Source organism: Mycobacterium aquaticum (genome assembly GCF_002086485.1).
Classification (GTDB): Bacteria; Actinomycetota; Actinomycetes; order Mycobacteriales; family Mycobacteriaceae; genus Mycobacterium; species Mycobacterium aquaticum.
This window is the reverse complement of sequence record NZ_MVHF01000038.1, coordinates 1-56,563: the sequence shown is the minus strand read 5'-3', so window position 1 is coordinate 56,563 and position 56,563 is coordinate 1. Positions and strand designations below refer to the sequence as shown.

56 protein-coding genes (1 of these 56 cut by a window edge) are annotated in these 56,563 nt (G+C 67.5%); 29 read left to right on the top strand and 27 right to left on the bottom strand.

Features of this window, described 5'->3' with window-relative positions; translation table 11 throughout:
* Positions 1-491 carry the 3' portion of an enoyl-CoA hydratase/isomerase family protein gene (locus tag BST13_RS28190; protein WP_083168073.1) on the top strand. Its footprint begins 265 nt before the window's first position, so only the last 491 of its 756 coding nucleotides appear in the window; the start codon falls outside the window, past its left edge; its stop codon occupies positions 489-491.
* Between the two features lie 8 nt (positions 492-499).
* Here the strand turns inward: BST13_RS28190 and BST13_RS40460 are convergent, their stop codons facing one another.
* A complete protein-coding gene (locus BST13_RS40460; protein WP_083168070.1) occupies positions 500-772 on the bottom strand; it encodes a (2Fe-2S)-binding protein in 273 nt (90 codons plus the stop codon).
* 12 nt (positions 773-784) lie between these two features.
* Positions 785-1,417, bottom strand: coding sequence for a fatty-acid--CoA ligase (locus BST13_RS28180; RefSeq protein WP_083168068.1), 633 nt, complete (start codon positions 1,415-1,417; stop codon positions 785-787).
* 239 nt (positions 1,418-1,656) lie between these two features.
* On the opposite strand from BST13_RS28180, the gene bfr reads away from it, so the two are divergent.
* The 5 genes from bfr to BST13_RS28155 all read left to right on the top strand — a co-directional run bounded on the left by bfr (position 1,657) and on the right by BST13_RS28155 (position 6,760).
* Positions 1,657-2,136, top strand: a complete 480-nt coding sequence (bfr, locus tag BST13_RS28175; protein ID WP_029370591.1) for a bacterioferritin — start codon at positions 1,657-1,659, stop codon at positions 2,134-2,136.
* A gap of 157 nt (positions 2,137-2,293) precedes the next feature.
* On the top strand, positions 2,294-4,345 hold the full coding sequence (locus BST13_RS28170) for an MDR family MFS transporter (RefSeq protein ID WP_083168065.1): 2,052 nt from the start codon (positions 2,294-2,296) through the stop codon (positions 4,343-4,345).
* A gap of 42 nt (positions 4,346-4,387) precedes the next feature.
* Positions 4,388-4,870, top strand: a complete 483-nt coding sequence (locus tag BST13_RS28165) for a carboxymuconolactone decarboxylase family protein (RefSeq protein ID WP_083168063.1) — start codon at positions 4,388-4,390, stop codon at positions 4,868-4,870.
* 30 nt (positions 4,871-4,900) lie between these two features.
* Complete coding sequence (locus tag BST13_RS28160; protein WP_083168053.1) at positions 4,901-6,262, top strand: type I glutamate--ammonia ligase; 1,362 nt, start codon at positions 4,901-4,903, stop codon at positions 6,260-6,262.
* 132 nt (positions 6,263-6,394) lie between these two features.
* Entirely contained in the window at positions 6,395-6,760 is a 366-nt protein-coding gene (locus tag BST13_RS28155; protein ID WP_083168050.1) for a VOC family protein, read from the top strand.
* Between the two features lie 295 nt (positions 6,761-7,055).
* Here BST13_RS28155 and BST13_RS28150 read toward each other — a convergent pair whose 3' ends face one another.
* The 4 genes from BST13_RS28150 to BST13_RS28135 all read right to left on the bottom strand — a co-directional run bounded on the left by BST13_RS28150 (position 7,056) and on the right by BST13_RS28135 (position 11,273).
* The gene (locus BST13_RS28150; RefSeq protein WP_083168048.1) at positions 7,056-7,610 is read right to left on the bottom strand and encodes a DUF3291 domain-containing protein; all 555 of its coding nucleotides are present in this window, start codon (positions 7,608-7,610) and stop codon (positions 7,056-7,058) included.
* Positions 7,611-8,026: 416 nt separating this feature from the next.
* Positions 8,027-8,470 (bottom strand): nuclear transport factor 2 family protein, encoded by a 444-nt coding sequence (locus tag BST13_RS28145; RefSeq protein WP_083168045.1) that lies wholly within the window; start codon positions 8,468-8,470, stop codon positions 8,027-8,029.
* The gene (locus BST13_RS28140; RefSeq protein WP_083168042.1) at positions 8,460-10,247 is read right to left on the bottom strand and encodes an N-acyl-D-amino-acid deacylase family protein; all 1,788 of its coding nucleotides are present in this window, start codon (positions 10,245-10,247) and stop codon (positions 8,460-8,462) included. The genes BST13_RS28145 and BST13_RS28140 overlap by 11 nt, the downstream gene beginning before the upstream one ends.
* 99 nt (positions 10,248-10,346) lie before the next feature.
* On the bottom strand, positions 10,347-11,273 hold the full coding sequence (locus BST13_RS28135; RefSeq protein ID WP_083168039.1) for an SDR family oxidoreductase: 927 nt from the start codon (positions 11,271-11,273) through the stop codon (positions 10,347-10,349).
* Positions 11,274-11,356: 83 nt separating this feature from the next.
* On the opposite strand from BST13_RS28135, the gene BST13_RS28130 reads away from it, so the two are divergent.
* The 6 genes from BST13_RS28130 to BST13_RS28105 all read left to right on the top strand — a co-directional run bounded on the left by BST13_RS28130 (position 11,357) and on the right by BST13_RS28105 (position 17,458).
* Entirely contained in the window at positions 11,357-12,274 is a 918-nt protein-coding gene (locus tag BST13_RS28130; RefSeq protein WP_083168037.1) for a dienelactone hydrolase family protein, read from the top strand.
* An 85-nt stretch (positions 12,275-12,359) separates the two neighbouring features.
* On the top strand, positions 12,360-13,463 hold the full coding sequence (locus BST13_RS28125; RefSeq protein ID WP_083168034.1) for a glycosyltransferase: 1,104 nt from the start codon (positions 12,360-12,362) through the stop codon (positions 13,461-13,463).
* A gap of 49 nt (positions 13,464-13,512) precedes the next feature.
* The gene (locus BST13_RS28120) at positions 13,513-14,193 is read left to right on the top strand and encodes a YoaK family protein (protein WP_083168031.1); all 681 of its coding nucleotides are present in this window, start codon (positions 13,513-13,515) and stop codon (positions 14,191-14,193) included.
* A 66-nt stretch (positions 14,194-14,259) separates the two neighbouring features.
* On the top strand, positions 14,260-15,699 hold the full coding sequence (locus tag BST13_RS28115; protein WP_083168029.1) for an APC family permease: 1,440 nt from the start codon (positions 14,260-14,262) through the stop codon (positions 15,697-15,699).
* Entirely contained in the window at positions 15,696-17,036 is a 1,341-nt protein-coding gene (locus tag BST13_RS28110) for a glutamine synthetase family protein (protein WP_083168026.1), read from the top strand. The genes BST13_RS28115 and BST13_RS28110 overlap by 4 nt, the downstream gene beginning before the upstream one ends.
* A 35-nt stretch (positions 17,037-17,071) precedes the next feature.
* On the top strand, positions 17,072-17,458 hold the full coding sequence (locus BST13_RS28105; RefSeq protein WP_083168024.1) for a cupredoxin domain-containing protein: 387 nt from the start codon (positions 17,072-17,074) through the stop codon (positions 17,456-17,458).
* Positions 17,459-17,473: 15 nt separating this feature from the next.
* Here BST13_RS28105 and BST13_RS28100 read toward each other — a convergent pair whose 3' ends face one another.
* Together BST13_RS28100 and BST13_RS28095 are read right to left on the bottom strand one after the other, a co-directional pair.
* Positions 17,474-18,757 carry a cytochrome P450 gene (locus BST13_RS28100; protein ID WP_083168021.1) on the bottom strand — a complete coding sequence of 428 codons (1,284 nt, stop codon included), beginning with the start codon at positions 18,755-18,757 and terminating at the stop codon, positions 17,474-17,476.
* Positions 18,758-18,810: 53 nt separating this feature from the next.
* Positions 18,811-20,265, bottom strand: coding sequence for an ArnT family glycosyltransferase (locus tag BST13_RS28095; RefSeq protein ID WP_083168018.1), 1,455 nt, complete (start codon positions 20,263-20,265; stop codon positions 18,811-18,813).
* Between the two features lie 183 nt (positions 20,266-20,448).
* Here BST13_RS28095 and BST13_RS28090 point away from each other — a divergent pair, with 183 nt between their 5' ends.
* From BST13_RS28090 to BST13_RS28080, 3 genes are all read left to right on the top strand, one after another.
* Entirely contained in the window at positions 20,449-20,919 is a 471-nt protein-coding gene (locus tag BST13_RS28090) for a hypothetical protein (RefSeq protein ID WP_083168016.1), read from the top strand.
* Positions 20,920-21,122: 203 nt separating this feature from the next.
* Positions 21,123-21,581, top strand: a complete 459-nt coding sequence (locus tag BST13_RS28085; RefSeq protein WP_245839840.1) for a protein disulfide oxidoreductase — start codon at positions 21,123-21,125, stop codon at positions 21,579-21,581.
* 5 nt (positions 21,582-21,586) lie between these two features.
* Positions 21,587-22,486: a cytochrome c biogenesis CcdA family protein gene (locus tag BST13_RS28080; protein WP_083168013.1), complete on the top strand. Its 900-nt coding sequence runs from the start codon at positions 21,587-21,589 to the stop codon at positions 22,484-22,486.
* Here BST13_RS28080 and BST13_RS28075 read toward each other — a convergent pair.
* The 4 genes from BST13_RS28075 to BST13_RS28060 all read right to left on the bottom strand — a co-directional run bounded on the left by BST13_RS28075 (position 22,428) and on the right by BST13_RS28060 (position 24,555).
* Positions 22,428-22,754 (bottom strand): hypothetical protein, encoded by a 327-nt coding sequence (locus tag BST13_RS28075; RefSeq protein ID WP_083168011.1) that lies wholly within the window; start codon positions 22,752-22,754, stop codon positions 22,428-22,430. The genes BST13_RS28080 and BST13_RS28075 overlap by 59 nt on opposite strands.
* A 17-nt stretch (positions 22,755-22,771) precedes the next feature.
* The gene (locus BST13_RS28070; RefSeq protein WP_083168008.1) at positions 22,772-22,978 is read right to left on the bottom strand and encodes a hypothetical protein; all 207 of its coding nucleotides are present in this window, start codon (positions 22,976-22,978) and stop codon (positions 22,772-22,774) included.
* Positions 22,979-23,054: 76 nt separating this feature from the next.
* Positions 23,055-24,044 (bottom strand): agmatinase, encoded by a 990-nt coding sequence (gene speB, locus BST13_RS28065; protein WP_170064348.1) that lies wholly within the window; start codon positions 24,042-24,044, stop codon positions 23,055-23,057.
* Between the two features lie 88 nt (positions 24,045-24,132).
* Entirely contained in the window at positions 24,133-24,555 is a 423-nt protein-coding gene (locus BST13_RS28060; RefSeq protein ID WP_083168002.1) for an acyl-CoA thioesterase, read from the bottom strand.
* A 65-nt stretch (positions 24,556-24,620) separates the two neighbouring features.
* Here BST13_RS28060 and BST13_RS28055 point away from each other — a divergent pair, with 65 nt between their 5' ends.
* The 3 genes from BST13_RS28055 (at position 24,621) to BST13_RS28045 (ending at position 28,160) form a co-directional block, all read left to right on the top strand.
* The gene (locus BST13_RS28055) at positions 24,621-25,568 is read left to right on the top strand and encodes a threonine ammonia-lyase (RefSeq protein WP_083168000.1); all 948 of its coding nucleotides are present in this window, start codon (positions 24,621-24,623) and stop codon (positions 25,566-25,568) included.
* Between the two features lie 261 nt (positions 25,569-25,829).
* Entirely contained in the window at positions 25,830-27,134 is a 1,305-nt protein-coding gene (locus BST13_RS28050; protein WP_083167997.1) for a DUF7159 family protein, read from the top strand.
* Positions 27,135-27,374: 240 nt separating this feature from the next.
* The gene (locus BST13_RS28045) at positions 27,375-28,160 is read left to right on the top strand and encodes a L,D-transpeptidase (RefSeq protein WP_083167995.1); all 786 of its coding nucleotides are present in this window, start codon (positions 27,375-27,377) and stop codon (positions 28,158-28,160) included.
* Positions 28,161-28,168: 8 nt separating this feature from the next.
* On the opposite strand, the gene BST13_RS28040 is transcribed toward BST13_RS28045, so the two are convergent.
* Positions 28,169-28,900 carry a helix-turn-helix transcriptional regulator gene (locus BST13_RS28040; RefSeq protein ID WP_095533740.1) on the bottom strand — a complete coding sequence of 244 codons (732 nt, stop codon included), beginning with the start codon at positions 28,898-28,900 and terminating at the stop codon, positions 28,169-28,171.
* Between the two features lie 156 nt (positions 28,901-29,056).
* Here BST13_RS28040 and BST13_RS28035 point away from each other — a divergent pair, with 156 nt between their 5' ends.
* A complete protein-coding gene (locus BST13_RS28035) occupies positions 29,057-29,413 on the top strand; it encodes a hypothetical protein (RefSeq protein WP_083167992.1) in 357 nt (118 codons plus the stop codon).
* Here BST13_RS28035 and BST13_RS28030 read toward each other — a convergent pair.
* The gene (locus BST13_RS28030) at positions 29,334-30,614 is read right to left on the bottom strand and encodes a cytochrome P450 (RefSeq protein ID WP_083167990.1); all 1,281 of its coding nucleotides are present in this window, start codon (positions 30,612-30,614) and stop codon (positions 29,334-29,336) included. The genes BST13_RS28035 and BST13_RS28030 overlap by 80 nt on opposite strands.
* Before the next feature lie 206 nt (positions 30,615-30,820).
* Between BST13_RS28030 and BST13_RS28025 the strand changes: the two genes are divergently transcribed.
* A complete protein-coding gene (locus tag BST13_RS28025) occupies positions 30,821-31,462 on the top strand; it encodes a hypothetical protein (protein ID WP_083167987.1) in 642 nt (213 codons plus the stop codon).
* A 15-nt stretch (positions 31,463-31,477) separates the two neighbouring features.
* On the opposite strand, the gene BST13_RS28020 is transcribed toward BST13_RS28025, so the two are convergent.
* The 4 genes from BST13_RS28020 to BST13_RS28005 form a co-directional block, all read right to left on the bottom strand.
* Positions 31,478-33,730, bottom strand: a complete 2,253-nt coding sequence (locus BST13_RS28020; RefSeq protein WP_083167985.1) for a molybdopterin-dependent oxidoreductase — start codon at positions 33,728-33,730, stop codon at positions 31,478-31,480.
* A gap of 25 nt (positions 33,731-33,755) precedes the next feature.
* On the bottom strand, positions 33,756-34,322 hold the full coding sequence (locus BST13_RS28015; RefSeq protein ID WP_083168120.1) for a TetR/AcrR family transcriptional regulator: 567 nt from the start codon (positions 34,320-34,322) through the stop codon (positions 33,756-33,758).
* A 261-nt stretch (positions 34,323-34,583) separates the two neighbouring features.
* A complete protein-coding gene (locus BST13_RS28010; RefSeq protein WP_083168117.1) occupies positions 34,584-34,961 on the bottom strand; it encodes a hypothetical protein in 378 nt (125 codons plus the stop codon).
* A gap of 41 nt (positions 34,962-35,002) precedes the next feature.
* Positions 35,003-36,133: a nitronate monooxygenase gene (locus BST13_RS28005; RefSeq protein ID WP_083167982.1), complete on the bottom strand. Its 1,131-nt coding sequence runs from the start codon at positions 36,131-36,133 to the stop codon at positions 35,003-35,005.
* Between the two features lie 203 nt (positions 36,134-36,336).
* Here BST13_RS28005 and BST13_RS28000 point away from each other — a divergent pair, with 203 nt between their 5' ends.
* On the top strand, positions 36,337-37,062 hold the full coding sequence (locus tag BST13_RS28000) for an HAD family hydrolase (RefSeq protein ID WP_083167979.1): 726 nt from the start codon (positions 36,337-36,339) through the stop codon (positions 37,060-37,062).
* On the opposite strand, the gene BST13_RS27995 is transcribed toward BST13_RS28000, so the two are convergent.
* A complete protein-coding gene (locus BST13_RS27995) occupies positions 37,059-38,132 on the bottom strand; it encodes an NAD(P)H-dependent amine dehydrogenase family protein (protein ID WP_083167977.1) in 1,074 nt (357 codons plus the stop codon). The two genes, BST13_RS28000 and BST13_RS27995, sit on opposite strands and share 4 nt — an antisense overlap.
* Before the next feature lie 78 nt (positions 38,133-38,210).
* On the opposite strand from BST13_RS27995, the gene BST13_RS27990 reads away from it, so the two are divergent.
* From BST13_RS27990 to BST13_RS27965, 6 genes are all read left to right on the top strand, one after another.
* Complete coding sequence (locus tag BST13_RS27990; protein WP_083167975.1) at positions 38,211-38,948, top strand: glucose 1-dehydrogenase; 738 nt, start codon at positions 38,211-38,213, stop codon at positions 38,946-38,948.
* Between the two features lie 153 nt (positions 38,949-39,101).
* On the top strand, positions 39,102-41,825 hold the full coding sequence (locus BST13_RS27985; RefSeq protein ID WP_083168115.1) for a glycoside hydrolase family 2 protein: 2,724 nt from the start codon (positions 39,102-39,104) through the stop codon (positions 41,823-41,825).
* 9 nt (positions 41,826-41,834) lie between these two features.
* Complete coding sequence (locus BST13_RS27980) at positions 41,835-42,059, top strand: hypothetical protein (RefSeq protein WP_083167972.1); 225 nt, start codon at positions 41,835-41,837, stop codon at positions 42,057-42,059.
* A gap of 57 nt (positions 42,060-42,116) precedes the next feature.
* Positions 42,117-43,349 carry an enhanced intracellular survival protein Eis gene (locus BST13_RS27975; RefSeq protein WP_281254769.1) on the top strand — a complete coding sequence of 411 codons (1,233 nt, stop codon included), beginning with the start codon at positions 42,117-42,119 and terminating at the stop codon, positions 43,347-43,349.
* Positions 43,350-43,379: 30 nt separating this feature from the next.
* A complete protein-coding gene (locus BST13_RS27970; protein WP_083168112.1) occupies positions 43,380-44,663 on the top strand; it encodes a competence/damage-inducible protein A in 1,284 nt (427 codons plus the stop codon).
* A gap of 121 nt (positions 44,664-44,784) precedes the next feature.
* Positions 44,785-46,128, top strand: coding sequence for a pyridoxal phosphate-dependent decarboxylase family protein (locus BST13_RS27965; RefSeq protein WP_083168110.1), 1,344 nt, complete (start codon positions 44,785-44,787; stop codon positions 46,126-46,128).
* A 15-nt stretch (positions 46,129-46,143) separates the two neighbouring features.
* On the opposite strand, the gene BST13_RS27960 is transcribed toward BST13_RS27965, so the two are convergent.
* The 5 genes from BST13_RS27960 to BST13_RS27940 form a co-directional block, all read right to left on the bottom strand.
* A complete protein-coding gene (locus BST13_RS27960) occupies positions 46,144-47,526 on the bottom strand; it encodes an FAD-dependent oxidoreductase (RefSeq protein ID WP_245839837.1) in 1,383 nt (460 codons plus the stop codon).
* 82 nt (positions 47,527-47,608) lie between these two features.
* Positions 47,609-48,250: an MBL fold metallo-hydrolase gene (locus BST13_RS27955; protein ID WP_083168107.1), complete on the bottom strand. Its 642-nt coding sequence runs from the start codon at positions 48,248-48,250 to the stop codon at positions 47,609-47,611.
* A gap of 33 nt (positions 48,251-48,283) precedes the next feature.
* A complete protein-coding gene (locus tag BST13_RS27950) occupies positions 48,284-49,210 on the bottom strand; it encodes an alpha/beta fold hydrolase (RefSeq protein WP_083167966.1) in 927 nt (308 codons plus the stop codon).
* Between the two features lie 22 nt (positions 49,211-49,232).
* A complete protein-coding gene (locus BST13_RS27945) occupies positions 49,233-50,126 on the bottom strand; it encodes a fructose bisphosphate aldolase (RefSeq protein ID WP_083168105.1) in 894 nt (297 codons plus the stop codon).
* 185 nt (positions 50,127-50,311) lie between these two features.
* Positions 50,312-51,061: an SDR family NAD(P)-dependent oxidoreductase gene (locus tag BST13_RS27940; RefSeq protein ID WP_083167963.1), complete on the bottom strand. Its 750-nt coding sequence runs from the start codon at positions 51,059-51,061 to the stop codon at positions 50,312-50,314.
* Positions 51,062-51,183: 122 nt separating this feature from the next.
* Here BST13_RS27940 and BST13_RS27935 point away from each other — a divergent pair, with 122 nt between their 5' ends.
* Positions 51,184-51,921 carry an MmyB family transcriptional regulator gene (locus BST13_RS27935; protein ID WP_211296199.1) on the top strand — a complete coding sequence of 246 codons (738 nt, stop codon included), beginning with the start codon at positions 51,184-51,186 and terminating at the stop codon, positions 51,919-51,921.
* Positions 51,922-51,931: 10 nt separating this feature from the next.
* Here BST13_RS27935 and BST13_RS27930 read toward each other — a convergent pair whose 3' ends face one another.
* Positions 51,932-53,323, bottom strand: a complete 1,392-nt coding sequence (locus BST13_RS27930; RefSeq protein WP_083167958.1) for a pyridoxal phosphate-dependent decarboxylase family protein — start codon at positions 53,321-53,323, stop codon at positions 51,932-51,934.
* A 463-nt stretch (positions 53,324-53,786) separates the two neighbouring features.
* On the bottom strand, positions 53,787-54,209 hold the full coding sequence (locus BST13_RS27925; RefSeq protein ID WP_245839836.1) for a hypothetical protein: 423 nt from the start codon (positions 54,207-54,209) through the stop codon (positions 53,787-53,789).
* 417 nt (positions 54,210-54,626) lie between these two features.
* Here BST13_RS27925 and BST13_RS27920 point away from each other — a divergent pair, with 417 nt between their 5' ends.
* On the top strand, positions 54,627-55,646 hold the full coding sequence (locus BST13_RS27920; RefSeq protein ID WP_425437063.1) for an alpha/beta fold hydrolase: 1,020 nt from the start codon (positions 54,627-54,629) through the stop codon (positions 55,644-55,646).
* 10 nt (positions 55,647-55,656) lie between these two features.
* On the opposite strand, the gene yaaA is transcribed toward BST13_RS27920, so the two are convergent.
* Positions 55,657-56,403, bottom strand: coding sequence for a peroxide stress protein YaaA (gene yaaA / locus BST13_RS27915; protein WP_083167956.1), 747 nt, complete (start codon positions 56,401-56,403; stop codon positions 55,657-55,659).
* Positions 56,404-56,563: the final 160 nt, after the last annotated feature.

The following is a 56,563-nucleotide window of genomic DNA, read 5'->3' as shown; positions in this document are numbered from 1 at the left end:
ACGCGCTCATCGACTTTCCGAAACCGTTGATCTGCGCCGTCAACGGTCTCGGAGTGGGCATCGGCGCCACCATCCTCGGCTTCGCCGATCTGGCGTTCATGTCCTCATCGGCGCGGCTGAAATGCCCGTTCACCAGCCTTGGTGTGGCGCCTGAGGCCGCGTCGTCCTACCTGCTGCCGCGATTGATCGGTCGGCAGAACGCGGCCTGGCTGCTGATGTCGTCGGAATGGATCAGCGCCGAGGAGGCCAAGGACATGGGCCTGGTGTGGCGGGTGTGTGCGCCCGAGGAACTGCTGCCCGAGGCTCGCCGCCATGCGGAAGTCCTTGCCTCCAAGCCACTTTCGAGTCTCAAGGCGGTCAAACAGACGATGCTGGCCCCGATCCGGGCTGACATCGTGGCGGCCGTCGAACGTGAGAAGGCGTTGTTCACCGAACTGGTCGGCGCCGCGGCCAACGTCGACGCGCTCGCCGCGTTCGCCGACCGCAAGTAGGCGCAGGCTCAGGGCGCGCGGCCGGTCCCGTTCTCCACCGACGCGACGACCTCTCCGCAGATGCGCGGCGAGGCTGTCGTGCGGGCCGGACACCCGTTGAACGGGGTGGGGCAGCCGTTGGCCTGATGCGCGGCGATGATCGCCCGGATGGTGCGCCTGCAACGCCCGCAGTCCTTGCCCGCGCCGCAGGCATCCGCGATCTGCTTGGACGTGGTGGCTCCCGCCGCCACGACGTCGTTGACGACGTGGCTGGTGACTCCGGTGCACAGACAGACGAACATCAGATCACCGGTTCATTCCTGGCCGTCGACGGTCATGATGTGGGCCAACTTGCCGACGAACAGACTCGGGTAGGCCCCGAACCCGGCGTGTGTCATCCATTCGGCGGCCGCGTCCGGATGGTCGATCCACTGCCGCGCGCTCACCTCGTCCTCGATCTCCTGCAGGATCATCACTTCCTGGCCGTCGTCGAGTGCCTGGTATACCCACACCTTCCTGATGCCGCTGTTCTCGAAGCGGCCGAGCCCGTCGTGGACCTTGCGCATCAGGGTCGGAACGTCGTCGACCACCGAGACCGCGCCGACGACCACCCCGGCCACGTATTCCTCCGAGGACGGCCCGGACAGGTCGATCTTCTCGACCACCTCACCGCCGAAGATGGGCGGAATGTCCTCGACACCGGATATGTCGAACCATTCGAAAATGGCCGGTGAACGCAGAACTTCGCGAATCGAGTGGGCATTCCGGATCCCGATGGTCACCAGCACGCGACGGGGCTCCCAGATCGACGTGTAGAGCACCACGTGATGGGCGCCGATCGTCAACAATCCCGAACGATGCTTTTTCATCCATTTCCACATCTGTTCGACATCGTCGACGCGAAAATCGCACGACAAAATGAGCGAGTGCAAATCAAACTCACGCATTATTTCTCGCCATTCCGTCCGTCGGCCGACATGTTAGCCCAGTCTAACCTTAGTTAGGGCAGGCAGTCCAGCCTTCGAGGATCGATGCCCCTACGGGCCCGGGCGGTCTCGGCCGATTGGCCTGGAAACACGCCCGGTACAGCCGAAATCGACCAACCTCTCCGGAGTCTCTGCACTAGATTGGCGGTGCACGGCAAACAGCAACGCTTGACCAGCCCTCAAGGTGCTTAGGAGTGACGATGCAAGGGGATCCGGACGTTCTGAAATTGCTCAACGAGCAATTGACCAGTGAACTCACGGCCATTAATCAGTATTTTCTGCATTCCAAGATGCAGGACAATTGGGGATTTACCGAACTGGCTGCGCACACCCGTTCGGAATCGTTCGAAGAAATGCGGCACGCCGAAGCGATCACCGATCGCATCCTGCTGCTGGACGGGTTGCCGAACTACCAGCGGCTGTTCTCGCTGCGCGTCGGGCAGACGCTGCGCGAGCAATTCGAGGCTGACCTGGCCATCGAATACGAGGTGGTCGAGCGGCTCAAGCCCGGCATCATCATGTGCCGTGAGAAGCAGGACGCCGTGTCGGCCATCTTGTTCGAGACGATCCTGAGTGACGAGGAAGGCCACATCGACTACCTCGAGACGCAGCTCGAACTCATGGACAAGCTGGGCGATGCGCTCTACGCCGCGCAGTGTGTCTCGAGGCCGCCGCAGTAGTCTCGGTCGCCGCGCGCTCGACCGCCCCGGATGTCCGGTCCCGTGCCGGATGTCCGGGGCGGTTTGGCGTGTGTGCCGCGCATCACGGTAACTTTCATAGATAATCTAACGATATGACTTCTGGACCGACTGCCCCTACCGTCGGCGAAAGGATGTCATGACAAGCGCACCGACCACCACGGAACCGCAGCCCGGCGGCGGTGTCCTGCTGAGCCTGCGGCGCCGCAACCTCGTGTTCGTCGCCGTGCTGCTCGGCATGCTGCTGGCCGCCCTCGACCAGACCATCGTGGCCACCGCGCTGCCCACCGTCGTCGCCGACCTCGGCGGCGCGGGTCATCAATCCTGGGTGGTGACCAGCTATCTGCTGGCCTCCACCATCGTCACCGCCGTGGTCGGCAAGGTCGGCGACATCTTCGGCCGCAAGACCGTCTTCCAGGCCGCGATCGCGTTCTTCCTCGTCGGTTCGGTGCTATGTGGAATGTCCGGCTCGATGACCATGCTGGTGGCGTCGCGGGCCCTGCAGGGCATCGGTGGCGGCGCCATCATGGTGACCGCCACCGCGCTCATCGGCGAGGTCATCCCGTTGCGCGACCGGGGTCGCTATCAGGGCATGCTCGGCGCGGTCTTCGGTGTCACCACCGTGATCGGACCGCTGCTCGGCGGGTTCTTCACCGACCACCTGAGCTGGCGCTGGGCGTTCTGGATCAACGTCCCGGTCGGGATCGTGGTGTTCCTCGTCGCTGCCGGCACCATCCCGGCGCTGGCCCGCGCCGGCCGGCCGGTCATCGATTACCTCGGCATCGTGCTGGTCGGGCTCGGCGCGTCAGGGCTCACCCTGGCCACCAGCTGGGGTGGCGGCGAATACGCGTGGACCTCGCCGGTCATCATCGCGTTGTTCATCGGTTCGGCGATCGCACTGGCCGCCTTCGTCTGGGCCGAAACCCGTGCGGCCGAACCGATCCTGCCCATGCGGCTGTTCGCCAGTCCGGTGTTCACCGTGTGCTGCGTGCTGTCGTTCATCGTCGGCTTCGCGATGCTGGGCGCCCTCACGTTCATGCCCACCTTCATGCAGTTCGTCAACGGTGTATCTGCCACCGAATCCGGTTTGCGCACCCTGCCGATGGTGGCGGGGCTGCTCATCACCTCGACCGGCAGTGGCGCCCTCGTCAGCCGCACCGGTCGCTACAAGATGTTCCCGATCGCCGGAACCGCGGTGATGACGGCCGCATTCGTGCTGCTGTCCCGGATGGACGCGCACACGCCGACGCTGCAGCAGTCGCTGTACCTGTTCATCCTCGGCATCGGGATCGGCATGTGCATGCAGGTCTTGATCCTGACCGTGCAGAACACCTCCAACTTCGCCGATCTGGGGGTCGCGACGTCGGGCGTGACGTTCTTCCGGACCATCGGAAGCTCGTTCGGGGCGGCCATCTTCGGCTCGCTGTTCACCAACTTCCTCTCGGGCCGCCTCGCGGGTGCACTCGCGGCGGGCGGCGCGCCGCCCGAGGCCGGCGCGTCACCCAAGGTGCTGCACGCACTGCCTGCGCAGGTCGCCGCACCCATCGTGGATGCCTACGCCGGTGCGCTCGGCAACGTGTTCCTGTGCGCGGCACCGGTCGCGCTGCTCGGTTTCGTCGTCGCGCTGTTCCTCAAGGAGGTTCCGCTGCGGGAGATGGACGCCAGCGTTGCGGTCGATCTCGGCGAAGGCTTCGGCATGCCCAGTGCGGAATCGGCGGAGAAGGTGCTGGAGACGGCGATCAGCAGGCTTATGCGCCACTCGCAGGACATCCGGTTGCGCACGGTGGCGGGCTCGCCCGGCTGCGAACTTGACGTGGCCGGGCTGTGGGCGCTACTGCAGATCTACCGGCAGAGCCAGGTGTTTGGCTCGGCCCGGCTCACCGAGATCGCCGATCGGCTGCGCGTCCCCCATGAGGTGCTCGAGCCGACCTTCGACTCGCTGGTCTCCGAGGGCTGTGCCCTGCGGACCGGCGATCAGTTGTGGTTGACGCAGCGCGGGCTCGGTCAGGTCGACGCCGTGTCGTCGGCACTGGTCGGGCGGATCGTCGAAAAGCTCGCCACCTCACCGTCATTCGAAGGGCGCCCGGACCGCGATCAGGTGGAGGCCGCGCTCGAGCGCATCGTGCACAGGGTGTTGGTGCAACGGGACTGGGGTGATGACCGGACCGAGTTGGTCTCGGCGAAAAACTAGAACCTGTTCCAGAATCGGCGCGGCCCGCGTACGATTCGGTCCATGAGCCGCATCGGTGATTTTCCCGACGACGACGTTGCAGGCTGGGTGCTGCGATCGCCCGAAATCGGAACGGCCATGGCCAACTTCACCAACGCCGTGTACACGAAGGGGCGGTTGCCGCTGCGGGTGCGGGAGCTGGCCCGCATGGTCATCGCGCTCGACAACGAGTGCGCGGTGTGCCAGAACACCCGCGATTCCGACAGCGCCGCGGCGGGGGTCGACGAGGATCTCTACGACCACGCAGCCGAATGGCGCACCTGGCCCGGATACAGCCCCGCGGAGCGGGTCGCGGCCGAATTCGCTCACCGATTCGCCACCGGGCACACCGAATTGCGCGACGACGAGGACTTCTGGCAGCGGGCCGCCGAGCAGTTCGACCCCGAGCTGCTGACCGATCTGGCGCTGTCGTGTGCCATGTGGCTGGGCATGGGCCGGATGCTGCGCACGCTCGACATCGGGCAAACCTGCACGATCACGCTGTAGGTCGCCGCGCGGCGGCGCACAATTACTGCTGTGACAGCGCGGGCAGCCAAACCGTTGGCCGCAGCGGCCATCGCTCAGTTGGAAGCGGATGGGGTTGCGACACTGATCGGCACGGTCGTCAATCCGGCCGGTCTGATCCATGCGAAAACCGTTCCGCTGCGCCGCATGGGGATCTTCGCCGACCCGGGGCTGGGTGCCAGCCCGGTGTTCCATGCGTTCACCATCGACCAGACCGGCATCGTGTTCAGCGATTCTCTCGGCGTCGTGGGGGACCAGCGGATCCGCATCGACCTGGATGCACTGCGCATCCTCGGTGACGGATTGGCCTGGGCGCCTGGCGAGTTCTTCAACCAGGACGGCACCGTCGACCCGTACTGCGCGCGCGGTGTCCTGCAGCGGGTGACCGATCGAATGGCTGCCGCCGACCTTGCCGCGGTGGTCGGCCACGAGATGGAATTCGTCCTCGTCGGTCCTGACGGCGGTCGGTTGCCGTCGGTGATGTGGGCCCAGTACGGACTGGCCGGGCTGCTGGAGTTCGAAGGCTTCGTGCGGGATGTCACCAATGCGGCGACGACCTCCGGGGTGGCCATCGAACAGTTCCACCCGGAGTACGGCGCCAACCAGTTCGAGATCTCACTCGCCCCACAACCGCCGGTCGCGGCCGCCGATCAGCTGGTGCTCATGCGGATCATCGTGGGCCGGGTGGCCCGCAAGTACGGCCTGCGAGCGAGCCTGTCCCCGGTGCCGTTCGCCGGCAGCGTGGGTTCCGGTGCCCATCAACACTTTTCGCTCACGATCGGCGACACCGCGCTGTTCTCCGGCGGAACCGGGATGCGGGGCATGACAGCGCTGGGCGAATCGGCCATCGCAGGCCTGCTGGCAGGCCTGCCTGCCGCGCAGGGAGTGCTGTGCGGGTCGGTGCTCTCGGGCCTGCGCATGCAGCCCGGGCACTGGTCGGGTGCGTACAACTGCTGGGGCACCGAGAACCGGGAGGCGGCAGTGCGTTTCCTGATCGGCGGGCCCAGCAATCCCTACGGCGCCAACGTCGAGGTCAAGGTGATCGACCCGTCGGCCAACCCGTACCTGGCCAGCGCAGTGATCCTGGGCCTGGCGCATCACGGGATCGAGAACGAACTGTCGCTGGGGCCGGAGACCACGGTCGACCCGGGCAGTATGACCGAGGCCCAACGTGCCGAACACGGCGTCGTGGCGCTGCCCACCCGGCCGAGCGATGCGCAGTCAGCGCTGGACGCCTCGTCCCTGATTCGCGGGATCTTGGGTGATGAGCCTGTTGATGCGGTGCTGGCGGTCCGCCGCTACGAGCTGCAGAACTTCGGGGATCTACCGGACGAAGAGCTCACCGAGAAGTTCCGGATGGCCTGGAGCGTATAGGCCGTTTTCCGGGCCAGGTTTTCCGCGGAACTGCATTCCCGGTCGTCAAAGCTCACGCTTAACGACCGAGAATGCAGTTCCGCGCAGCGGTGCCGCGGATTCGATCGTGACCCGAGTGGCAATACTGGGATCATGATCGGCACATTGCGTTCCATGGTCCTCGACTGCCGCGACCCTCGCCGGCTGGCCGCGTTTTACGCCGAGCTGCTCGGCGGGGAGGTGGCCGCCCAGGATGACACCTGGGTGGTCGTGACGGATCCACAGGGGCGGCGCCTGGCGTGTCAGTACTCGCCACAACACGAGCCGCCGCAGTTTCCCGACCCTGCCGGGTCCCAGCAGGTGCATCTGGACATCAAGGTCGACGATCCGGATGTCGCCGAACGCCAGGTACTGGAGCTGGGCGCGACGCGGGTCACCGATGCGGTGGGCGAGAACAACTTCCGGGTGTTCCGCGACCCGGCAGGGCATCCGTTCTGCCTGGTGTGGGGCATCGAGTAGGCCTGATAGCGCCGAATGGCCAGTTAGCGCCTGGTTTTTGGGCGGCGGTTCAAGGGTTGGCTGCAACGGCGGTTGGCAGTCAATGGGTTGCTGAGAAAGTTCGTCGAGGGCTTCGGCGCGTGTTTTGGTGGGCCGGAAACACCTACAGCTCAGTGCCTTTGGGCAGGGGTGGAGGTGGACGCCTGGGGCGATGCTACGGGCAGCACGGATGACCCGCTCGCCGGCCACGACTGACTGGTTCAAGGACCGCCCCAGGTCAACGGCGTCAGCGTCACGCGGCAACGCGCCCGGCCGACTATGGCTGACCGCTGCTCGGTTCGCTGTTCTTGCGCCTGGCGGGGGCACCGTCCTGGGCGAACGAGTGATGGAAGGTGAAAGCATCCGGCCCGGGGGCGTGGTCGTGAAGGCGCTCCAGCTTGGAAACCCCATCACGCCAAACGGGTATGGCTTCCTCGGGTATCCACCAGCACACGTGATTGGGGTTCCCTGGCCTTTCGAACCAGTCGTAGCGCCTGTTCAGCGCCTCACGGTGTAGACCGGTGTAAATAGCGTCGGAGGCAGCACGCAGGTTTGTCCAGAGCGAGAGAGTCGCGGCCAGGGCGGTCGTCTCCGCCGTACGTCCCTTGCGGTACCACTTCGGTACGGTGAACTCTCCCCACGCACCCCAATCGGCCCCGAAGAGTTCGCCGCGGTTACCGTCCGCCGGTTCGGCATGAGCGATGTAGCCCGGCTGCCGACTGATCTGCCCGTAAACAGCCGCACCGATGTCGTAGAACTCGCGTGTGAGGGTAGTGGAATCGGCGAGAGGGGCTTTCAAGACGCCGAATGTGTACAGCGCAAGATGAGGCATACGTCTCTCCCTGGCCAGGGCTGCCCGTGGTGCCGCACCTGGTCTGTGGCTTGATCGTGGGGCGAGGGTTCGCAGGGCGTGACCGGATGCATCGCGTTACGGCCGGCCCAGCCTGTACGAGCTCCTGTGCGGTTGTGCTGAGCACCGAAGCCCGGATGAAGGTAGCCGCTTTCTTGCGCCATGTCGAAGTTGCAATTCCCCGCCTTGCATGGCCTCTCCCACTAATGGTTGAGCTGCAGGACCGCCGGTGTTGCCCACTTCCACTGAGCAGCGCGGCGGCTCGCTATACGACTGACCGCGTGGCATCGCCCACTTCTGGGTCGCCACCTCTGATCGAGGATTGAAGCCACAACCAAAGTCGCCGCCGACGAGAACCCTCCGCGGTCATGAACCGGGGCCGGCTGGGTTTGTGTTGCTCAGACCAGCCCGGTGGCGTCGAAGATCCAGGACATGTCCGCCGTGGCGAAGTCCGACAGCCAGCTCGCGGGCGCGTGGTTGGTCAGCGCGCCCATGTCCCAGTAGTCCTTCCACAGCGTCACCTTGCCGTTCTCCACGCGGTGCACCGTGACGAACTTCAGTACCGCGGATTCGCCCGTCTGCCAATGCCATTCCTCGTGATGCTCGTACATGGCGTCGGCACCGTTGGACAACAGCAGCCCGGGGAAGTTCTCGTAGGAGGCCAGCGGATCCAGGCCGATCTTGAGCCGCTTGACGATGTCGTCGGGTCCCTTGGCGGCGGCCGCCGGGCCCACCGGCATGTCGAGGTAGATACAGTCGTCGGAAACGTAGGTCTTGACCAGCTCCCAGTCGCGGTCTGACAACGCCTGCCACAGTCCGACGATCGTGTTCTCAACTGACACTGGTGAGTTCGCCTTTCTGGGTGGGCTGCGCGGGGGACCGGTGGGCGGCGCGCAGGAACCGTCCGGTGCGGGTGGCGCCGACGAGGTCGGTGAGATGGCCGTCGAGGTAGACCGCCCTGCCTGCGACGAGGACCGCGGTGACCGTGTCGTCGTTGCGGTTGACCATCCGCGACAGGCCGCCGTAGTGCTCGACGGTGTCTTCGGCGTATTCGTCCAGCGAACTGTCGAGCCGTTGCGGGTCGAGCACCACCACGTCGGCGCGGTCCCCGATACGCAGGTGCCCGGCATCGAGGCGGTACCAGTCGGCGAGCTCACCGGTGAGCCGGTGCACCGCCTGTTCGATTGACATGAAAGGCGTTCCGGCTTGCTCGGCGTCCCGCACATGCCGCAGCAGGCGCAGCCCCATGTTGTAGAACGCCATGTTGCGCAGGTGTGCCCCGGCGTCGGAGAACCCCAGCTGGATACCCGGGTCGCGGGCCAGCTTCTTGAGCACCTCGGGACGATGGTTGGAGATGGTGGTGCGCCAGCGCAACGCGGTGCCGTGGTCGAGGACGAGGTCGAGGAAGGCGTCGACGGGATGTACCCCGCGGTCCACCCCCACCTGGCCGAACGATTTGCCGATCACGGAATCATCGGGGCACGCGACGATTTCGGCGTCGAAGAAATCGCGGTGCCATACCCGGACGCCGAATTTGTTCTCGTAGTCCTTGCGGAACCGGCGGCGGTAGTTCTCGTCGCGCAGCAGCGCATTGCGTTCCACCTCGTCCCGCAGATGCAGGGCGGCCGCACCGGAGCCGAACTCCTCGAACACCACAAGGTCGATGCCGTCGGCATACACCTCGAACGCCACCGGCAGGTGCTGCCAGCGGAAGTTGCCCCCGAGCGCGTTGATGATGCGGGCCAGCGGCCCCATCAAGAGGATCGCGTACGGGTTGGCCTTGATGTCGGCGGCCGACAGCAGCGAGGTCTTCAGCGGATTGCGGAAGATGCCGAGCGACTGGGCCACCTGCGAAGCCAGGTTCATCGGATTCTGGATGTCGGGGCCGGACTGCAGGACTCGGCCGGTGCGGCGCAGCAGAGCCTTGAGCCTGCGCAGCTCACGCGGTTTGGCATAGGTCGACGGCAGGGTGCGCGACCGGCAGGTCTCGCCGTCGATCTTGTCGAAAAGCAGCTGCTGGGAGGACATTCCGACGAAACCGGCGCGGAGTGCCTCCTTGAGCATCTGCTCCATGCGGGCCTGTTCGGCACGGGTGGGACGCTGGTCCTTGCGGGTGGCGCGGTCCAGGCCCATCACTGCCGTGCGCATGTCGGAATGCCCGATGAACGCGGCCAGGTTCGGGCCCAAGGGCAGCGCCTCCAGGGCAGCGACGTACTCGTCGCAGTTGGTCCAGGTCTTGTTCGCGTCGACCGCGGCGATCACGTGCTCGCGCGGGATGGCTTCGACCCGGCCGAACAGGTCACCCGCGTCGACCCCGCCCACGTGCACCGTGGACAGTGAGCAGGAACCGAGCATCACCGTCGTCACGCCGTGGCGCAGTGATTCCGACAACGACGGACCGTTCAGCACCTCGACGTCGTAGTGCGTGTGGATGTCCAGCATTCCGGGCATGACCCACTTGCCGGTGGCGTCGATGACCCGGGGGCAGTCGGTGTCGTCGAGTTCCTCGGGCGAGATGGCGACGACGTGGCCGTCGCGAATCCCGATGGTGCGAACGGCCGACGGGGCACCGGTGCCGTCGAACCAGCGGCCGTTGCGGATGATTGTGTCGAAGGTCACCAAGTCATAGAACAGGCGTGGTCGTCAGGTGTCAATGAAATCCGTGAACAGATTTCAAGAAATGTCTACTGTTCGCCGATCGGGCTGGATGACCTGGGGTTATAGCGGCGCCCAGGCGTCGGGCTGACGGCCGTCGAGGTCGGTGAAGCCGTATTCCCTGGCCAGGTCGACAGAGCTGACCGACCGCTGGTTCCAGCGGGCCCGGGTCGGATCGGCGGCGATGGCGGCGATGCCCCGCCCGACGAATCGAGGGGTCTCGGATTCGGCGAAACCGGGTGGGGCCATCGGGTAGCCGTCGGCACGCATGGGATCCAGGGCGGTGTGCCAGTTCTCCTCTGTGATGCCGTAGTTGTCCAGCATCATCTCCGAACGCAGCCATCCCGGCGTGACGGCGACCGCCGTGGCGCCGAACACCGCGAGCTCGTAGCCGTGGCTGAACGCCAGCCGGTTGACCGCAGTCTTCACCAGGTCGTAGAACACCGAAAGCCGATAGTTCTCGAAGTTGAATTCTGTTGTGCCGTCTGTGATCTCGACGAGAAGTCCGCCCATCTTGGTGGTCATCAGGGGCAGCAGGCAGTGCGATGTGATCAGATGCGTGTCGATTCCCAGCCGCAGGATGCGCAGGCCGTCGTCGAGATCGTGCTGCCACATCGGTCGGCCCCACGTGGCCGGAGCGCCCTTGAGAATCTCCGCGCCCCAGATGTCGTTGACGAGGATGTCGATGCTGCCGAAATCGTTGCCGAGCCGCTCGGCCAGCGCCCGGACCGCAGCGATGTCGAGGTGGTCGACCTGGATCGGGATGCCGACACCGCCCAGCGCGCACACGAGTTCGGCCGTCTCCTCGATCGTTTCGGGGCGGTCGTAGTCGGACAGGCGGCTGCCGCAGACGCTGCTGCGCCCGGTGCAGACCACCGTCGCGCCCGCCTCGCCCAGCGCCATGGCGATGCCGCGGCCGGCCCCACGTGTCGCACCGGCGACCACGGCGACACGGCCGCGCAGCGCATTCGGATCCGGCGTCCACACCATCCGATGAGTATCGCGCCCGACGGCCACCGAACATTGCGGTTCAGCATTGTTGCCGTTGTGCAACCCCGCGCATACTGGCGAAGGTGACACCGCTACAGCGCTACATCGCAGAGGAAATTGCCACAGATCACGTGGACGGCCTGCTGTCCCGGCGAGAGGCACTGCGGAGGCTGGCCCTCATCGGTATGGGTACCGCCGCCGCCACCGCTCTGATCGCCGCATGCGGTGAGCAGAAGACAGCCGCGCCACCGACGTCGGAGTCGCCGACGCCGAGCCCGACGCCGAGTCCGAGCGGGCCACCACCGGGTTCGGTAGGCGCGTTGCCCACCGGTCCGGTCACCTGGACGGGGCCGGCCGGCCAGCTCCAGGGCGCCTGGGCGGCGGCGCCGCAACCCCGCGGCGGGGTCCTGGTGATCCACGAGAACAAGGGACTCAACGACTGGGTCCGTTCTGTCGCAGGACGTTTCGCAGGCATCGGTTACTCCGCACTGGCCATCGACCTGCTGTCCGGCCAGGGTGGCACCGGGGTTTTCACCGATCCGGCCGCCGCCACCGCAGCGCTGAGCAAGATCGCGCCCGAGGAGTTCGTCGCCAACCTGAAATCCGGCGTCGACGAGCTCGCCCGCCGCGTCCCTGACCACAAACTCGCGGCGGTGGGCTTCTGCATGGGCGGCGGTCTGGTGTGGCAGCTGCTGGCCGCGGGCGAGCCACGACTCGCCGCGGCGGTGCCGTTCTACGGACCGGCCCCGGACAATCCCGACTTTTCCGGTTCGCGCGGCGCGGCGGTCCTCGCCTTCTACGGCGCCTTGGATCAGCGGGTGACCAGCACCGAACCCGTCGTGCGTGCCGCGCTGGAGAAGGCCGGGATGGTGCACGACCTCGTCACCGAACCCGATGCCAACCACGCCTTCTTCAACGACACCGGGGATCGCTACAACGCGGCAGCGGCCGCCGACGCCTGGCGTCGCGTCCAGGACTGGTTCGGCCAGCACCTCGGCTGACCTGCCTGCGGAGTTCAGCGCCTGTTCAGGCACCGGTCGTGGGCACGTTGTTGACCGCACATCACGTCCGGTTCTGATCTGGGGCATGCGGGTTGTCCAGGTTGCCAACTTCTACGGCCCGCGCTCGGGGGGTCTGCGCACCGCGGTCGACCGGCTGGGCGCGGAATACAGCGCGGCCGGCCACGAGGTCTACCTGATCGTGCCCGGTGCTGACGCGGAACAGCACGTCCTGCCCACCGGTGTGGTACGAATCTCGTTGCCGGCCAGACAGATTCCGTTCACCGGTGGTTACCGCGCCGTTTTCCCGGGACCGGTCACCGCGCTGTTGTGCCAACTCGAGCCCGACGCGTTGGAGGTGTCCGACCGGCTGACCCTGCGCTCGCTCGGGCCGTGGGGCAGGCGCAATCGCGTTGCGACCGTGATGATCTCCCACGAACGCCTCGACCGCCTTGTCGGACAGGTGCTTCCACGGCCGATGGCCCGCGTGGTGGCCAACTTCGCCAACCGGCGCACGGCGGCGAACTACGACGCGGTGGTGTGTACGACGGCGTTCGCCCGCGAAGAGTTCGACCGCATCGGCGCCGCCAACGTCGCGACGGTGCCGCTCGGGGTCGACCTCGAGCAGTTCCATCCACGACGGCACAGCGAGCAGATGCGCAGCCGGTGGGCTGCCCCGCAACAGACCCTGCTGGTGCACTGCGGTCGGTTGTCGGTGGAGAAGCACGCCCACCGCAGCATCGATACGGTTGCCGCACTGCGTGATTCCGGTCTCGACGCCCGCTTGGTGGTGGTCGGGGAGGGGCCTATGCGGGCCCGGTTGGAACGTCAGGCCGCAAGGCTGCCGGTCGATTTCACGGGCTATATCGGCTGCCGGGACACGGTGGCGACCATTCTGGCCTCGGCCGACGTCGCGCTGGCCCCCGGGCCGCACGAGACCTTCGGGCTGGCCGCGCTGGAGGCCCTGGCGTGCGGCACCCCCGCCGTGGTGTCGCGGACCTCGGCCCTGGCCGAGATCCTCACCTCGGACAGCGGCGCGACGGCCGACAACGACCCTCGGGCCATCGCGCATGCCGTCACCTCGGTGATCAGCCGCCCGGAACCGCTGCGGCGCAGTAGTGCACGTCAGCGTGCCGAGCAGTTCACCTGGCCGCGGGCCGCGGCGGGGATGCTCGACGTACTCGGTGCCTGAGCGTCACGGCGGACGCGAGGAGCAATCAGGATCGCGGTACGTTGTCCGCATGAGCGGCCGGACCGACGACACGGCGCGGACCGCCACGCTCTGGTTCGCCCTGCTGCTGACGCTCACCAACGGTTTCCTCGACGCGCACACCTACTTCACGCGCGGGCAGGTCTTCGCCAACGTACAGACGGGCAACGTGATCTTTCTGGCGCTCGACCTCTCCGAGGGACACGTGGGTGCGGCATTGGCGCACCTCTGGCCGATCCTGGCCTTCATCGTCGGGGTGGCGATCGCCGCGCACATCAAATCGGGGCGCGCCGAGCAGCTGCTGCCGCACCCGCTGCGGTGGACGATGGCGATCCAGGTCGTGGCGCTCGCGGCTATCGGTTTCGTGCCTGCCACCGTGTCCCACACCGTGGTCACCGTCCCCATCTCACTGCTGGCGGCGGTGCAGATCGGGTTATTCCGCAATATCGGCGATCTGGCCTACCTACCGGTGGCGACGACCGGGAACCTCATGCGCTGCGTCGAATCGGGCTACGCCGGGTTCGTCGAGGGGAGTGCGGATGCGCGCCGCGCGACCGGTGTCTACGCCACCCTCATCTTCGCGTTCGCCTGCGGCGCCGTGATCGGTGGTCTGGCGAGCCGGGCCTGGGGCGTGCATGCGATCTGGCTGGCCGCCGGGATCCTGGCCGTCACCCTGGTGCTGTTCATCGTCGACCGCGACGCCGTGGCCTGAGAGGGTTTTGCGCAGGGTGACCACAGATCTGGTGTGGTTCCCGCGCCGGTTCTATGGTCCCCGGTCATGTCCGAAACCACCACGGTCCCAGAGTCTTTAGGTAGCCCCGCGGTACCACCGGGCCGCAAACTGCGCGGCAACCTCGGTGTCGTCGCCATCGTGTTCATGGTCGTTGCCGCGGCGGCCCCGCTCGGCGTGATCGGGGGAGTGGTGCCGCTGGGCATAGCCTCGGGCAACGGAGCGGGTTTCCCCGCCACCTTCATCGTGGCCACCGTGGTGCTGTTGTTGTTCGCGACCGGCTTCACCGCCATGACGCCGTACGTCGATGACGCCGGCGCGTTCTTCTCGTATGTCCGCCAGGCCCTTGGCTTTCCGGTCGGCATCGGCGTCGCGTTCGTGGCGCTCGTCAGCTACGTCGCACTGGAAGCGGGAGTGTACGGCCTGCTCGGACCGGCCGGGGCGAGCGTGCTCGAACTGGCAGGCGGCCCCGCGGTGCCGTGGTGGCTGTTCGCTGCCGGGGCGTTCGCGGTGACCACCTACCTGGGCTACCGCAACATCGAGTTGTCCAGCCGCGTGCTCGGTATCCTACTGACCGCCGAGATCGCCATCGTGGTCGTGCTCGACCTGGTGATCGTCGCCCGCGGTGGTGACCACGGACTGTCGACGGGCATCGTCAATCCGCACGCGATCCTGTCCGGATCACTGGGTATCGGACTGCTTTTCGCGATCATCAGCTATGTCGGATTCGAGGCGACCGCGATCTTCCGCGACGAGGCGAAGACCCCCGAGCGGACGATTCCGCGGGCCACCTACGCCGCGCTGATCCTGATCGGCGTGTTCTACGCGGTCACCAGTTGGGCGTTGATCTCCGGCTGGGGCGACGACGGTGCCGTCGCGCACGCCACCGGGTCGGGAAGCACGTTCCTGGGTGACACGGCCAAGCGCTACGTCGGCGCCGTCGGTGCGGACCTGATCACTGTGCTGTACTTCACCAGCCTGTTCGCCTGCATTCTGGCCTTCCACAATGTGGCGTCGCGCTATGTGTTCGCGCTGTCGCAGCGCGACGTGCTGCCCGCGGCGCTGAGCCGTCCGCACGATCGGCACGGTTCGCCGCACCAGGCGTCGCTGTGGATCTCGGCGGTTGTGGCGGTGGCGGTACTGCTTGCCGTGGTGTTCGGCCTCGACCCGGCCGCACAGTTCTACACGTGGTTCGCCGGGGCGACGACGGTCGGCGTGGTGGTTCTCATGATCGTCACGAGCGTGGCGGTACTGGTGTACTTCTCCCGCGATCGCCGCGGCAACTCGTTGTGGCGGATCCGGATCGCGCCTGCGCTGGGACTGGTCGGGTTGCTCGGCGCGCTCGTGCTCATCCTGTCCAACCTCAGTGATCTGGTCGGCGGGTCCAGTGTCCTGGCCTGGGTGATCGTCTCGGTGTTGGTCGCGGCCTTCGTCGCAGGTGCCGCTGTCGGGACACGAGTTGGCGCAAAGGCGGGCAAGGCGGCATGACGCTCAACGGAACGGTCGGTGCGGCAGCCACGCCGGAGCGAGAACTGGTGGAGCGCATCGACGACGGCTCCATCACCGAGTTCGAGGTGGCCTGGAGCGACCCGTTCGGGCATGCCCAGGGCAAGAGGATTCCCGCAGCGGGATTCCTGGCCCGGGCCCGCGGCACCGGATTCGCCTTCTGTGAGGCATCTTTGGGCTGGAACGCCGACGCCACGGTCATCGAAACACTGCGCCTGACCAACTGGTCCGGCGGCTACCCCGATGTGTATGCGGTGCCCGATCTGGCCACCTTTCGTGACGTGCCGTGGCGGCCGGGCGCCGGCCATGTGATCTCGGACATCGTCACCCACGACCGGCGGCCGTCGCTGCTCGATCCGCGCGCAGTGCTCAAACGGGTGCTGGCCCAACTGGCGTCGCTGGGCTACACCGCCAAGGTCGGCGTCGAGTTGGAGTTCTACCTGCTGGACCCCGACGGCTCGGCGTTCCAGGACGACATTCACGCCTATTCGCTGGAAAACGCCAATGCGCTCGAACCTCTGCTGACCGATCTGCACCAGACCTTGGCCGCGTTCACTCGGCTGGAGGGCATCGAAACCGAATACGGCCCAGGGCAAGTCGAGGCCAATCTGATCTACACCGACGCGCTCGAGGCGGCCGACGATGCGGCCCGGCTCAAATACGCTGCCAAGGAGGTCGCGCGCAGACACGGCCGGATCGCGAGCTTCATGCCCAAACCGTTCAGCGAACACTCGGGCAGCTCAGCGCACTTGCACGTGTCCCTGTGGCGGGACGGCGCACCGGCTTTCGCCGCACACGACGGTCATGAGAACGAGCTGGCGCAGTACGCGATCGCCGGGTTGCTGGAGCACCTCCCGTCGATCACCCTGTTCGGTGCTCATTCGGTGAACGCCTACCGCCGTTTCACCCCGGATTCGTTCGCGCCCGCCACTGTCACCTGGAGCCGGGACAACCGCAGCGCCGCCGTACGGTCACTGGTCGAATCCGATCCCACCGCCACCCGCATCGAATTGCGCAGTGGCGCATCCGATGCCAATCCGTACTGGTTGATCGCCGGAGCGCTGGCCGCTGTCGTCGCAGGCATCAGAGCTCAGCGCACACCGCCTGCCGCCGAGGGTGGGAATCTCTACGAGAAAGGCGTGCCGCTGCCGGAATCGCTCGGGGTGGCCATCGCGCTGGCCACGCAGGACGACACCATCGCCGGGATACTGGGGGCCGATTCGGTACACGACTTCGCCGAGATCGCGCGCAGCGAATGGCAGGCCTACACCGGTCACGTCAGCGATTGGGAACGGCGCCGGTACTTGGCGAACTCCTAGCCCACGTGGTTGACGCTTAGTCGATAATCGTCGGTATGAATCGGATCGTGGTGTGCTGTGTTGCGGCCGCACTTGCCGTCGCAGCGGTGGCGTGCTCCAACCCACAGGCCACCGAGAACCGCGACACCGCGGCCGCGACCACCACGGGCAGCCCGGTGCCGCCACCGGCACCGGGCACACCCGTCATCACGATCTCCGGAATGGGTTACAGCGCACCGATTACCGTTGCTCCGGGCACGCAGATCACCATCGTCAACGACGACGAGGTCGCGCACACGGTGACCTCGCGCACCAAGGGGTTGTTCGACGTCCATGTCGGCGGCAAGCAGCGTGCGGTTCTCACCGCGCCATCGGAGCCGGGGGAGTACGGCTTCGACTGCACGTACCACCCGGCGATGGTCAGCAACCTGACGGTGAAATAGCGGGCTCACGCCCGATCAAGCCCACGCCACCGGCAACCGCTTGATGCCGTGGATGAATGCCGACTGCAGCCGGTCGGGCTCGGCAACCGCGACAATGTCGGGCACCTGCCTGTGCAGCTCCTCGAAGGCCACGGTGATCTCGCGCCGCGCAAGATTAGCCCCGAGACAGAAATGTGTGCCACCGCCACCGAACCCGAGATGGGGGTTGGGGTGGCGCCCGACGTCGAACAACCACGGATCGGCGAATCTCGTCTCGTCGCGGTTGGCCGACCCGTACCACAGCGTGACTTTGTCACCCGCGGCCAACGGCGTGCCACCCAGCTCGGTGTCGCGGGTGACGGTGCGCCGCATGTAGCTCACCGGAGAGGCCCACCGCACGATCTCCTCGACCGCCGTGGGAGCCAGCTCGTCGTAATCGGCCCACCACCGCCGACGCTGCTCCGGATAACGGCTCAGCGCCAGCATGCCGTGGCTGATGGCGTTGCGGGTGGTTTCGTTGCCCGCCACCACGAGCAGGATGAAGAACGACGCGATCTCGGCGGAGGTCAGCCGCTCGCCGTCCACCTCGGCCTGCACCAGGCTGGTGGTGAGGTCGATGCCCGGTTCGGACCGCCGAGCCTCCGCCATGTCCTTGGCGTAGGCACCGATTTCGATTGCCACGCTGAAGAATTCCTCGAAGTCGGTGGTGATGTCGGGGTCGCCGAAGCCGAGGATGACGTTGGTCCAGTGGAAGACACGCTGATGGTCGTGCTCGGGGATGCCCATCATGTCGCAGATGATCTGCAGGGGCAGCGGACCGGCCAGCTCCTCGACCAGATCGGCGCGCCCGTCGGGATGCCGCGCGGTCATCGCGGCCACCAGGCTGCGCGCCCGCGCCCGGACCGAGTCCTCGATCAGCGTCACCACCCGCGGTGTGAAGGCACTGCGGACGATATTGCGCAGCCGGGTGTGCCGGGGATCGTCCATCGCGATCATCGACCCGAAATACTCTGCCAGCTCCGGGTTTTCGTCACCGATCGTGATGCCGCTGGCCGAGGAGAAGATATCCGGGTGGCGGCTGGCGTGGAACACGTCGTCGTACCGGGTGGCCACCCAGTGCCCCCTGCCGACCGGCGCTCCCTCTTGGACGAACTCGGGTTGGAACGACAGTGGTGCCTCGCGGCGAAGGGTGGCGAACGCGCCGTCTCGGATGTCGTCGTCGAGCGCCCAGAACTCCCAAGAGCCCAAGTTGATCTCGGACAGAGGAACCTCTGGTGGCGGGGCGCCGTTGGGCCGGGCCGCGATGCCGTTGCAGACCATCCAATCGAGCGTAGAGCGTCCGCCCGCCGCGTGGTGGGCATTCGGCACAGCGCTCAGGACACGGTCAGTGTCCGCAGCTGCGGCCAGATCTGTTGCCATGGCTGCTGACGTCCGCGCAGCACATAGATGCCCAGGTCGTCGTTGACCGTGCCGAGCTTGTCGGCGGAGCCGAAGTAGCGACGCACCGGTTCGGGGCTGCGGCCCACATAGAGGACGGTGTCCACCGAATCGGCTGGTGCAGCGAAGTAGCCGTAGCTGCGATTGGTGCTGTAGGCCGGCGGCAGGGCGTACCGCGGTGCGTATCCGTCGAGATATGCCGCCACGATGTAGGACTCGCCCAGCAGCGCGGTGTGTTCGCGCTGCGTGCCCGGCAGGTTCTGGTAGACCTGTGCGGTGGTGCGGGCGATCTTCTCGCCGATGTCGGATCGGGTGGCCCCGACGGAGAACACCAGGATGAGTACCGCCGTTGCGACGCTTGCCAATACGCCGACGCGGGCCGGCCAGAGTCGGTTGGCGGGCTTGTCGGCACGTCGCAGTTGCAGGCTCACCGCGCCTGCAGCGGCGAGCACGCCGTAGAGTCCCGCCAGGTAGTACGGACGGCCCAGCGTCGCGACGAACACCACGTACAGCACCACGGCGGTGGCCGCGATGAACCGGTACTGCCGCCAATGCGGCGCGCGCAGCAGTTGCCATGCGCCGTACAGGCCGAGGACCACTCCGAGCACACCCGCGTAGACGATGAGCTGCACCGCGACACCCGGGCGTCCGCCGTACAGCGCTTCGGCTTCACCGGCGACCACCCGGGTCATCTGCAGTTGTGGCCATCCGTGCGATTGTTGCCACCACAGCGTCGGTGCCGCCACGGCGATCGCGATCGTTGCGCCGAGCCACAGCGCCGGGCGGCGCAGCAGGTCGCGCGGCCCGCAGACCGCTATGCACACGAGCAACACCGCACACAGCAGTAACACTTGGAACTTCGTCATCACCGCGAGGCCAACCACCACGCCGAGCGCCACGAGCAGTCGATCGTCGCGCACTCGGATCCAGCGGATCAGCAGCCACATGATGGCCAGCCATTGCACCGGTTCGAGCGTGTAGGGCGTCAACCAGTGCCCCGTCAGCGTCGGCCACAGTGCTGTTGCCTGCGTCACAGCCGTCAATGTTTGGGCCCGGCGCTCCCCGCCGAACTCCCGCGCGATCATCGCCGCCAGCACCACGGCGACCGTGGTGGCCACCATGGCGGGCACCCGCAACGCAAACACAGATTCGGGCGCCGCGGCGTCCATGAGGGCGGCCAGCGCGGCAGCGGCCGGGGGTTGGTCTGCCGAGCCCCAGTCCAGGTGATACCGGCCGATGGCCAGCATGTACACCTCGTCGAACCAGTAGCCGGTGCCCAATAGTGTTGCGACGCAATGTGCCAGCGCCGTCACCGCGGCGATCGGCAGCACCGCCGTCGCAGCGAACTTCGGCGCCGAACGGGTCGGCTCGGCTGTGGCGATTTGCGGCATTGCCTTCAGGTTAGCCACGTCACCATGTCGTGTCGCGGAGCGACGCGGGGGTAACGCTCGCGACTGGCGCGTCGATAACTCACACGGGGTGAACGTCTCGCCGCGGTGTTGTCGCAAGACGTTACGGCGCCCGGCCATTGGGGGATGGCAGGCGCCCGGGTCACCAACGTAGGAGGTTCATGAATGAAACTGACGAATTTTGTCGCAGCGGCGATGACGGTCGGCGCACTCGGAATCGGAATCGCCGGCGCGCCGGCCGCATCGGCGGCCCCGGTGGTACCCGCACCGCTACAGCCCGGACACGGTCAGGACGATTGCTTCCCGTTCTGCAACGGCCGGGGTCCGGACCGTGGCCCGTGGAACAACGACCGCGCAGACTGGAACGACGACCACGGCCGTTGGGGTAACGACCACGGGGACTGGGACAACAAGGGCCCATGGTGGGCCAACAACCGGCACGACTGGTGGGATGACCGCCAGGGCCCGCCGCCGTGGGGCTGGGGCCCGCCGCCGCCGTATCAGTGGCGGGGTGGACCGTTGCCGCCGACCATCAACTACTACGGCTACGACCTGACCCCCGTGTGGAATGACGGTCCTCGCCAGTGGGGTGTCTGGCTGTTCGGCTTGTTCATCCCGATCTTCGGCGTCGGATAACCCGCCGAACAGGCTGATGCCGCAGCGTATGACGCTGCGGCATCAGTTTGTGCTCTTCCCCTTGAACCGGGGTGTGCCTACGGTCGTGTCAAGGGTGTGTGTGCGCACCCGCGTGCACGCTGCACCTTGAGCCGAGGAGATGTGCCATGAGTACGCGATTGCGGCGGCGACCGAGAATGTTGACCTTCGGCCTGGCCGCCGTCATGAGTGTGGTGGTGCTCGGGTTGGCGTTGGTGGCTCCGCCCGCAGCGCTCGCCGACGACCGTATGCAGTTCACCGGGACCACCCTCTCGGGCGCACCGTTCAACGGCTCCACCCTGGCCGGGCACCCTGCGGTGCTGTGGTTCTGGACGCCGTGGTGCCCGTTCTGCAACGCCGAGGCCTCTGGGGTGAGCGCCGTGTCGGCCGCGAACCCTGGCGTGACATTCGTGGGTGTGGCCGCGCATTCCGACGTCGGTGCGATGCAGGGCTTCGTGGACAAGTACCACCTGAACTTCACCAATCTCAACGACGCCGACGGCTCGATCTGGGCGCGCTACAACGTGCCGTGGCAACCGGCCTACGTCTTCTACCGCGCCGATGGATCGTCGACGTTCGTCAACAACCCGACAGCGGCGATGCCGCAGGACGAGTTGGCCAGCCGGGTGGCCGCGCTGCGCTGATCGGCGTGAATGACGAACTGGTGGGGCTGGCGTTCGGCGCCGGCCTCGTCGCGGCGCTCAATCCGTGTGGATTCGCTTTGCTGCCTGGGTATCTCGCGCTGGTCGTGCGCGGGCCGGACGACGGGGCGTGGCCGCGGGCGGTGCGCCGGGCTCTGCTGGCGACGCTGGCGATGACGGCCGGGTTCGTCGCGGTGTTCGGGCTTTTCGCCGCGTTGACGGTCGCGGTGGCCAGCACCGTGCAGCGGTACCTCCCTTATGTCACGGTGCTGATCGGTCTGGTCCTGCTGGGGCTCGGCGGCTGGCTGCTAGCGGGCCGGCATCTCGGCCTGCTCATCGGAGACACCGTGACTCGTCATGTCAATTGGGCTCCGACGGCACGTCTGGGATCCATGTTCGGCTACGGCGTGGGCTACGCGGTCGCTTCGTTGTCCTGCACGGTCGGGCCATTTCTGGCCGCCACAGGTGCGGGCTTCCGATCGGGTACACCGCTGCGTGGCATCGCCGTGTTCGGTGCCTATGCGGCGGGATTCATGGTGATCGTCGGTGCCCTCGCGGTGGCCGCCGCGTCGGCGAGCACTGTGGTGGTCGAGCGGATGCGGCGAATTGTGCCGTATGTCAACAGAATCAGTGGTGCGCTGCTGATCGTGGTCGGGGCCTACGTCGGCTACTACGGCCTCTACGAGATCCGGCTGTTCGGCGGGGACGGCTCACCTGACGACCCGGTGATCGCAGCGGCCGGTCGAGTGCAGGGTGCCGTGGCGGGCTGGGTCCATCAGCACGGGGCGTGGCCGTGGCTGGCGGCGCTCGCCGTACTGGTGTTGTCCGCCGCGGTGTGGCGACTGACGGTCAGGCGCGGCGCGAAAGGTCGCCCCGCAGGTCCGGCCACGGCGGGCGACGGATCATAGCCACGGTGGCCAGCGTCGCCGCGACCAAGCCGATCAACTCGCCCATCAAGGCCAGCCGGGTGGCGTCCACGGCGGGGACCCATGTCGGCCTGCCGTCCTTGACCACGAACATGCCGAGCGCTCGGGCGACCCGGCTGCCGTCACGGCGGTGCCGCACCTTGGACACCGGGATGACGGTGGCCCCGTCGGGCGTCTGATACGGCTCACCGAACACCCGGTCGGCATCGCTTTCGGTGGACAGGGCTTCCAGCGCCTCGGGCATCCGCATGCCGGCGTCCTCTCTGGTCAGCGGTCGAAGTCCAGTTCGTCGTCGAACGGGACGGCAGTGGCTTGTTCGATCAGGTCCGCCTCGTCGGCGTCGGTGTCGGGCGATATCCGGACCCGGCCGAGTTCGGACATGTCATCGTCGTCGACGGTGACGGGAGTGAGCTGTTCGACCGCATCAGCCTCGGGTGCGTCGTCGTCGAAGGTTCTGTCGCCGGCATACGTCATGGTCGTTCCTCCCCGATCGGTCCGCGATGGCCACCCCGATTGTCCTACCGGCGCCAGGGTGTTTCAACGGGGCCGGTCAGCGGGCCGGTGGGCCCGGTTTGGCCTGGGCGGCGTCCCGGCGCCGGGCGGCCATACCCGCGAGCGCCTCGAAAACCACGCGGTGGGCGGCGTTCACGGTCAGCTCGGCGTGGTCGTAGGCGGGGGAGACCTCCACCACGTCCACGCCGGCGACGTCGTGGCTGTAGCAGAGCTGACGCACCATGCGCAGCAGGTCGGCGCTGGTGATGCCGCCAGGCTCCGGGGTGCCGGTGCCCGGCGCGTGCGCCGGATCGAGAACGTCGATATCGACTGAGAGATAGAGCTTTTCGGCTTTGGCCAGGGCTTCGCCGACAGCGTCGTTCATCACTTCCTTGAAGCCGCGGTCCCAGATCTCCTGCATGGTGTGCCACGTCATGCCCTGCTCGAGCATCCACTCGAAAGTGTCCTGCGGCGGCCAGTATCCGCGCAGTCCGACCTGCACGAAGTGCGTGCCGGGCACCGCGCCGGACTCGATGAGCCGCCGCATGGGCGTGCCGTGGCTGGCCAGGTTGCCCTCGATCATGTCTGCGGTGTCGGCGTGCGCGTCGAAGTGCACGATGCCGACGTTGCCGTAGCCGTGCACGTCGGCCACCGCGGTGGCCGAGGGCCAGGTGATGGAGTGGTCGCCGCCGAGTACCACCGGAACGATGCCGCGGGAGGCCACCGCGTGCACGCGCTCACGGATGTTGGAGTGCGACACCTCGGTCTGTCCGTGCGGGCAGTACGCGTCGCCGAAGTCCACCACCTCGAGCCAGTCGAAGATCTCCAGCCCCAGGTCCAGGTGGTAGGTGCCGGGTTCGTAAGCGGTGGCGCGGATGGCGCGCGGGCCGAAACGCGCGCCGGGCCGGTTGGTGGTCCCGACGTCGAACGGGGCCCCGACGATCGCGACATCGGGCTGCCACGAGTCGAGTTGGTCGACCTCGGTCAGGAAGGGGCGGTGGCCGAACGACACCATCCCGGAGTACGGCAGGTCGAGCTGTTCGGCCATGCCTGGCGGCAGTTCTCGGTGTGCTCCGTGGTCTCCCATGCGGCGACCCTACCGCCGCCGCCGACGCGCTACGGACGACCGGTGAGACTCACTGCGCTGCAATGGAATTGAGTGCAGACCGGACGGGTTCGGGCACCGGTCGTTTGGCCCAGTCCGAGGTGGAGACGACGACGTAGACGTTGCGGCCGGTGACCGCGGGCCGTTCGGCGGTGGTGGCGCCGGAGCTCAGCACCGTAAAGCCCAGGGTGAAGCTCGTCGTCCCGAGGCGTTCGCACTGTGCGGTGACCCGCACGGCGTCTCGCCACCGCACCGGCGCCAGGTAGTCGATTTCGCTATGGACCACCTGCACGTCGAATCCCGACGCGATGAGGTCGGGGTAGCTCTCGCCGAGGTGATCCAGCAGCGCACCGAACGTCTCGTCGAACCACGTCAGGTAGTGGCCGTTGAACACCACACCCTGCTGATCGATCTCCGCATAGCGCGGCACGATGGGAAAACTGAACACCGACACCTGGGACACCCTTTCGCCGACACCCGGGCGCGAGCCACTGTAGCGCCGCGGTGTTGACTTGCCACGTGAGACTGGTGACGATCGAGGACATCCGCGGCGCCGCCGGGCGTATCGCCGCCGACGTGGTGCGCACCCCGCTGCTACCTGCCGGATGGGGCGACCCGGACCGTCCGCTGTGGCTCAAGCCCGAGAACCTGCAACCCATCGGCGCGTTCAAGATCCGCGGCGCGTTCAACGCGCTCGGCCTGCTGGATCCGCACGTGCGGGCCAGGGGAGTGGTGGCGTACTCCAGTGGCAACCACGCCCAGGCGGTCGCCTTCGCCGCAGCGCGGTACGGCGTCGCCGCCCACATCGTGATGCCCGAGGAGACCCCCGCGGTCAAGGTCGACGCGACCCGGGCGCACGGCGCGCAGGTGGTGCTGTGTGCCGCGGGCCAGCGGGAACGCGTGGCCTCCGAACTCGTCGAACGTACCGGCGGTGTCCTGATACCGCCGTTCGACCACCCCGCGATCATCGCCGGTCAGGGCACCGCAGGACTGGAGATCGCCGAGGACCTCCCGAGTGTCGCGACGGTGCTGATCCCGATCAGCGGCGGCGGGCTGGCCTCGGGGATCGGCACCGCGATACGCGCACTGTGCCCGCAGGCCAAGGTGTTCGGTGTCGAACCCGAGCTCGCGGCCGACACCGCCGAAGCGCTGGCCAGCGGACACCTGGTGGATTGGCCGGTGGCGCAACGTAACCGGACCATCGCCGACGGGCTACGGTCAACCCCGTCGGCGCTGACATTCGCCCACCTGCAACACGTTCTCGACGGCGTCATCACGGTCAGCGAGGACGAGATCCGAACGGCAGTAGGAGAATTGGCGCACAGTGCGCATCTGGTCGCCGAGCCAAGCGGTGCCGTCGCGCTCGCCGGCTACCGGCGCGGAACGCTGCCCGATGGTCCCGCGGTGGTCATCGTCTCTGGCGGCAACATCGAACCGGCGCTGTTGGGCCACATCCTCGCCGGGTAGGGCCCTTTGCGCGGAAATTCAGCGGATCGCCCGCAAACCGACGCCCGGTCCTGTCCACCGGGTTCTCGTGGCGCAGCACATATTGACGTGCCGCACCGTCACCAACGCGGCCGGTCACCAGGTGTACTTGCTCGGCGAGGCCCGGGTATGGTCAGCCCGAACAGGTGGACGGCGGCCACACTTCCGGGCCCGCGGTATGTTGCGTTGTCGCGCGTTTTTGCGGGCCACCGTTTCGTGGCCACAGCTCCGAGGGGAGTACGTGTGGACGCGGTGCTCGGCGTCTCGATGACCGGATCCAGCGTGGGTCTGGTCCTGGTCGAGGGACGCGACGGCGACGGCACCACGCTGGCCCACGACACGATCGATCTGCGGGCCTACGACGAGCGCGACGTCTGCGACGAGGTCGTGTCCGCGGTGGTGCAGCTCGACGAGATGGCGGCAGGTAGTGGCCACGAGTTGCGCTCGGTCGGCGTCACCTGGAACGACTACGCCGAACGCGAGGCATCCCAGGTGATGAGGACGCTGCCCGAGTCCGGCTTTCCGGGTGTGGTGCCGGTCCGGTTGCCGCAGGCCACCGAGGCGCTGGCGCGCGGTATCGCCGATGTCGTCGGTTTCGACTCGACGGTGGTCTGCGTCATCGAACCCGAGATGGTCATCGCCCTGACCGTTCGGCCCGGAGGCGGGCCGGTTCGCAGTGCGGTCAATCATCTCGTCGACGGTGACGAGGCGCTCTCCGATTGGCTGCGCGAGGTTTTCGCAACCACCGCCTCGCGTCCGGATGCGGTGGTGGTGGTCGGGTCGGCCGGTGACCTGACCGGGGTCATGCCGCGGTTGGAACGCACGCTCCGGGTTCCGGTGTTCACGCCGGCCGAAGCCGAGCTGGCGCTGGCCCGCGGTGCCGCCCTGTCCTCGGCGCGGCGCGGTCGATTCATGTTCGACGGTGGCCCCGCCATGCGCCGGAAACGTTGGAGTGCAGCCACATTCGCGCCGGTCGCGATGTTGGCCGGTGGTGTGGTGACGTTCGTCGTGTCGACCTCGGTGGCCGTGAGCATGCAACTCGTGACGGGTCAGGAACCCGCTCCGCCGATCACCCGCCCCGCCGTCAATGTCTCGGGCGCATCGGTGGCCGTGACGACACCACCACGCGTCGCCGTTGCGCCGGAGCCACCGGCCCAGCTTGTCGAGTCGGCGCCCGCGCAACCGGCCGCGCCACAACTGCAGGCACCGGAGTTCGTCGCCGAGCCCAGCGTCGATCAGGCCCCTGCGGGTCTGCCTGCCCCGCAGGAGGTTCCCGGCCAGGTGCCCGACGTGCCCGCTGCGCCACCGGACGGATTGCCGCCGGCCGAGATTCCCGCCGCTCCCGGCGCGCAGGAGGATCCCGCCACCAAGCTGCCCCTGCGGATGCGGATCCTCGGGCGGTTGGGGCGCCTGCATCCGGCACCGGACGTCGCGACCGAGCCGATTCCGGACCAGGCCGGTGTACCGGCGCCCGGGCAACCGCCTGCCCCCGCGCCCGACCAGCCGGCGGCGACCCAGGACGTGCCGGCGCCGCCCCCGGTGCCGTAAACCCCGCCGCAGGGTCGGTGGCAATTACCGAGTCGTTTTCGGTAGCGAGCGATCTGTTCTGCCCCGGTGTTGCTGGTGGCGAGTGCTGCAGCGGGCCGACCCAGGGGTGGATGAAACGTTCCTGCGACGCGTGCCGATGCAGTAAGCGTGACTCGCCTCCCTCGTGAATCCGATGCGACGCCTACCGGCCTCGGCCTGCGATTACCGCGGCGGGAGGAGGGGACGAACTACACTGCAGGAATGCTGAACACCTCGTCGCCCGGTCCTCGAACCGTGCTGGGATCGGTCCGAAAAGTGTTTGCGGTGATCGGGATCGCCACGCTGGCCATCGCCGGCTCGGTTAACGTCGCGGCGGCAGCCGTCAGCACGCCGAATCCGGTGGCCACGGTCGAGCCGTCGGCGGGCGCTGTCGTCGGGGTGGCGTACCCGGTGACCGTGACGTTCAGCGCTCCGGTGATCGACCGCGGCGCCGCCGAGCACAGCCTGCGGGTGACCACCTCGGCGGGGACCGCCCCCACGGGCAAGGTCACCTGGCTGAGCAACGACGTCATGCGATGGACCCCGGACTCGTTCTACCCGGCCCACTCCACCATCTCTGTGACCGCCGAGGGCTTCAAGACCAGCTTCGAGACCGGCGCCACGGTGCTCGGTGTCGCCGACATCAGCGCCCACACGTTCACCGTCAGCATCGACGGCCAGGTGGCGCGCACCATGCCCGCATCGATGGGCAAGCCCAAGCATCCGACGCCGGTCGGCTCCTTCACCGCACTGTCGAAAGAGAAGACCGTGGTGATGGATTCGCGGACCATCGGCATCCCGTTGAGCGATCCGGAGGGCTACAAGCTCACCGTCAGCGACGCGGTCCGGGTCACCTGGGGCGGGGTGTACGTGCACTCGGCGCCGTGGTCGGTGGCCCAGCAGGGCAACTCGAACGTCAGCCACGGCTGCATCAACCTCAGCCCGGACAACGCGGCGTGGTACTTCAACACCGTCAACATCGGTGACCCGATCATCATCAACGCCTGACGCACCGGTCAGCGCAGCGCCGCCGCGGTAGTCGCGTCGGCGGGCAGGAACGCCTCGATGCTGAGTTCGGCCGCGGTCAGATCCAGCGCCGTGCCGAATGTCGTGACCGTGCTCAGGAACGTCAGTGGGCCGTGTTCGGTGTCCAGCTCCAACGGCACCACGACGCCGCCCAGATCCCGGATCGGTGCCGACCCGCCCGGATAGGCCTCGATCTCGGCCAGCAGGGCGGCCAACTCGTCGGACCCGCTGACGGACACCTCGCGTTGCAGCCGGCTGATCAGATGATGGCGCCACTCGGCCAGGTTGCGGATCCGCGGCGCCATGCCCTCGGGGTGCAGCGTGATCCGCAGCGCATTGGGCTGGGCGAGCAGGTGCTCGGCGACGTCCTGCAACAGCAGCGCTGTTCCGGCGTTGGCCTGCACCAGGTTCCAGGACCGGTCGATGACCACGCACGGGTACGGGTGGTAGGCCTCCAGCACCCGCGTCACGCCGTCCCGCAAGGCGGCCATATCGGGATCGTCCAAGGATCGTTCGCCGTACACCGGGGCCAGACCCGCGGCCATGAGCAACCGATTCTGTTCCCGCAGTGGGACATCCAGCACTGATGCGAGCCGCAACACCATTGCCCGGCTGGGTGTCGAACGCCCGGTTTCGATGAAGCTGACGTGCCGTGCCGACACGTCGGCCTCGATCGCCAGCTCTAGCTGACTGATCCGGCGGCGCTGCCGCCACTCACGCATCAGGGTGCCGATGGATGACTGCCTGGTCGCCGTGGTCACCCGACCAGTTTCGGCGATGGCACGCCGCGGGGCCACTACCTCTCAGGTAATTGCGCCCATTACGCAGACCGGCGACCGTGGTGTTGTCGACAACAACTCGGGACTTCAGGAGGCGACATGGCTGACCCCACGCGCCCAGCTGCGCCGATCCCACGCTGGTTGCGCTTCGTGATGACAGCCGACCGCGCCGGGTCTGCCGCCTATGTGGGCACCGGATTCTTCTTCGCGCCCGTGCTGGCGATGGTGTCGCCGTGGCCCGCGGTGACCGCGGTGCTGTGGATCGTGATCGCCGTATTCGGGCTGTGGCTGGGCCTTTTGGGCATCGCAATGGCAACTGGGCTGGCCATCGTGCTGCGGGAAGGCGCCGAAATCCCGGAAAACTACTGGCGTTCGATCATTGACTACCCTGACCACGGTGCGTCACAGGGCATTTCGAATTCGCGGCACCGCGGTAGTCGACCTGCCAGTGTTTGATGCCGTTGAGCCAACCCGACCGTAGCCGTTCGGGTTCGCCCAGCGGCGAGAGATCGGGCATCTCGTCGGCGATGGCATTGAACATCAGGTCGATGGTCATCCTGGCCAGGTTCGCGCCGATGCAGTAGTGGGCACCGGTGCCGCCGAATCCCACGTGCGGGTTGGGGTTTCGCAAGATGTCGAAGGTGTACGGATCGTCGAACACGTCCTCGTCGAAGTTGGCCGAGCGGTAGAACATCACCACTCGTTGCCCCTTCTTGATCGGCACCCCGGACAGTTCGGTGTCCGCCAGTGCAGTGCGCTGGAACGACGTCACCGGCGTGGCCCAGCGGACGATCTCGTCGGCCGCGGTGGCCGGCCGCTGCTGCTTGAACAGCTCCCACTGGTCGGGGAATTCGGTGAACGCCATCATGCCCTGCGTGATCGAGTTGCGGGTGGTCTCGTTGCCCGCCACGGCCAGCAGGATGACGAAGAAGCCGAATTCGTCGTCGGAGAGCTTGTGCCCTTCGACATCGGCCTGCACGAGCGTGGTCACCAGATCGTCACCGGGCTTGGCCGACCGCTCGGCGGCCATCTTCATCCCGTACATGATCAGCTCCACCGACGCCGAGATGGCGTCGTTGCCGGCAAACTCGGGATCCTGATTGCCGACCATCTGATTCGACCAGTCGAACAGCTTCTTGCGGTCCTCTTGGGGCACACCCATCAGCCCGGCGATGGCCTGCAACGGCAGTTCGCACGACACCTGCTCGACGAAGTCGCCGGCGTTCTCGGCGGCCGCGGCCTTGACGATGATGCGAGCGCGCCGGGCGAGGTCGTCGCGCAGCTTCTCCACCGCCCGCGGCGTGAACGCCCGCGAGATGATCTTGCGCAGGTGGGTGTGATGCGGTGCGTCCATGTTGAGCAGCACGAACTTGCCGTGGTCGATCTGCTGGGAGATGCTGCCGTCGGGGTAGCGGGGCAGGGCTGTCTTCTCCTGGCTGGAGAAGACGTCGCTACGTAGGGACACCTCCTTGACGTCCTTGTGCTTGGTGACGACCCAGAACCCGCCGTCGTCGAAGCCGGTGCCGTCTACCGGCTGTTCGTTCCACCAGATCGGCGCGAGCTTCCGCATCTGGGCGAGCTCGTCGACCGGCAGGCGCTCGGCGTAGATGTCGGGGTCCGTGAAGTCGAATCCGGGCGGGAGATTCAGAGTCGGCATGGCGTGGAGTGCTCCCTCGCGACGACGTTGTGTAGTGTTGTGCCTCCTTGCTACACCACAGTTGGGGCGGTGTGCAGCGGGTTACACAAAGTCGGATGTGCTCCATTTTGGAACGTGTTCCGATTCTTTCGGTGTAACGATTGGGTGGCACCGCCGATGGACCCAGCGCTACCATCAGCCCCTGGAGTAACAGCGAGAGGCCACCGATGACCGTCGACATCCGAAAGCTTGCGTGTGCGGCTGCGTGCTGCGCGTCGGCTCCCGTCGTCGCGCTGACGATCGCAGCGGCGGCGTCAGCCGACCCAGGCTTGCCCGTACCGCCCCCGGACCCCGGCGCCGCACAGGCACCGCAGGCGGCTGCAGCGGCGCCCCAGGGGGCCGATCCGGCCGCTCCTGGAGCGCTTCCGGCACCGCCTTCGGGCACCCCGCATCTGGCCAGTCCGGACTCGTTGCCGCCGGGATCGACCATGGATCCCAGCGCTCAGGACCCCGACAGCCCCAACGTGAGCTATCTCAAGGATCTGTGGCACGCGGTCCAGAACAACGAGATCAGCGGCAAGCAGGCGCTGCTGCTGGGTCTCGCGCAGCGCAACATGAGCACCCCGATCCCGAACCAGGCGCCCGGCCCGAACGTGCCGCTCTCTCCGGGTGGCCCCGCGCCGCAGGGCGCACCGGGCCCGAACACCGTCGCCCCGGCAGGCCCCGTCCTGCCCGGCGCGCCTGCCCCCGCTGCGGCCCCGGCACCCGGGACCGCGCCGGCTCCGGCAAACGTCCCGGCCCCGCAACCGCCTGCGCCGTGGAACCCCTTCGCGCCGCCGCCACCGGCCGATCCTGCGCCGCTGCCGTGATCGCGGCTCGCGGGCTCAGCTCGCGGGCGCGCTGACCACCGGGACGCGTTCGACCCTGGCGGGTACGTGCTTGTGCCACGGTGTGCCCGCGTATTCGTCGCGCCACTGCGTCGCGGTGAGTTCGTTGGGAGCCACTCCCGGTGTCACCGCTCGACCTTCGGCATCGGTGTAATCCAGACCGAATCCGTTCGGTAGCGAGACGTGCCCGGGCAGCATCGTGTCGCTGACCTCCACGGTCGCGTCGGCGCTACCCGTCGCGGTGGTGATCCTGGCCCGGTCACCGTCGCTCAGGCCGATGTCGCGGGCATCCTCGACGCTGATCCGTAACGCGCCCTGGGTGTCCCGCTTGCGCCAGCCGGGGTCGCGGAAGATGTCGTTGGCGGTGTAGGCCCGCCGCTCCCCGGCGGAAAGGACCAGCGGGAACTCGGCGTTGGTCAGCGCCGCCGGCATGGTCGGCAAAGCCCTTACGGCATCGAGCATTTCGGGCATGTCCAGCGCGATCTTGTGATCGGCGTGGCTGATCAGGTCGAAGTCGTCCTGATACTCGTGCACGGTGAAGGTCAGCCCGGACCGGCCGGCGAGGATGGCCTCGAACAGCGCGTTGCCGTCAGCATGCCCGGCCCGGCGCACGGCATCCGGGTATGACATGGCGGTCTTCTGCGCCAGGCCCCACAGCGCGGCGGCGCCGGCAAGGCCGTCCGGCAGCGTCGACCCCAGCGTCTCGTAGAGCACGTACGGAAGCACCCGGCCCAGTGCGGGATTGGCTCCTACCGCCGCGAGAAACGCTGCGGCGTAGGCGTCCAGCCCGTCGCGCGCGGCGCGCCGCAGCGGCTGCAGTTCCGCGTCGTCGACCACGCCGATGGCTCGGACCAGCCGGGCCCAGATCTCCGGCTCGGGCAGGGTGCCCGGCAGCGGTTCGAACAGCCGGTGACGCAGGTGAAAGGTGTTGTGCGGGAACTCGAGATTGAAGAACGTCGCTTCGGCCTTCTCGAACTGGTTCGCCGCGGGAAGCACGTAGTGCGCCAGGCGTGCCGTCTCTGTCATGGCGACGTCGATCACCACCAGCAGTTCCAGTGACTGCAACGCCGCCCGCACCGCTGCCGAGTCGGCGACGGAGTGCGCCGGATTGCTGCTCTCCACGATCATCGCGCGGAACCGGTCGGGATGATCGGTGAGGATCTCCTGCGGCACCACGTTCGACGGCACCAGGCCTGCGATCACCGGGGCGCCGGTGACCGGGCTGCGGCCGACGCCGCCCGAACCGAACAACGGGGCGAAGGACGAATGCAAATGCTGCCCACCGCGTTTGGCGAAATTCCCGGTGAGGATCCAGAGCATCTTGTTGAGGTACGAGCACAACGTGCTGTTGGGGGCCTGCTGAATGCCGAGATCCTCGAACACCGCGACGCTGTCGGCTGCCGCGATACGGCGCACCGCCTGGCGCAGCAGGGTCTCGTCGACACCGCAGCGGGCCGCGTACTCACCGACCGGCACCTGCCGCAGCACCTCACGGACCGCATCGACGCCGTTGACGTGTGTCGCCAAAAAGGTCTCGTCGCACAGATTTTCCTGAACCAGCACGGCAGCCATGGCGGCCAGGCACCACGCGTCGGTGCCTGGTCGTACCCGCAGGTGGAAGTCGGCCATCCGGGCGGTGTCGGTGATGACCGGGTCGATCACGATCATCGCGCGGGCCGGATCCTTGGCGATCTCGTTGAGCACCACCCGGGCCCGCGGGAAACTCTGTGACATCCACGGGTTCTTGCCGACGAACACCGCGACCTCGGCGTGTTCGAACTCGCCCCGGGTGTGTCCGCCGTACAGGTATGCATCGACCCAGGCCTCACCGGTCTTCTCCTGTGCCAAGGCGTTTGACCGGTACCGCGAGCCGATGGCCTTGAGGAACGCCCCGCTGTACGCGCCACCGAGGTGATTACCTTGACCGCCGCCGCCGTAGTAGAAGATCTTGTCGCCGCCGTGGCTGTCGCGAATCTCGAGGAACCGGCCTGCGATCTCGGAAATGGCTGTGTCCCAGTCGATCTCTTCATATGATCCGTCTGGCCTGCGCCGCAGCGGCGAGGTCAACCGATTGGTGCTGCTCTGGTAGTGGTCGAGCCGCAGCGCCTTGTTGCAGGTGTAGCCCTGTGACGCCGGGTGATCCTTGTCGCCGCGGATCTTGGTGATGGCCCTCCCCTCGGTCTGAACCACGATGCCGCAGTTGCATTCGCACAAGATGCATGCGGTGGGCTGCCATTGGTCGACCGTCATGGCGGTGTCCTTCGGGTGGTAGGGCTCAGCGGATTGCTGCCGCCAGTTGCTCGCGCAATTGACGGTGGATCAGGTCCAGCGGCTTGACGTCGCGGGTCGCGCGGGCGATGACGACCGCGCCTTCGATCGAGCTGATGATGAGCGCGGCGAGTTCTTCGGCACGGTCGGCCGCCACACCGTCGTCGTGCAGGCGCGCTTCGATCTGGGCAGTCCACCGGCGAAACGCCGCGGCGGCGCGCTCCTGGACCGGTGAGTCGCCCTGGTCCGGATCGCCTGCCTCCACGGCGACGGCGACGACGGGACACCCGGCGCGGAAGTCGCTGTTGAGCAGCTGCTTGCGGAAGCCGGCGATCATGCCGTCGAGCAGCGCGGCGGCACTGTCCGCCTTGTCGATGCGCGCCGCGATCTGATCGCCTGCGTAATCGATTGCTTCGCACAGCAATTGGGTGCGTCCGCCGGGGAAGTAGTGGTATGCCGAGCCGCGTGGCGCACCGCTGTGCTGCAACACATCGGCGATTGCCGTCGGATGTGCGCCGCGCTCGCGAATCAGCAGCGCCGCAGAGGCCACCATGCGTTCGCGGGGTGTGGTCACGTTGCCGCCTTCCTGATTATGTATGCAACCATACATAGCCAGGCGGGCGTAGACCAGACCTGCTCTGGATCAGGTCGGTCAATGCCGGGAATTGCAGCCACCTGGTGGCTGTCGCATTTTGGCGGTTTGTAGGCGCGACGATGGCAGACACCGCCGTGCCCGGCTATCAGCGATGCCGTCGCTGGTCAGGTGGGCTGGACTGAATTCGTCTCCACGAGTGTGAAATGTCTGCGAAATCCGGCGCTCAGACTCGCAGAGGGTTCACGCTCGCGGTAGGCCGGTCAGAGACAGCAGATGGTCACGGCATATGGAGCGGGCCAGCCGAGTCTGCTCGGCCGGGTTGTCGGTGCGGTGGCCCAGAGCCGCGGCGTTGGGCACGGTGCGCAGCAGCGCGAGCGCGGTCGGGCCGCCTGCGAGCGCCACGCACGTGGCGACCAACCAGCCCGGGCTGCTCCCGCTCAAAGCGTGAAAAGTCAATGCCGCCAACAGGATCACCATGACGGCCGCGATCAGGAGACTCATCGGGCGCGACGTGGTGGTGGCCCGGTGGTAGTAGCCCGCAACCGATGCCAGCACTGGTTCGGGCAGCTCAGCGGTCCCGCGGTGACGCAGGACCTGCGCATCGAAGATGAGGTCCATCCACAGGACGGCCAGGAGGAACCCGCCCGCGGCGGCCTCGATCACACGCCGGCAGCCTCGTTGAGTTCGTTGAGCCGGCCGGTGGCCTCCAGATACTCCTGCACCCAACGTTCGATGACCGCAGAGGTCTTCTCCACCTTGGTGAACTGCCCGACGACCTGGCCCACCGGGTTGAACGCGACGTCGACGCTCTCGTTGGGGTATTTGTGTGTGGCGGCAACCGCCATGCCGGACACCATGTACTGCAACGGCATTCCGAGCGGCTTCGGGTTGTCCGGGTTCTCCCAGGCGTCGGTCCAGTCGTTACGCAGCATGCGGGCCGGCTTGCCGGTGAAGGACCGGCTGCGGACGGTGTCGCGGCTGGTGGCCTTGGCATAAGCGGCGTGCTGCACGTCGGTGTGTTCGGATTCCTCGACCATGACCCACTGGGATCCCGTCCACGCGCCCTGCGCGCCGAGCGCCAGCGCGGCGGCGATCTGCTGGCCGCTGCCGATCCCGCCTGCGGCGAGCACCGGCACCGGGGCGACTTCCTTGACCACCTGCGGCCACAGCACGATCGAGCCGACCTCACCGCTGTGCCCGCCGGCCTCGCCGCCCTGGGCGATGATGATGTCGACCCCCGCATCGGCGTGCTTGCGCGCCTGCGAGGGGGAGCCGCACAGTGCCGCGACCTTGCGGCCCTCGTCGTGGATGTGCTTGATCATGTCGGCCGGCGGCGTGCCGAGCGCGTTGGCGATCAGCGTCATCTTCGGGTGCCGCAACGCCACCTGCACCTGCGGTGTCGCGGTGGCCTCGGTCCAGCCGAGCAGTTGCAGGGCGTCGTCGTCGCTGTGCTCGACGGGCACGCCGTGGTCGGCGAGGATCTTGCGGGCGAAGTCGAGGTGCTCTTGCGGAACCAGCGACTGCAGCATGGTTTTCAGCTCGTCCGCGGACATGTTGGTGTCCATGCCTTCGTACTTGTTCGGGATCACGATGTCGACGCCGTACGGATGGTCGCCGATGTGCTCGTCGATCCAGTTGAGCTCGATCTCCAGTTGCTCAGGGGTGAAGCCGACCGCGCCGAGGACGCCGAATCCGCCGGCCTTGGACACGGCCACCACGACATCGCGGCAGTGGGTGAAGGCGAAGATCGGAAATTCGATACCGAGTTCGTCGCAGAGTGCGGTGTGCATGCGGACTCCTCCAAACGGGGGCGTGTGCGAAGTCATGGTCGAGTTCGACTGAAACGTGTTCTAGTTTAGTACTCCGGCGCGCCGCTGCGGGCCAGGACCCGGGTAAAACGTCCCGCTGTAACCGCCGACGGGGTGTCGTCGGGGAACATGGATGATCCATTAAGGATTAGCGGAGTGCGGCTCGGCTTGGTCTACTTGCTGGCATGGGCCGCACATTGTCGCCACCCGAATCCCTGGCCGAAATCGGCGACGGGCCAGGCGGCGCACGCGTGGGGGCGTTCTTCGACCTGGACGGGACGCTCGTCGACGGGTTCACCGCCACGGCCCACGCGGGGCACCGGATCCGCAACCGGCAGGCCGCCGTCGGGGAGATCCTCGGGATCATCGAAGCCTCGGTGCGCTACCGGCTGGGCCGCATGCCCTTCGAGCGGTTGATCGTGCGGGCCGCGGGCTATCTGCGGGGCGAGTCGCTGCAGGAACTCGACGCGTTGGGGGAGCAGCTGTTCACCCGGCACATCCTCGACCGCGTCTACCCCCACATGCGCGAGGTGGTCCGGCGCCACCAGGGGCGCGGCCACACCGTGGTGATGAGCTCGTCGGCGCTGACCATCCACGCTGAGCCGGTCGCGCGTCATCTCGGCATCGATCACGTGCTGTGCAATCACTTCGAGACCGACGGCCAGGGCCTGCTGACCGGAAACGTGATCCGGCCCATTGTCTGGGGTGCCCGCAAAGCCGATGCGGTGCAACGGTTTTGCGAAGACAAGGATGTCGAGCTGGATCGCAGCTACTTCTACGCCGACGGCGGCGAGGACGGCGCGCTGATGCGGCTGGTGGGCCATCCCCGGCCGGTGAATCCCCGGCCGGGCCTGGCCGCGGTGGCCGTCGAGCGCGATTGGCCGGTGCTGACGGTGCAGCGGGCGCGCTAGAGCCCGAAGAGCCCCTTACCGGTCACCAGCGGCATATCCAGGGTCGTGCGGATCCCGGGAGGCGCTGCCACCACGTCGGGTATCGCGTTGACGATGCGGCCTGCCGCCGCGACGATCGCGGCGTGGTTGTGGTCGCCCTTGCGGCTGCTGGGGCAGATGTCGACGGCGTAGGACGGCTCCCCGACGATCTCGACGCGGTACGAGCCGCCCGGCTGGGCGGGCTGCGGCCAATCCGGTCGCAGATCCTCACGCAGCCGGGTGACGTGCTCGATCACGATCACTGGCGCACCGTTGACCATGCCCCGGATCTCGAAGCGCATGGCCGCCACCGTGCCTGCGGCGATGTGACCCGCGGCGACGTCGAAAGACTCTGGTGCGGGCTCCCTTTCGCACACCTCCGTGATGTCGTCGATCTCGATGTCCAAGCCGGCCGCGAGCTGCCGGATCGAGGTGCCCCACGCGATGCTGAGCACGCCGGGCGCCAACAGCAACGGCGTTTCGTCGAGTGGCTTGCCGAAGCCCATCACGTCGAACATCACCGTCACGCCGTCGTAGGTGGCGTAGTCGGCGATCTCCATGCAGCGCACCTGTTGGATGCTCTGGCACGTACCGGCCAGTGCGAACGGGATCAGGTCGTTGGCGAAGCCGGGGTCGACGCCGGTGATGAACAGGCTCGCCCCGCCGGCCTCGGCGGCCTCCTCGATGCCCGCAATGTACTTGCGCGGCATGAGATGCCACGGGTACTGCAGCACGACGGGCGCCGAGCCGACGACATTGATGCCTGCTGCGAGGAGCCGCACCACGTCGGCGATCGCGTCCGGTCCACGGGTGTCGCCCATCGCGCAGTACACGGCGCAGTCCGGTTTGGCGGCGATCACCGCGTCGAGATCGTCAACCGCGGCGACGCCCGTCGAAAAGTCCAGCCCGGCAAGCGCGCCCGCGTCCTTGCCGACTTTCGCCGCGGTCGAGACGCACAGCGAGGTGAGTTCGTAACGCGGATTGGTCAGCAGCCCGGCCAGCGCCAGCCTGCCCACGTTGCCGGTACCGATGTGCGCGACGCGGATGGCCATGGGATCGAAGTATGCCGACTTGACGCACGAATTGGAACAGGTTCTAATTTGGTCTCTCAGGCGGTAGCCTCAGCCGTCATGGGACGGGTTGACGGAAAAGTTGCACTGATCAGTGGCGGCGCTCGCGGCATGGGCGCCGAGCACGCCCGCGCGCTGGTGGCCGAAGGCGCCAAGGTCGTCATCGGGGACATCCTCGACGACGAAGGCAAGGCCGTGGCCGCCCAACTCGGCGACGCCGTGCGCTACGTCCACCTCGACGTCACCGACGCTGATCAGTGGGCGGCGGCCGTCGCGACCGCGACCGACGAGTTCGGCTTGCTCAACGTGCTGGTGAACAACGCGGGCATCGTCGCCCTCGGCCAGATCGGCAAGTTCGACATGACGCAGTGGCAGAAGGTCATCGACGTCAACCTCACCGGGACGTTCCTGGGCATGCAGGCCTGCGTCAAGGCCATGAAAGCCGCGGGCGGCGGATCGATCATCAACGTGTCGTCGATCGAGGGACTGCGCGGCGCCGCCATGGTGCACCCGTACGTCGCATCCAAGTGGGCGGTGGGCGGCCTGACGAAATCGGCCGCGCTGGAACTGGGCGCCAAGCAGATCCGGGTGAACTCGATTCACCCCGGCTTCATCCGGACCCCGATGACCGAGCACTTCCCCGAGGACATGCTCACCATCCCGCTGGGCCGGCCGGGGCAACCCGAAGAGGTCTCCAGCTTCGTGGTGTTCCTCGCCAGCGACGAATCCCGGTACGCCACAGGCGCCGAGTTCGTCATGGACGGGGGCTTGGTCAACGACGTCCCGCACAAGCTCTGAGGGTGCACCGGCCGCGCGGCCGGGCGTGCTTCACGGCAGAATGACCGGGCGGCCGCCCGCCGCATCGGTCCCGAGGAGCCACCCATTTCCAGCCCGAAACGTCGCGTCGGCCCGCTCATCGCGGGTGTCGTCGTCACGCTGCTGTTGCTGTCGGTGTGTGTCACCGACCTGCCCGTGTTCGCCCGGCCCGAGCCGCCGTCGGGCCGCGTCGAGCTGTCGGCAGGATGGCAGCTGACCTCGGCGCGCGACGTGCGGGCTGGGGGAGCCGAGATCTCCACGACCGGCTTCCGCGGGGACCGCTGGCATGAGGTGGAGCACATGCCCGCGACGGTGCTGCAGGCGCTGGAAGACGACGGCACCTATCCGAACCTCTACTACGGCGAGAACCTGGCCAACGTTCCCGACGATCTGTACCGCCAGGACTGGTGGTACCGGACCACCTTCACGGCACCGGCAGGCAGCGCGAGCTATCGCGTCGAATTCCCCGGCATCAACTACCGCGCCGAAGTGTGGCTCAACGGCAGGCAGATCGCGGGCAGCTCCGAGGTGGTCGGCATGTACACCGCCCACGAACTCGACGTGACGCCGTGGCTCAACCAGGGCGGTCAGAACACCCTGGCCGTCAAGGTCACCCCCGAGCAGGCCCTGCAGGACATCAACGGCGTCGAGCTCGCCGACAGCTGGTGGGACTGGATCAACTGGAACCGCATCGGCTACCAGGGGCCGGGCAAGAACCCGCTGCGCGGCAATTCCTTTGTCGCCGACCGCAACGCGGGCATCTTCAAGCCGGTGTATCTGAGCTTCTCCGGAACAGGTGTGGTCAGCGATCCGATGGTGACCACCGAGCTGCCCCTGCCATCGACCGACACGGCCAGGCTCACCGTGTACAGCGACGTCCGCAACACGTCGTCGACGACGCTGCGCGGTGTGGTGCGCGCGACGATCAGCCGGGCAGGCAAGCCGGACATCACCCTCGATCAACCGGTCACCCTGGGCGCGGGGGAGCGCCGTGAGGTGAAGTTCGATCCCGACTCGTACGCCGCGCTGACGGTGCACCACCCGGATCTGTGGTGGCCGTACACCATGGGCGAACCGAACCTCTACAACCTGCACCTGGAGTTCCGGCAGTACGGCCGGGCCACCGACACCGACGACTCGCGGTTCGGCATCCGGACCATCACCCAGCATCGCGACGACGACGAGCAGTACCCGGACCTGGGCCGCGGTGGCAGCTTCTATCTCACCGTCAACGGCAAGGATCTGCTGGTCCGCGGCGCGGCCTACACCCCTGATCTGCTGTTCCGGTACGACCCGCAGCGCGAGGACGCCATCCTCGGCTACGTCCGCGACATGGGTTTGAACATGCTGCGGCTGGAGGGAAAGTTCCCCGGCGACAACATCATCCAGCGGGCCGACGAGCTGGGCATCCCGCTGATGTACGGCTGGATGTGCTGCAACCAGTGGGAGAAGTGGTCGCAGTGGGACGCCGAGGACCATCGCGTCGCCGACGAGAGCCTGCGCTCGCAGCTGCTGACCTTGCGTGGTCACCCGTCGGCGTTCATCTGGGCCAACGGCAGTGACGGCAAACCGCCGCAGTCGGTGCTCGACGCGTACCACGGCATCCTGGCCGAGCTGCACTGGCCGAACGCCGTCGTCGACACGGTGTCGTCACTGGCCCGCGACGGCGACGGTCAGCCCGACTGGGACGGCATCCACATGGCTGGCCCGTACACGTGGCGCCCACCCAGCTACTGGTTCAGCGGCGGGTATCAGGCGACCCGCGGATCCAATGCCGAGCAGGGTGACAACGAGAACATCCCGCCGTTCGCGAGCCTGCGGAAGTTCCTGCCGCCAGACAAGCTCTGGCCGATCAACGACACCTGGTACTTCCACGCCGGGGCCAACCCCAGCAACAACTCGCTGGAGAGCATTCGCACGGCGGTGGTGCGACGGTACGGCTCGTCGCCCAACGCGGAGGAATTCGCCCGCAAGGCGCAGCTGGCCCACTACGAGTCCACCCGTGCCCAGTTCGAGGCGTTCGCGGCGATGGGCTGGGCGAACCACAAGATGACGATCTACTGGATGCTCAACAGCCACTGGCCGTCGTTCTTCGGGCATCTCTTCGACTACTACCTACGGCCCGGCGGCGCCTACTTCGGCGCGAAGAAGGGCCTGCGACCGCTGTCGGTGGTGTTCGACTCGTTCGCCACCGGTGACCACAACACGGGCAACGTCACGGTCGTCAACCAGACGCCGTCCGACCAGCACGGCCTGCACGTGCGGGTGCGTACCTACGACCTGGCCGGGCGCGTGCGGGACGACCGGACCACGGACACCATCTCGGTACCGTCCGGCGGAGCTGTGCAGGCCTTGGCGGTGCCGCACGTGGTCCGCGACTCCCGGGTGTTCTTCGTGCGCGCCGAACTGCTGGATGCCTCGGGCGATGTGGTCACGGAGAACACCTACTGGCAGTCCCAGCAGCGCGACGACGTCGGCAACCCGATGAACGACCAGGCGTTCGACCTGGCGCAGACCAGTTGGGCTGACATGACCCCGCTCAACACGATGCCACCCGCGCCCCTGGAGGTCAGCGCCTCGCGTACGGCCGGACCCGATCGCACCGTGGTGGCGATCCGGCTGCACAACCCCAGCCGGCAGATCGCCTTCTTCGACCGGGCCGAGGTCACCGACACCCACGATGGTGACGAGATCCTGCCCATCGAGTACTCCGACAACTACGTCACGGTCTACCCCGGCGAAACCGTGGTCTTGACCGGCACGATCAGCGGAGGAGAACCCCAGGCCAACTGGGTACGGGTGACCGGGTACAACTCCGCGCCGGTGACCGTGCCCATCGACCAGTCCACGCGCCGATAGGATCGCCTGATGACCACAACCGATGAGCGCCGCGATCTGTCCCAGGTAGCCGAGTCCAGCGGCTGGGCGCGCCGCGATCTCGACCGGGTCGACGTCTACCAGCGCGGCAACGACCGGATCCGGGTGATCTGGCAGGGTTCGAACGCGATCAGCGGTGCCAGCCGATTCCAGGACGACATCATGGGCACCTATACGCGCGACCTGGCGACCGTGAGCGGCTGGCTCAAGCGCTGAGCGCCACCGCGAAAATCAGTCGCGACGGTCAGCGGCCATGTGGCACTGTCGAGATTTGTGAGTGCCCCGACCACTGATCTGATTCTGGCCCCGAGCACCGATGCCGATTGGGCGGCGATGGCGCTGCTCGGTGGCACCGCGTTCGGAGAGATCGGGCACCCGGATTCGCTGGCGGCCTGGCGCACCCTGACGTCCAACGACGCCGCGCTGGTGGTGCGCGACGGCGACGACGTCGTCGGACAGTGCTTCTACCTGAACCTGTCGCTCACCGTGCCCGGTGGTGCGGTGCTGCCGACGGCCGGCATCAGTTTCGTCGCCGTGGCACCGACGCACCGCAGGCGCGGGATCCTGCGGATGATGTACACCGAGCTGCACCGGCGCATCGCCGATGCCGCTCTACCCATCGCCGGGCTGACAGCGAGCGAAGGCGGCATCTACGGCCGGTTCGGTTACGGCCCGGCAACCAGCAAGCAGTTGATCACGGTCGATCGCCGTTTCGCGCAGTTCCACGCGTCCGTCGCCGACCCCGGTGGCGTGCGATTGGTCAAACCGGCCGACCACCGCGACGTCTTCGCCGAGATCTACGACCGTTGGCGGCTGCAGACACCGGGCGGTTTGCAGCGCCCGAGCGCGCTGTGGGACGACCTGCTTGCCGACCGGGAGAGCACCCGCGACGGTTGCTCGGAACTGTTCGCGTTCCTGCATCCCGACGGCTACGTGCTCTACCGCGTGCACGGCAACGATCCCATGACCATTCGCGTCTGGGAGTTCGCTGCCGCCACCACCGACGCGCGGGTGGCGCTCTGGCGCGCGCTGCTCGGCATGGATCTCATGGAGAAGGTCAGCATCTGGACCCACCCCGACGACGTGCTGCCGCAGCTGCTGACCAATCCGAGGTTGGTTCGGGTGACCAACAGCACCGATGATCTGTGGCTGCGCATCATGGACATCCCGGCGGCCCTCGAAGCGCGCAGCTATCAGGAGGATCTGGACGTCGTGCTGGAGGTCGTCGACGGTTTCCGTACCCCCACGCGAGGAGGACAAGCTGGGGCCGACGGTGGACGATTCGCGTTGCAGATCCGCGACGGACGCGCTCGGTGTACGCCCACCGACGCACTGGCCGACATCACGCTCGACCACGACGTGCTGGGCAGCCTGTACCTCGGTGGGTACCGTGCCGAAGGATTCGCGACGGCAAACCGGTTGCGGAGTAACGACTCTGCCCTGATCCGTCGGCTCAGCGCCGCATTCGCCGATGCGGTGCCCGCTCAACTGGGTTACGGCTTCTGACCCGAGTGCGGCTGCGTAATGTGCAGCGGTGTGAGTGCACGCGCAGGCATCGTGGTGACCGGAACCGAAGTTCTCACCGGACGGGTTCAGGACCGCAACGGGCCGTGGATCGCCGACCGGTTGCTCGAGCTGGGTGTCGAACTCGCCCACATCACCATCTGCGGTGACCGTCCCCGCGACATCGCCGCGCAGCTGAGGTTTCTGGCCGCTGAAGGGGTGGACCTGATCGTCACCAGCGGCGGGCTCGGCCCCACAGCGGACGACCTGACCGTGGCCACCGTCGCCGAATTCTGTGGTCGCGAACTGGTTTTGGACACCGAGATGGAGGAGCGGATCGCGGGGATCCTGCGTCGGCTCATGGCGGGGCGCGGGGTCTTCTCGGAGGCCGACTTCGAGGCCGTGCGGGCGGCCAACCGTAAGCAGGCCCTGGTGCCCGTCGGCGCTGAGGTCCTCGACCCGGTCGGTACCGCCCCCGGCGTCGTGGTGCCCGGAACACCGACCGTGATCGTCCTGCCGGGCCCGCCGCGCGAACTGCAACCGATGTGGTCTGCGGCCATCGCGACGGAGGCCGCCCAGGAAGCGATCGCGCAGCGCACCGTCTACCGGCAGGAGACGCTGCGCATGTTCGGGCTCGCCGAATCCGGCCTGGCGGAAACCCTGCGGGAAGCCGAGCACGCCATCGCCGGGTTCGGCGATCTGGAGATCACCACGTGCCTGCGCCGCGGCGAACTGGAAATCGTCACCCGCTACGAACCTGCGGCGGCGCACACGTACGCCGAACTCGTAGCGCTGCTGCGCGATCGGCACGCCAACACCCTCTACTCGGAGGACGGCGCCACGGTCGACGAGCAGCTGGCCGCGCTGCTCGCCGGTCGCCGCGTGGCGACGGCGGAATCGTGCACCGCGGGCTTGCTGGCAGCGCGGCTGACCGAACGCGCGGGCTCCTCGGCCTATGTCGCAGGCGGTGTGGTCGCCTACGCCAACGAGGCCAAAACCGAACTGCTGCAGGTCGATGAAGCGCTGCTGGCCGAGCACGGAGCCGTCTCGGAGCCGGTGGCCGCCGCCATGGCCACCGGGGTGCTGGCCGGCTTCGAAGCCGACACTGCGGTGGCGATCACCGGGATCGCAGGTCCGGGCGGCGGGAGCGCTGACAAGCCGGTCGGCACGGTGTGCTTCGCGGTGCAACTCGCCGGCGGGGATCCGGTCACCCGCACCGTCCGGCTGCCGGGCGACCGCACCGACATCCGGGAGCGCTCGACCACCGTGGCGATGCACATGTTGCGGCGGGCGTTACAAGGCGGCGGCGCACAGTAACCGGCGTCGCATGCGCGCCGCGCCGGCCCGCACAACTGGCCCGGCGAAAACGGCGCCGTCCGTCATGCGGGCTGACAGACTCCGTGCAGGATCCGTACCGGCGATGGAGGCAGTTGTGGCGATGCATAGTGTCGACGACACCACCGAACAGACTGTTCGCAGTGTTCTGGCGTACGCCGAGAACCGATTGCGGATGAACCCGGTGCCCCTGGACAAGGGGTCGCTGTCGGCCGATGAGCTCTACCGTCGCCTCGACGGACTGATCCGTGAGACGCCGCGGCATCCCGACGAGGTGCTCGGCGTCTACAGCTCGGTGATCGCGCCGAGCATCATCTCGGCGGACAGTCCGCGCTTCCTCGGCTTCATACCGGCCGCGCCGACGAAGGCCAGCCTCCTGTTCGACATGCTGGTGTCCTGCGCGTCGATCCAGGGCATCTCCTGGCTGGAAGCATCGGGAGCCATCGCCGCGGAGAACACCGTGCTGCGGCTCATCGCCGACGAGGCGGGTCTGCCGGCAACAGCCGGTGGCTGTTTCGTCTCGGGCGGCTCGGCCGGAAATCTGTCGGCGCTCGCGACGGCCCGCGAAACCGCCAAGAGCAAGGGCGCCACCGGCAGGCTCAGTGTGGTGGTCGGCACCGACGCGCACTCCTCGATCGTCAACACCCTCAACCTGCTGGAGATGGACGCGCTGGTGGTGGACACTCCGGAGCACCGGCTGACCGCCGACACCGTCCGTGCCGCCGTTCCCGCCGACACCCCAAACATCGCCGCGGTGGTGTGTACCTCGGGCACCACCAATGCGGGCATCATCGACGATCTGGCCGGTGTGGGCGCCCTGGCCAAGGAGCGTGGCTGGTGGTTCCACGTGGACGGGGCGTACGGCGGGTCGGGCATCTTCGCGCGGTCGCTGCGGTCGAAGTACGACGGCATAGAACAGGCCGACTCGTTCATCCTGGATCCACACAAGTGGTTGTTCACCCCGTTCGACTGCTGCGCGCTGCTGTACCGCAATCCGGAGCTGGCCCGGGCCACCCACACGCAGGACGCCTCCTACCTCGACGTCATCCACACCTCCGACGGCGAGTGGAACCCGACCGACTACGCCTACCACCTGACCCGCCGGGCCCGCGGCTTGCCGTTGTGGTTCTCGTTGGCGGTCAACGGGATCGAGGCGTATCGCGAGGCCATCGAGGTGGCCGCCGAGCTGGCCCGGCAGACGGCGGTGCTGATCAACAGCGAGTCACACCTGGAGCTCATCCGCGAGCCCGATCTGGGAGTGGTGCTGTTTCGGCGGATCGGGTGGCAGGGCGAGGATTACGACGCCTGGGCGCAGAAGCTGCACGACGACGAGATCGCATTCATCCCGCCCACCAAATGGGAGGGCGAGACCGTGGGGCGCTTCGCGTTCCTGCATCCGGACACGTCGATGGATCTGGTACGTGAGGTGCTCGAGCGGACGCGGTGACCCAAGGGTCAATCGTCAGGCCGGCTGAGCGGGTACCCGCGCATGCGGCGTGGATCCGGCAGGCCCGCGATGTCCGGCCGCGGCCATCACCCGCGCGACGATCGACGGTCGCAGCAACTCCGAGGGGGCATCGACGAGGTTGGTCACCCGCAAGAACGTCTCGGCCACTGCGCCGTCCGATTCGGCGGCGGTCAAGACGCGCTCGGTGTACCGATTGGTGAACCGGATGAACGGCGACCGGTGCCCCTCGACGTCGGGCAACGTCAGATCGGCACCCGATGCCATCTGCCACGCCCGGCCAAGGGGTTTGGCAGCCGCCCGGAAGAACCGGCGTGCCAGCTCGTGTGGCCCGTCGTTGAGGCAGTCGCGTAAGGCGAGTGCTTCCAGGGCGGCCACCGACATGCCCTGACCGTAAACCGGGTTGAAGCTGCAGATGGCGTCGCCGAAAACCAGCAGCCCCGTTGGGAATTGCGACAGTCGCTCGTAGAACCGGCGCACGCTGGCGGGGTAGCGGTACGTGACAGGCTCGGTCAGCGGGGCGGCCGCCCGCAGCGCGGTCATCATCGCCGCGGGCGCGAACTTCTCGGCGAACCGGAGCATGCCTTCCCGGTCGACGGGCGGTTGAAGTCCGGTCATGCCGACCAGCGTCAGCATCCATGTGTCGTTTTCGCACGCGAAAAGTGCACCGCCGCATAGTAGTTCCGGACGTGCCCCGATCAGGAAGAGTCGTTCGACGATGGCGTCGGGCGGGATGTGCAACAACTGACTGGTGTAGGCAACGTGAATGGTGTTGCGATGTTCGATGGGTCGTCGATAACCGACGCTCTCCAGGAAAGCCGGGGTCCGCGCCGCCCGGCCCGTCGCGTCGACCACCAGATCAGCGACCACCTCGCGGTTGCTGCTTCCGTCGTGGGCCGCCACCCGGACCCCGGTCACGCGTCCGGCGCCGGCGACGATGAACTCGACGGCATCGTGGCCGTCGAGGATCTCGACGTTGGAGATCGCCCGGACACGTTGGCGGACATGGGCTTCCAGGAACGGTCTGGTGGCCAGATAGGACGTGATGGGTCTGGTGAACGGCCCGTTGAGGTTCAGCGGGTGCCCGGCGAAGGTCATCGATACCCGGGACACGCCGGAACCGTCGAGTACGACGGCGCCGTCGTCGACGAGATCGTCGAGGAACCCCGGGAACAGGTCATCGAGGGCCTGCGCACCGCTGGCCAGCAGCCCGTGCACGTGACGGCCCTGGGGTACGCCCCGCCGCTGCGCGACGCCGTCGGGCAGGGTGTCGCGCTCGATGACGGTGACGTCGTCGAAGTGGTCGGCGAGCACTCGGGCCGCGAGCAGGCCGCCGACGCTGCACCCGAGAACTACTGCGTGTTCGCCCATCCTGGCCATCGGACACCTCCGTCGCCCGGTGCGGTACCGGGTCTTCGGAGCCATCGTCGAACGGCCGCCGGGGGGTGCATAGGGTAATCGGCTACCTCAATGCGCGATCTTGGGCTTCGGCCACGCAGTCGGCCCACCGCCGAGTACCGAGCACGGTGACCGCGGTGGCGCCGAAGGCGCTGGAGATCACCACGTCTGGCTCCAGCGTCGCGAGCAGTTCCAGGCTGGCGGTGAGGGCTGCGCTGTCACCGATGCCGGGAATGACGAAGGTGGACCACCGGTCGTCGGCGCTGACGAACATGGTGTCACCGGTGAACAGATAGCGCCCGTCGCTGCCGTCGACGAGATAGCTCGTACTGCCCGGGGTGTGGCCCGGAGTCGGGATCACCTCGACACCGTTGGCGTCGACATGGCGGCTGGACACCGGAACGTCGACGTGGGCGTGCCTGCCGATCGTCGCCAGCTCCGCGGCCGGTGCGTGCAGGCGCGCGCCGAACGTCTCGGCGATACGCGCCAGCATCGGCCCGGCTTCGTCCTGATGCGAGAGGTACTGATCGTCGACGCCATCGAGTTCATCGATGGCATCGAAGTCGGCGTCGGTGGCGGGGCAGTAGAACAACGCGTTGTGCCCGTTGGCTTTCCACAGGTACGCGTGAGTGGTCAACCCGGGAAACGGTGAGTCCGTTCGGGTTTGCCACAGGTCGGTTCGGATCTGGGTGATGGAGGCGGTCATGACGACAGCCTCCATCCTCAACAATAGTTGAGGTCAACCCTGCGGTGCGGTGCCTTCCGCAGAGTCCCAAACCTCGATCATGGTGCGCATGATCTCCTCGGCACAGCCAAGCCCGCCCAGATGGCTCTCGTAGGGCAACTCGGTGAGTTGCGCGTCGCGCAGTCTCGACACCATGTGCCGGCCGTGGGCGAACGGGACGATGTGGTCATGGTCGCCGTGCCACCACCGCACCGGCACAGTGATCTCATCCAGCCGGAAGCCCCAGTCGCGGGTGAACACGACGATGTCGTAGAACGGCGCAGCCAGTTGCTTGCGGCTGCCGTTGAGGAGGTCGTCGAGGAACATCGCCTTGAACTCCGGGCGGCCCAGCATCCGGCGGTCGCCCTCGGGGGACATCCGGGCGTAGATCTCCAGGGCCGGGGACGCCACCGGGCGGATCAGCCGGATCAGCCCGGACGCCGCCAACCGGATCGGCATGCCCGCAACCTGCAGGAGCGGCGCCACAGTGGCGCCGAGATCCATCAGACCGCTGTGGATGCCGTCGGGGCCCACCAGCGGGGCCACCCCGCCGAGTACGCCTGCGGCGGTCACCCGGTCGGGCATGGCGGCCGCGCACGCCAGGGTGTAGGGCCCACCACCGGACAGCCCGACGACCGCCATCTTGTCGATACCGAGCGTGTCGGCGATGGTTTGCAGATCGTCACCGAAATCGAGCACCCGGTCGTACTGGTGCGGCGTGGAGGAGCCGATGCCCGGCCGGTCGACCCCGATCAGCCGAATGTTGTTCTGCTCGGCGTACATCCGGGCTTCGGTCGGGATCTGCCGTCGGGCGCCGGGCGTGCCGTGCAGCCAGAACACCGCCCGCCCCTGCGGATCCCCGAATTCGGCGAATCCGATCTGCCGGTCGTCGCCGACGGCGATGTTGCCCTCCAGCTTGGGGCGGGCGATAGAGATGACCATGTGCGTATCTTTCTGGCCGGCGTCAGCCCGCGACCGAGGCGTCGTAGATCGACTGGATCGAGGCGTCGAGCGTGGCGTTGAACTCTTCGTCGGACTGCTGCGCCGAGAGCCCCTCGGTCAGGGCCCGGCTGAAGCTGGCGATCACCCCGGTGTTCTGCGCCAGCAGGGCGTTGGCCTCGCTGCGCGAATATCCGCCGGAAAGCGCGACGACCCGCATCACCTTGGGGTGCTCCACGAACACCTCGTAGTGGTTGGCCACGCTCGGCAAGGTGAGTTTGAGCATCACGCGCTGGCCCTGGGGCAGCGTCTCGAGGTTCTTGGCGATTTCGTCGCGCAGCAGGTTTTCGGCCTCGGCCTTGTCGGCGATCGAGATCGTCACCTCGGCCTCGAGGATGGGGACGAGGCCGTGTGCCAACACCTGCGAACCGAGCTCGAACTGCTGGGCCACGGCTGCTGCGACGCCGACCGGATCGGCCGCGCCGATCACCGAACGTGCCTTGGTGCCGAAGATGCCGTTCTGCACCCCGCGGGCGAGCAGCGCGTCGAGACCCGGAATGGGCTTCATCAACTGAACGCCGTCGGTCGTCTCGGCCAGGCCCTTGTCGATCTTGAGCAGCGGCACCACGCCCTTGTCCTCCCACAGGTAGGCGGCGGACGGCTTGCCGCCGATGGCGCGGTCCATGGTCTGCTCGAAGAGGATTGCCGCGAGCACTCGGTCGCCGCCGAACACCGGTGAGGTGACGATGCGTGCCCGCATCTGGTGCATCAGATCGAACATCTCGTCCTCCGACGAGTACGCGCTGTCCTCGATCCCGTACAGGCGCAGGGCCTTGGGAGTCGAGCCGCCGCTCTGATCGAGCGCCGCGATGAATCCTCTCCCTGACGTCATCTTGTCGGCCTGCTGCTGGTTCACCATCGGGTTGCCCACACTTTCGAAGACGTACCTGTCTCGGCGTTCGCTCGAATTCGACTAAAGGATATTCGGCGCTGCCTGCGCGGCGGGCCGTCGCCTGGTCACAGTGTGCGCGGGGCGGTCAAATCGGAGTCGCCCGGGTGCACCGGCCTGCCCCTGGTGCGGCAGGCCGGTGACTTTTGGAAGCGCTACGGGACGCTGTAACCGCCGTCGACCGGCAGAGCGACTCCGGTGATGAAGCTGGCGTTGTCCGACAACAGCCACACCACAGCATCGGCGATCTCCTCCGGACGGGCTATCCGGCCCAACGGATGGGCAGAGCTGAGCGCCTCGCGGTGATCCGGGTCCAATGCGGCGATCAGTTCGGTTTCCACCAACCCGGGTGCCACGGCGTTGATGCGGATGCCGTGCGGCGCGGCCTCCAAGGCCGAGCTCCGCGTCATGGCGATGTCGGCGGCTTTGGTGGCGGTGTAGCCCGTGAACCCGGGGACCCCCACCAGGCCCGCTCCCGATGCCATGTTCACGATCGCGCCGGAGCCCTGGCCGATCATCTTCCGGAGCTCGTACTTCATCGACCACAACATCCCGCGGACATTGATATCGAGCATGCGATTCAGCATGGCGGTCGAGTACTCGGTGGTCAGCTGGTACTCGCCGTCGTACCCCGCGTTGTTGAGCGCCAGGTCCAGCCGGCCGTCTTCGGCGGCGGCCTCGACCGCCAGCTCCACCTGGGCTTCGTCGGTCACGTCGGCGATCACGTATCGAGCTGTGCCGCCGGCCGCATCGATCAGGCGGACCGTTTCCTTCAGCGTCGTCTCGGTGCGCCCGGCGACGGTCACGACAGCTCCGCGTGAGGCCAATGCGAGTGCACTCGCTCGGCCGATGCCGGTTCCGCCACCGGTGACAAGGGCTGTCTTTCCTGCGAACTGTTGGGTCATCGTCGTTCTCCTCTGGGTTTGTTGACTCGGTGGATCGCGTGTCGGGCTAGTGCTGCTGCGCGGTCGGATTGACGACGATCTCGCTGACGTCGACGTCCGCCGGCTGGCAGATTGCGTATCCGATGGCGGACGCGATGGCGGCGGCGTCGATTCCGATCGCCTCGGAGCTCGCCCGCATGGAGGACTGGACATCGGCGTCGCCGCCGGCGTGGGCGAGTTCCGTGCGCGTGAGCCCGGTTCTCGATGCGGTCGCCCGCGCTCTACAGCTCGACGACGTCGAGAAGCAGCACCTGTTCGCCCTGGCCAAACCCCAGCAACAACCGGCCCGGCCGACGACTATCGAAGCTCCGCGGCCCGGCCTGCTCGCCATGTTGGCGAACATCCGCAATGTGCCCGCTGTGTTGCTGGACCACCGGTTGGACGTGCTGGCGATGAATACCCTGGGCCAGGCGTTTCATGTGGAGATCGATGCGGTGTCGACCGACCGGCAGAACCTGGCCAGGTACGTGTTTCAGAGCGCGGCCGCTCGCGCGTTCTACATCGACTGGGCCGAGTCGGGACGCGAGATCGTGGGCATGTTGAATCTCTCTGCCAGTCATCATCCGCAAGATGCCGATCTGACCGAGCTGATCGCCGAATTGTCGGAGTCGGATGAGGACTTCCGACGTTGGTGGCGTGATCGGGATGTGTTCCGCCCTCGGCACGGCACCAAGCGCTACCGTCACCCGCTCGTCGGCGACCTTGAGCTCGGCTACGAGGCCTTCAACCCGATCGGCGACGAGGACCAGCTGCTCGGCATCTATACGGTCGAGCCCGGCTCGTCGTCCGAGGATGCGCTGGCCAGGCTTGCCGGTCCGTGACGCCGGTGCCCTATGGCGACAACGCGGCAGCAGCCCGGATCGCGGCGGCGGCTCGATCCACATCGGCGTCGGTGGTCGCCCAGTTCGAGAAGGACACCCGCAGAACATAGCGGTCCTGCCACGTCGTGCCACCCAGCCAGCAGGTGCCGTCGGCCTGGATCGCCGCGACCGCGCGCCGGTTCGCGTCGTCGTCGCCGGGCAACCGGACCAGCACCTGGTTGAGCACCACGTCGTTGAGGATCTCGGCGCCGGGGATGTCGGCCAGCAGGGTGGCCATGCGGCGGGCCTGCGCGCAGTTGCGTTCGACGAGCTCGGCCACGCCGGTGCGGCCGAGCGAACGCAGTGCCGCGTACACGGGGACGGCGCGGGCCCGGCGAGAGCTCTCCGGCACGTAGTTGGTGCCGTCCCGCTGGCCCGGGTCGGCGACGAGGTAGGGGCCGGCCAGCGTCATCGCGGCGAGGTGCGCGTCGGAGTCGGCCACGATCGCCATCGCACTGTCGTAGGGCACGTTGAGCCACTTGTGAGCATCGACGGCCCAGGAGTCGGCTCGCTGGACCCCCTGCGTGAGGTGCCGGATGGCAGGTGCGGCAGCCGCCCACAGCCCGAACGCGCCGTCGACGTGCAGCCAGGCCCGGTGCGCTGCGCAAGCGTCGGCAATGTGGTCGAACGGGTCGAACGAACCCGTCGAGACGTTGCCGGCCTGAGCGCAGACGACCGTGGGCCCGGCGTCGTCGGCGAGAACTCGCACCAAGGCGTCGGGGTCCATGCGGCCCTGGCTGTCGGCCGGGATCCGGATCGCGGTGGCGTCACCCATGCCGAGCAGTCGTAGCGCCGTGTAGATGGTGGCGTGGGCCTGTTCGCCGCACAGCACGCGTACCCGCGGCGCGCCGGTCAAACCGTCGCGTTCGACGTTCCAGCCGACCCTCGCCAGCACGGCATGCCGGGCTGCGGCCAGGCACGTCGTGTTCGCCCCCTGAGCGCCGGTGACGAATCCGACGCTGGCCTCGGACGATAATCCGAACACGTCGAGCAGCCAGCCCGCGGTGATCTCCTCGATGGCCGCGGCCGCGGGGGAGAGCGAGTGATACGCCGCGTTCTGGTCCCACGCCGATGCGAGCCAGTCGGCCGCGAGCGCGGCAGGCAGCGCCCCGCCGATGACGAAGCCGAAGTGGCGCGGCCCGGCGGTGGCGACCAGTCCGGACTCCGCTCCGGCGGCCAATGTGTCGACGACGGCGACGGGATCCTCGCCGTCGGCGGGTAGCGGGCCACCGAGGACCGCGCGCACGGTCGACGCATCGCCCCTGGCCGCGACTGGGCGGTCATCGAGACCGGACAGGAATGCCTCGGCGTGAGCAAGCGCTGTTCGCAATCCGGCCGTGCGGGTGGGGGTCTCGGTCGACATGGCCCGACCATACGGGGTCGGAGCTCGGACCGTCGCTGCTCGACGTACCCGCCGAGAATTTGGGCAGCAACCTCTGAAGAGGTGTCGAGATGTTCTCGTGATATTAGCCACCTCATGTGAAGGGGCTGCCTCGACGCGCGGCATCCACCGGTGTTTGCCCGCGGTTGTCACGTATGGGCACGAACAAGCCGAAACCGCTGGTATCGGTATCTGTGTCGGCGCGCTGACCTGGCAATATGGCAACGATGTGGACTCTACCCTTGACAGGGCGGCTTCGGATGTCCAAAGATTTGGGGACGTCGAGGCGATCAGTACGAGGGGTCTGATCGCCTCGGCTGCGGGGAACCCCCGCCACCATCCGCGGTCGCAAAGACTCTGGCTCGTTGCCTGTTGGTTAGCTGTGGGATGAGTGCGGCCGTAGCCGGGTCATCGCCTGGCAAATGGGTGCGGCTCGACTGGAAGGCTACCTGGGTGCCACCACCACAGGGGACGACAAGATTTCGCGGTACTCGAGCATGCGTTCCTGCTTGATCAGGCTCGTGCCGGTGGTCACGACCAACTCGCTGGGCGACACCGCATAGCTCACGCCGCGGCTGCGTGCGACGAACCGCCGATCTGGCGCGGTAGCGGCGGCGGCCGCCAACGCTGCGGCATCGCTCAGCCGGACGCCGTGGTACTGCAACGCGCCGCTGCGGTCCTGGCAGATCACCACCAGCGAGCGTTCGGTGCGGCCGATCGCCCTGGCGGTCTCGGTGCTCTCGCAGCGGGCCGGTGAGCCGACGAAGCCCTGCTGGTCGAACCGGAAAGCCGCGGTCGCAGGCGCACCGAGAGGTTGTGCCGCGTCCTGTTTGCGTGGTGATGCAGGCTGCGTGACAGGCGTTCTCACCTCTGCGAGCGGTTGCGGTTCTCCCGTCAGTGGTTTCGTCAAAGGTGTCGATACTGTGCCGGCGCCGAGGGCGGCTGCGACGACGGCAGCGGCCGCGATGCCGATGCCGACCGGCCGCCATCGGCGCTGCCGCGGTTTGCGGTGCCGTCCTGCGGTCCGGGGCCGCTGCCGGAGAGACGGCGGGGCAGTCTGTGCTGGGGTGGCCAAGCTCGCTCCCGTGAAAATGGTGATGTGACAGCCCCATTCGACCACGGCTGATCGACGGTGAGCGTCGGAACACGCGGGTGGATCTGGGTCTCGTAGGCGGGCCAACGGGTGCTCGCGTGGGGGCAGGCATCGGCGTGGCGGCGAAAATGCTGCAGCGCCAATATGATCAACCTCCGGTAATGCTGGGCCTGTGCCCAGGAGAGGGGTCCGATGGTGATCAGCAGGCGCAATCTTTCGATGGGCCTGGTGGCCGTGGCGGCGGGGGCGACGGTGGCAGCGTGCTCGTCGTCGCCGACCGCGGCCACTCCGACCACATCTGCGGCCCAAGGGCATACCTCCCTCGGTCCGCTCAAGCAGGTCGATGCAGGGTTGCTCGACGTCGGCTACGGGGAACTGGGTCCGCCCGACGGCCAACCGGTGATCCTGCTGCACGGCTGGCCGTACGACATCCACAGTTATGCCGATGTGGCGCCCACGCTCGCCGCACAGGGCTACCGCGTGATCGTGCCGTTCGCACGCGGCTACGGTTCTACCCGATTCCTGTCGGCCAGCACGCGGCGCAACGCGCAGCAGGGCGCACTGGCCACCGATGTCGTCGATTTCATGGACGCTCTGCACATCCCGCAGGCGATCCTCGGTGGATTCGACTGGGGCGCCCGCACGGCGGCCATCGTCGCGGCGATATGGCCGCAGCGCTGCGCGGGCCTGGTTGCGGTGAGCGGCTATCTGATCGTCAATCTCGAGGCCAATCAGAAACCGCTGTCACCGGAGGCCGAGCACGGCTGGTGGTATCAGTACTATTTCGCCACCGACCGGGGCGTTGCCGGCTACCGCCAGAACACCTTCGACTTCAACAAGCTGATCTGGAAACTCGCGTCGCCCCGATGGAATTTCGATGACGCGACCTACGCGCGCACGGCCGCCGCCTTCGACAATCCCGACCATGTCGACATCGTCATCGACAATTACCGCTGGCGGCTCGAGCTGGCACCGGGGGAGCCGCAGTATGCCGATCTGGAGCGCAAACTCGCTGCGCGGCCGCCGATTTCGGTGCCGACCATCACGATCGGCAGCGATTTCGACGGACCCAACAAGGACGGTGCCGCCTATCGCGGGCAGTTCACGGGCAAGTATACCCACCGCATATTGGACGGCATCGGGCACAACGTTCCGCAGGAGGCGCCGAGCGAATTCGCCGACAGCATCGTGCAAGTCGGCAAACTCGCCTAGCGCGTACGGGTCAGGCAGGCACGACGACGGTCAGCTCGTCACCGTCACGTTCGACGTGCATGTCGGCCCTACGGGCGACCGCTGCCACAGCTGCGGCGTCGCCCGGCTCGGATCGGGAACTCGCCAGGACCCGCGCCAGGCGGCCTTTGTGCGCCTTGTTGAAATGGCTGACCACGGTGCGGTGTCCGTCGGCGTGCTCGGCGAGCACCTGTACGCGGACCGCGCCGGGTATGCGGCCGAGTCCGGCGTAGGAGCCCGATCGCAGGTCGACGATCAGTTGCTGGTCGGACAACTCGGCGAGCACAGGTTCCAGCACCGGACGCCAGCGGGTGCTCAGCCCCGGTTGCCCGGGCAGTTTCGAGCTCGCCGACAGCCGGTATGCGGGCACCGGATCGTCGGCACGCAGTAAGCCGAACAATGCCGACCCGACGGCGAGCCGGGCCCGCGCCCGCTCGGCGGCGGTGCCGCGCAACGAGCCGATGTCGAGTGCGTCGTACAGCACGCCGGTATAGCGGTGGATCGCCGGCAGCGTCGGGGCCGAGCGCAGTTCGGCATTGCGCTCGATCTCGGCGTCCTGCTTGGCCGAGAGCCCCAGGGCCTTGCGGCTCGCAGACAGGTCGGCGGACAGGTCGATCAGTTGGTCCACGAGCTCTTCTCGTAGCGGCGTGAGGGCCTCAGAGCTGAGTTGGTCCAGGCGCAGCGGCGGGCCATCTCCGCCGGCGCGCTTGGTCTCCGAAGGAGGCAGGAGCACGATCACCAGGGCGACGTTAGCTCAGAGGTCGTGCTCCTCAGCGCTCCGATCAGTGTGACTCGCGTCAGGTCAGACCGGCATGGGCGGAGCGAAGGGGTCCGCCGGCGGCGCGTCGGGCGCGCGTAGGTCGCGTCATCGAAATTCCATCGGGGCGACGCGAGTTTCC

Excerpts from the sequence above, each read along its gene's own strand:
- BST13_RS28040 (WP_095533740.1), bottom strand. The coding sequence starts at position 28,900 with ATGCGTGAGTGGCGGCAGCGCCGCCGGATCAGTCAGCTAGAGCTGGCG.
- bfr (WP_029370591.1), top strand. The coding sequence starts at position 1,657 with ATGCAAGGGGATCCGGACGTTCTGAAATTGCTCAACGAGCAATTGACC.
- BST13_RS28095 (WP_083168018.1), bottom strand. The coding sequence starts at position 20,265 with ATGCCGCAAATCGCCACAGCCGAGCCGACCCGTTCGGCGCCGAAGTTC.
- BST13_RS28000 (WP_083167979.1), top strand. The coding sequence starts at position 36,337 with ATGGGCCGCACATTGTCGCCACCCGAATCCCTGGCCGAAATCGGCGAC.
- BST13_RS28035 (WP_083167992.1), top strand. The coding sequence starts at position 29,057 with ATGGCTGACCCCACGCGCCCAGCTGCGCCGATCCCACGCTGGTTGCGC.
- BST13_RS28045 (WP_083167995.1), top strand. The coding sequence starts at position 27,375 with ATGCTGAACACCTCGTCGCCCGGTCCTCGAACCGTGCTGGGATCGGTC.
- BST13_RS28135 (WP_083168039.1), bottom strand. The coding sequence starts at position 11,273 with ATGGTGTGGACGCCGGATCCGAATGCGCTGCGCGGCCGTGTCGCCGTG.
- BST13_RS28120 (WP_083168031.1), top strand. The coding sequence starts at position 13,513 with ATGAGCGGCCGGACCGACGACACGGCGCGGACCGCCACGCTCTGGTTC.
- BST13_RS27950 (WP_083167966.1), bottom strand. The coding sequence starts at position 49,210 with ATGGTCATCTCTATCGCCCGCCCCAAGCTGGAGGGCAACATCGCCGTC.
- BST13_RS28150 (WP_083168048.1), bottom strand. The coding sequence starts at position 7,610 with ATGCCTCATCTTGCGCTGTACACATTCGGCGTCTTGAAAGCCCCTCTC.
- BST13_RS28085 (WP_245839840.1), top strand. The coding sequence starts at position 21,123 with ATGAGTGTGGTGGTGCTCGGGTTGGCGTTGGTGGCTCCGCCCGCAGCG.
- BST13_RS28170 (WP_083168065.1), top strand. The coding sequence starts at position 2,294 with ATGACAAGCGCACCGACCACCACGGAACCGCAGCCCGGCGGCGGTGTC.
- BST13_RS27965 (WP_083168110.1), top strand. The coding sequence starts at position 44,785 with ATGCATAGTGTCGACGACACCACCGAACAGACTGTTCGCAGTGTTCTG.
- BST13_RS28115 (WP_083168029.1), top strand. The coding sequence starts at position 14,260 with ATGTCCGAAACCACCACGGTCCCAGAGTCTTTAGGTAGCCCCGCGGTA.
- BST13_RS27980 (WP_083167972.1), top strand. The coding sequence starts at position 41,835 with ATGACCACAACCGATGAGCGCCGCGATCTGTCCCAGGTAGCCGAGTCC.
- BST13_RS27990 (WP_083167975.1), top strand. The coding sequence starts at position 38,211 with ATGGGACGGGTTGACGGAAAAGTTGCACTGATCAGTGGCGGCGCTCGC.
- BST13_RS28070 (WP_083168008.1), bottom strand. The coding sequence starts at position 22,978 with ATGACGTATGCCGGCGACAGAACCTTCGACGACGACGCACCCGAGGCT.
- BST13_RS27955 (WP_083168107.1), bottom strand. The coding sequence starts at position 48,250 with ATGACCGCCTCCATCACCCAGATCCGAACCGACCTGTGGCAAACCCGA.
- BST13_RS28180 (WP_083168068.1), bottom strand. The coding sequence starts at position 1,417 with ATGCGTGAGTTTGATTTGCACTCGCTCATTTTGTCGTGCGATTTTCGC.
- BST13_RS27920 (WP_425437063.1), top strand. The coding sequence starts at position 54,627 with ATGGTGATCAGCAGGCGCAATCTTTCGATGGGCCTGGTGGCCGTGGCG.
- BST13_RS40460 (WP_083168070.1), bottom strand. The coding sequence starts at position 772 with ATGTTCGTCTGTCTGTGCACCGGAGTCACCAGCCACGTCGTCAACGAC.
- BST13_RS28105 (WP_083168024.1), top strand. The coding sequence starts at position 17,072 with ATGAATCGGATCGTGGTGTGCTGTGTTGCGGCCGCACTTGCCGTCGCA.
- BST13_RS28010 (WP_083168117.1), bottom strand. The coding sequence starts at position 34,961 with ATGGACCTCATCTTCGATGCGCAGGTCCTGCGTCACCGCGGGACCGCT.
- BST13_RS28100 (WP_083168021.1), bottom strand. The coding sequence starts at position 18,757 with ATGGTCTGCAACGGCATCGCGGCCCGGCCCAACGGCGCCCCGCCACCA.
- BST13_RS28075 (WP_083168011.1), bottom strand. The coding sequence starts at position 22,754 with ATGCGGATGCCCGAGGCGCTGGAAGCCCTGTCCACCGAAAGCGATGCC.
- speB (WP_170064348.1), bottom strand. The coding sequence starts at position 24,044 with ATGGCCGAACAGCTCGACCTGCCGTACTCCGGGATGGTGTCGTTCGGC.
- BST13_RS27995 (WP_083167977.1), bottom strand. The coding sequence starts at position 38,132 with ATGGCCATCCGCGTCGCGCACATCGGTACCGGCAACGTGGGCAGGCTG.
- BST13_RS28165 (WP_083168063.1), top strand. The coding sequence starts at position 4,388 with ATGAGCCGCATCGGTGATTTTCCCGACGACGACGTTGCAGGCTGGGTG.
- BST13_RS28020 (WP_083167985.1), bottom strand. The coding sequence starts at position 33,730 with ATGACGGTCGACCAATGGCAGCCCACCGCATGCATCTTGTGCGAATGC.
- BST13_RS28090 (WP_083168016.1), top strand. The coding sequence starts at position 20,449 with ATGAAACTGACGAATTTTGTCGCAGCGGCGATGACGGTCGGCGCACTC.
- BST13_RS27930 (WP_083167958.1), bottom strand. The coding sequence starts at position 53,323 with ATGTCGACCGAGACCCCCACCCGCACGGCCGGATTGCGAACAGCGCTT.
- BST13_RS28110 (WP_083168026.1), top strand. The coding sequence starts at position 15,696 with ATGACGCTCAACGGAACGGTCGGTGCGGCAGCCACGCCGGAGCGAGAA.
- BST13_RS27940 (WP_083167963.1), bottom strand. The coding sequence starts at position 51,061 with ATGACCCAACAGTTCGCAGGAAAGACAGCCCTTGTCACCGGTGGCGGA.
- BST13_RS28025 (WP_083167987.1), top strand. The coding sequence starts at position 30,821 with ATGACCGTCGACATCCGAAAGCTTGCGTGTGCGGCTGCGTGCTGCGCG.
- BST13_RS28155 (WP_083168050.1), top strand. The coding sequence starts at position 6,395 with ATGATCGGCACATTGCGTTCCATGGTCCTCGACTGCCGCGACCCTCGC.
- BST13_RS28125 (WP_083168034.1), top strand. The coding sequence starts at position 12,360 with ATGCGGGTTGTCCAGGTTGCCAACTTCTACGGCCCGCGCTCGGGGGGT.
- BST13_RS27935 (WP_211296199.1), top strand. The coding sequence starts at position 51,184 with ATGGCGGACGCGATGGCGGCGGCGTCGATTCCGATCGCCTCGGAGCTC.
- BST13_RS27945 (WP_083168105.1), bottom strand. The coding sequence starts at position 50,126 with ATGGTGAACCAGCAGCAGGCCGACAAGATGACGTCAGGGAGAGGATTC.
- BST13_RS27960 (WP_245839837.1), bottom strand. The coding sequence starts at position 47,526 with ATGGCCAGGATGGGCGAACACGCAGTAGTTCTCGGGTGCAGCGTCGGC.
- BST13_RS28005 (WP_083167982.1), bottom strand. The coding sequence starts at position 36,133 with ATGCACACCGCACTCTGCGACGAACTCGGTATCGAATTTCCGATCTTC.
- BST13_RS28030 (WP_083167990.1), bottom strand. The coding sequence starts at position 30,614 with ATGCCGACTCTGAATCTCCCGCCCGGATTCGACTTCACGGACCCCGAC.